We start from the raw sequence: 56068 nt of genomic DNA, 5'->3' as shown, positions 1-56068 counted from the left end.
GCACGCTGGAAGACGGCCAGCGCTTGTAGAACTTCAGCAGTTCGGCGGCGCGGTTGGTGAAGATGCCATCGACCCCGGCGCTCATGACCTTCTCGAAATCCACCGGCTCGTCGACGGTATAGACGTGCACCAGCAGGCCCTTGTCGTGGGTCAGTTGGTTCATCTCGGGCTTGACCAGGTCCGAATAGCTCTGGTCGCCCAGGTTCGTCAGTTGTGCCGATGGGCCAGTGCCAATCGCCCCGAGGCTCTTGGCTTCATCGACCCACTTCTCGAATTCGGCCGCGTCCTTGGGTTCCTGCTTGGCATAGTAGGCCGCCTTGGTCGGTTCGCCGGATTCGGCGAAAGTCACCTTGGACTTGGGCTCGATGCCGCCTTCACCTACCCACAGCAGCAGGATCTTCGGGGTGTTGGGCATCTCTTTCTGCAGTTCCTTGAGGCTGGCCGTCTCGAACGTCTGCAACACCACGCGGCCCTTGCCCTGGCCGACCCCGGTGTTGCTCTTGCCCAGCTTGGAACCCACGGAACTCAGCCAACCCTTGTCCAACAGCTTGTCCTTCAGATCGGCTTCGATCCCCGGGAACTGCTTGGGCTCTTTGGTTTCGATGTACAGGCCGGGTTTATGCTGGGGGTTGCCTTCGGCGATCTTGATGATTTCGTCCAGGCTGAGGATTTTCAACCCGACGAAGCCCGGGCGCGCACGCTCTGGGTAGGCGGTGTTGAACCAACTGCCGGCATCCAGGGTTTGCAGCTCTTTCCAGGTGAACTCGTTGGCCGGGCTGTCCTTGCGCTCGGGGAACTTGGTGGCCACGTCGGTGGTGCGTTGCAGGTTATCGTCGTGCAGGGCGAACAATACGCCGTCCTTGCTGCGTTGCAGGTCCAGTTCCAGGTAGTCGGCACCCAGGTCGCGGGCGACCTTGTAGGCGGCGGCGGTGGACTCCGGTGCATCGTAGGACGCACCCCGGTGGGCGATCACGGCAGGGTGCGGAATGCCGTCCTTGGTCGCCAGTTCTACCGGGCTGATGGGGCTTGCAGCCTGTGCGTGGCCAAGGCCCATCATCAGTGCGAGCAGCAGGGCACTCTTGGTAAACGTAGCAGGCATGTGCGAGGTCCTTTCGTGGGGGGAGCTTCAAGAAGGCTTCCTTTTTAACAATTGCATGCAAATCGCGCTATCACCAAACCGACATTAACGTGCGCATGCGCTATTTTTCTGCGCTTTTGTGCCGTGCTATGCAGTATTCTTGGCCCGAGTTTCCCCGCCAGAGGGAAACCTGCATTGCCTTCTTTCGCCGCCTCGCGTGTAAACCATCGTTCACTTCCCCTGTGGGATTTTTCAGTGAGGTTTAGCATGCGCATCACTTCAGAACTCATCTGCCAGGCCGCCGACCAACTCAACGGCTTTGTCGGCCTGAACCGCAAGACCGGCCATTACATCGTGCGTTTCAGCGAAGACTCGTTCGGCATGGACGTCGCCGACGACGGCATCATCCCCACCAGCGAGTTTGTCTGGCAGCCGGCGGCCGACCAGGCCATGACCCTGTCCCGCGAGCACATCCAACTGCTGCTGGACCAGAACATCGACGACCGCATCAACATCACCGAGCCGCTGCGGGTGTATATGCGCCGGGTGGAGATCCCGCAGATCAGCGCGGTGCGCAGCCTGGTGGGTTGATCGCCATCACGCCAATCCCGTAGGCGCGGGGGTGGTGCCGTTTGCGGTGAAGGCATAAGCCCGTTCTACCTTGCATACCCGTGTCTGAAACGCGCCGTACCAGATGGCCCTGCCCTGTTCGCGGGTGTTGCGGTGCTCGGCGTGTTGTTTCCAGGCCAGGATCGCGGCCTCGTTGCTCCAGTAGGACACGGTAATCCCCAGGCCATCATCGCCGCGGGCTGATTCGACACCGAGAAACCCCGGTTGCTGGCGGGCCAGTTCGAGCATGCGGTCGGCGGCCTGTGCGTAGCCTTGGTCGGTCTCGGTGCGCAGGGAAGTGAAGATCACTGCGTAGTAGGGCGGGGAGGGTGTCTGGGCGATCATGCCGAGCGCTCCAGGCAGGCCTGGAGCCATGCGCTGACCAGCGGCACGCTGGCACCGGTAAGTGCCGCGCGTTCTGGCTGGAACAGAGTGGCGACAAAAAACGGATGGTCCAGCAGTTCTATCGCCCGCACCTCGCCCGCCGAATCATGGGCGCTGCCAATCAGATTGTCCTCCAGCAGTGCCTGTTTGAAGTCGGCATTGAGGCCATAGCGGCAACGATAACCCTCCTGGATTTCAAGGGTGCCGTAAGCCTCGGCGATACGGGTGAAGGCCATCAAGTGGATGGGCGCGATGGTTTCGATCAGAGCACACGACAAGGGGGCGATCACCGCCCGTGGCGCATCAGGTGCCAGCTCGCCATGTTCGGCATCGGCCCACCTCAGCACATTGCGTGCATATTCCAACACGGCATGTTGAAAACCGCCGCAGGTGCCGAGGAAAGGACGCCGCTGTTCGCGGGCAAAGCGGATCGCCCGCAACGCCCCGTCGGCATCGCGATAGGGGCTTGCAGGTACGCACCAGAACCCGTCGAAAGGCTGCAAGGTGTGGTTGTCCTTAAGGGTGTCGGTGGCCAGCCACTCAATCTGAAGTGTCAGCCCCAGGTGTGTACTCGCCTGTTGCAGGGCAAGGGGAATGGCTTGGTGGGCGGTGACTTGAGGATCGTAATCGCCGATCAGGGCGAGGTGCAGAGCAGTGAGGGTCATGGCGTGCGTCCAATGGCTTGTCGAGTCCTGAAGGGCACTATAGATTGGCGTTCGCGCAATCAATATTGGCGTTACCCCACATGTTCAATGCAGCCACGCACTATCAAATCGACTATTCCGACCTGGCGCTGATCCTTGCCCTGGTGCGTGGCGGCACTTTGGCGCGGGCTGCGGCCTTGCTGCGGGTGGATGTGTCTACGGTGTTTCGGGCCGTGCGGCGTCTTGAGTCGTCTTTGGGGCAGGCACTGTTCGAAAAAAGCCGCGCCGGTTACCTGCCGACCAGCTTGGCCACCACCTTGGCCCAGCAGGCCGAGCGTGCCGAACAGGCGCTGCAAGCAGCCCGCGTGGGGGTCGAGCAGGGCGGTGAAGTGATCAGCGGCACGGTGCGCCTGACCTGCACCGACTCAGTGTTGCAGGGCCTGTTATTGCCGGCCTTGGCGCAGTTCATGCCCGCTTACCCGGCACTGACCCTGGAATTGAGTACGTCCAATGATTTCGCCAACCTCAGCCGCCGCGACGCGGATATTGCCTTGCGCCTGACCAGGACGCCGCCGGAGCACCTGGTGGGACGGCGTTTGGGGACGGTGTCCTATCGGGTCTGCGCCAGTGCCGGTTACATAGAGCAACACGCTACTCAAGATTTGGCGGCCCTGGCGTGGATCGCTCCGGATGATTTCTTGCCCGACCATCCCACCGTGGCTTGGCGTCGCCAGCATTTACCCGGCGTAAGGCCCAGTTATCGGTGCAATAGCATGTTGTCTGCAACCCAATTGGTACGTGCCGGTCTGGGCGTGGCGGCGCTGCCGGATTTTCTCTTGGCGGATGGCCTGGGATTGCAGCCGTTGGGGCCGGCGCTCACGGGTTACGACACGGCCTTGTGGTTACTGACGCGCCCGGACAGTCGGGCGCTGCGTTCAGTGGTGACGTTGTTCGATGAGCTGGGCCGGCACCTGCGTCGCCCTTTATAGACATCGGCCAGCCGGCGCCTACAAGCCCAGCCGAGCATTGGCAACCATGCTCAGCGCCCGCCGGCGAGCCGGCTTCTACAGGGTGGACGAACATGCGGTCTGAATAATTAGCCCCTTCAGGCAGAGCGTGCGACCAGTGAATCGGCGACGGTCACCCGATTGCGCCCAGTGCCCTTGGCGGCGTACAGGGCTTGGTCCGCCGCGTTGAGCCACATATGCGCCTGGGTGAATTGCACCTGGTAGGCCGCCAGGCCAATGCTCAGGCTGACCCGTAGTTCTGGAACCTGCGGGTCGCGGTAGCGGCTGAACAGTTCCCGCAGGCGTTCCATCACATAACTGGCTTGCTCCAGCGACACGTCCGGCAGGATCACGCAGAACTCGTCGCCACCGTAGCGGCCCGTCAGGTCATTTTCCCGTACATTGCGCTGCAATTCCTTACTCAGTTGCCGCAAGACCCGGTCACCGACGATATGGCCATAGGCATCGTTGATCTGCTTGAAGTGGTCGACATCAATCAGTGCGATGGTGGCCTGGGATTGTTGCTGCTGGCACTTGTGAAACTTCAGTTGCAGCAAGTCCTTCCACGACCCGTGATTGAGCAGGCCGGTCAGGCTGTCGGTACGGCTCAAGGCACTCAGGGCGCGCTTGTGTTCCGAGAGCTTGATGGCCAGGCGATAGCTGGCCATGCCGATGGCGACGGGGTAGAGAATCAGCATCGGCAGGCAGGCATACACCTGGATCAGGCCGACATTGGGGTTGAACGAAGGACCGAACACCAGCCAGGCCACTGCCACGCCCACCAGTTGCGCGAGCATGCCCTGGATCATCAGCTTTTTGCCGCCCGCCGCGACGTTATGCATGGTCATCATCGCGAGGATGGTCACTGCAGTCAGGGGCGTGAATTGTGTGGCTGCGGCCCAGAACCCGCCGGACACTGAGTCATAAAGCAGATTGCGTCGCTCGGCCTGGTACGGAAACGCTGAATGGCTTGATAGCTGGTATGCCAGGTGCGGCCAGATAAACCCATTGAACAGCCACAGTGCCCAGACCCATCCGGGCATGGCCAGCGGGTATAGGGCGGCCAGCACGCAAAGGCTGCCGATGCCCAGCCCGAGAATGCGCGGCCGATAAATGCGCCGGGCAAACGACAGCCCTTTGCCTCGAAGGTTTTCCATAGATTCCTGCGTCAGGTTGTTCTTTTTTTAAGTTGCGAAGGCGTGCCTTGTCAAAAGGCCATTTACGCCAGATGACAGGTGATTATTGTCAGTGATTTACGCAGGAATAATCAGTGTCCTTCCAGGCCATTTGCGCGGGGATCCGCAGGATTCAGGCAAAAACGACCCGCCAGTGTCGTATTGACGACAGAGGGATTTATTGGGGGCGGGTGGCAATCTCGTAGCCGGCCAGAAACAGGTCCATCGCTGACTCGATCACGTTGGCCTGGGTAGCCGCATCCAGGGTGGGTTGGCCCAGGGTGATTTGCGGCCAGAAGGCGAAGGCCTTGAGCAGGCTTTGCACCTGATGGGCGGCAAAGCACGGGTCCACGGCCTTGAGGCGACCGTCTTCCTGCGCTGCGCGCACCCATAATGTGAACCCTTCTTCACGTTCGCTCAGACGATTGACGATGCCCTGGGCCCGCTCCGGGGAATGGATGGTCGCGGCAATTGCCACGCGGGCCAGGTCGAGGAAGTTGGCGTCTGACATCATCTTCATCTTCGCGTGCAGCAACACCCGCAATTGGTCGCGCAGGGGCTGGGCGCTGCTGTAGCTGACATCCAGTTGTGCAACGCTGCTGGCCCATAACTTATTCAGGATCTCGGTGAACAACTCCTCCTTGCTGGGGAAGTGGTTGTACACCGTGCGCTTGGATACGCCAGCGGTGGCGGCGATCTTGTCCATGCTGGTGACCTCGAAACCGTTATCGCGAAACTCGGCAATGGCCGCTGCCACAATGGCTTCGCGTTTACGGTCGGTGAGGCGTTGAGGTGCAGTCATGGGGCTTTCGGCTCTGGGAAGAAAATTACACTCGGTAGTTTACTTGGTCCGGGTTTTGTTGCAATCTTGAAACTACACTGTGCAGTGTAGTTGTTGACCTGCATCAGCAGAACGTACCGGAGTCACTCTGTAATGGCCACGATCTCTACCCGTGTCGATACCTCTTCCCCAGCGCTCAAATCGTCCGAGCAGCAGCAAGGTCAGTTCAATAATCATGCGCCGGTCAGCCGTGCAGGCTTTGGCAAAACGCTACAGATTTTCTGGAAGATGCTCTTTCATAAGCCCCGCAGCACGCGGCCGGTAGGTGAAATCCCGGTACAGCGCCTGACGCGTGAGCAGTTATTGAGCGCCCCGAATCACAGTGTCTACCGCCTGGGGCATTCCACCGTCCTGCTGAAAATGCGCGGCAAGTTCTGGCTGACCGATCCGGTGTTCGCCGAGCGGGCTTCGCCTTTCAATTGGGCCGGCCCCAAGCGCTTTCATCAGCCGCCTATCAGCCTTGAAGAACTGCCGCCGATTGAGGCGGTGATCTTGTCGCATGACCATTACGACCACCTGGACCGCCAAGCCGTTGTGCAATTGGCCGCCAAGACGCGCTATTTTCTCGCGCCATTGGGCGTGGGTGACACCTTGATCAAATGGGGTGTGGCGCCAGGCAAGGTGCGGCAGTTGGATTGGTGGCAGGGCACTGAAGTGGAGGGCATCCACTTTGTCGCCACCCCCGCCCAGCACTTTTCCGGCCGTGGCCTGTTTGATGGCAACCAGACGCTGTGGGCGTCCTGGGTGATGGTCGATGATGCCCGGCGTATCTTTTTCAGTGGCGACACCGGCTATTTCGAAGGTTTCAAGCGTATTGGCGAGCAATATGGGCCATTTGACCTGACGCTGATGGAAACCGGTGCTTACAACGTCGACTGGCCCGATATCCACATGCAGCCCGAACAAACTTTGCAGGCCCATATCGACCTGAAGGGGCGCTGGTTGCTGCCGATCCACAATGGCACCTTTGACCTGGCATTTCATGCCTGGCATGAGCCGTTTGACCGCATCATGGCCCTGGCCTGGGAGCGCAATGTGTCAATTGCCACACCCGCCATGGGCCAGGCTTTTATGCTGGCTGCCCCTGAACGTGGGCATGCCTGGTGGCTGGATGTCGAGGCCCAGGCGGCAGAACAGTTAGTGAGTTGAAAGGGGTTGCTAAAGCCACACGGTAAAAGGGCTTTCAAGGTATTTCTGCCCGGAGAATCGACTGGAAAAGGGTGCGATGATCTCGGAAAGCCATTTTCTGGGAGTGGGGCCTGATGGAGGACAAATGTAGGAAAACCTTGTCGCCCGGTGCACCCTGTTCCGTGGGGTTGCCTTTGGTGCTCAACGCCTTTAACGCAATGCCTTGTGGGCCTGCCGCTCCTTCCGGGTCGACAGACAATGTGTCAACGTCTCGCGGTGGCATTGAGTTTCAGCCTGCTGCTGCGCCTGTCGTCCAGGGCCCCAGGTTTGATATCCCTGGCCCGATGATGAAGACCGTACGTGATCCGTCGCTATCGCTTATTGCCTTGAGCGGCCTGGACCCTGTAGGCCAGGTCATGGTGGAAGTTCCGCCCATCATGGAAAACAACGCCGCCAAATCCGCTCCCGCCCTGGCCGATTGGCGTATCGGTTTTGCCGACGGATATTTGCGCAACGGTGTACGTGAAACGGTGGAGCATTCCAGCGGATTTCTCCAGGCTTTGGAGGTGTTAAAGGCTGCCGGCGCCCAAGTGGTGCCAGTGGAGGCACAGTTACCGGATGCCGCGTACTTCACCCTGGAGTCCAGCAACGAGATCGACAAGCGAACGAACGAGCATCGCCTCGACGCGTTGGTGTCAGACGGCCAAAGCCCAGCCTTCCACCTCTTCTGCAAAACCGGATACCCAGGCGTATGCCAGATATTCAGCGACGGTCTCCAAGGCACGAGGGTCGTACTCTGGTTCTACGGTGCCCGTTGGGCACGGGACTCGCTGTCGGTCTTGGTGCGGGTCTATCAACAGGCGATGCAGGCTCACGCCGACATGCCCGTGAGGTGACCCTTTGCGCGGTCATCGGGCCTAAGCGCCGTTGGGTTGAGGCGTGTTCGAGGATGGCGAGCCCAGCAGCCGGGCGATAAGGCTCCGACGAGCCGGTTCGGCATCCGCCTGTGGCGCAGGGGAGCGCCGCCCGCTCATGCCCCATCCCGGCGCAAACCCTGGGAAAAACACCAGGCCTTCGTGCTCCAGACGAAATGCCAGGGCGATGCGGATGGCGTCATCCACCTCCTGATGGCTTTCAAAACGCTGGATAGCGTCCACCCCAACCCCGGCTTGTCGGGCCAGGTCTTCCCGGCTCCAGCCCAGCAGCGCGCGGGCCTGCACACTGTGCCGTGGGGTGAATTGATGAAGGACGATTTGCTGATCTACGGTGGTGCTCACTGCCAGAGAGGACATGGGGTTCTCCAGGAATCCAACGGGGGAGGGCAAACTATACTGTGTTTTTGTACAGTTGTTTTGACCGTTCATCAACTGGATTCTTTCTCGGCTGATCGGCCCGCGATTGGCGGGCGCTCCCGGTCACTTCTCCTCCAGCCCCGGCGCCTCGCGGATCAGCAGGTGGTCCAGGTTCTGGATATCGGCACTGAACACCCCGAACGTCTGCTCGGGGTTTTTCTTGCTTGGTACCTGTTTCAACTCCGGCGTCACACCATAAAAGAAGCAATACAGCGGGCGATCGCTGTTTACGGCGGCCCTGATCTGCTCCAGGAACGCCTTGCGCTTGCGGTAGTTCTCGATCAGCTTCTTGTTCAGGTAGACGTTGACGGAGTATGGCTTCTTGTCGAGCCACACTTTCTTTTCAAAGTCGATGCGAACGCTGCTGGTGTAGTCCTTGATCGCTTTGATCCGACCCCAGTAGATCAAGCCCTTGTTGTCTTGCAGGTATTCGATCTTCTTGAAAAACGCCCAATACGTCGCGGTGTGCTCACCGATCTTCAACGGCATGCCCTTGAGCTTGTCCTTGTCGTCGATATTGGACACGTAGCATTCCACCGGGTGGGCGAAGACGCTGGTCTTGTCCGGGGTGGTTTCGCTGGCGCTGTGGGAAGTATTGGAGATTTTCGAAGGTGCTTTCGCCGGATCTTGTGGGATAGCGTCTGCGGAACCTTGGATGACTGTCTTGCGTTCGTACTGACGCCGAGTCAGCACAAACTCCGACGGGAAGTTCTCCTCGCGCTCGTCCGCAGCGTCTCCCGCAGCGGCCTTGTGGCTGGCATAGCGGCAGCCGTCGATATGCCGGGTGCTGGGCAGGTTCTTGAAATGCGGGGTGCGCAGGTAGTTGACGTTCTTGCCATTGAACGTACCCAGCACATTGCCCGCCGCAAACGCTGCACGGCAATCATCGTTGGGGCAGAGGAAGCTGTCCTTATCGGAGTCGAAGGCGGCGGTTTCGTCGAAATTCAGGTCGCGCACGTCATAGATCGACAGCTTTTCGTCCAGGCTCAGGCAATAGGCTGTGTCGAATTTCATCGGGGCGGGTCCGTGGCAAGATTCGCTATTAATAGCGGGGTTGCGCAGGTAGCACAAATGTCCGCTATCGGGGCGCAGCCCTTTCAACGCGTCTGAAAGGGCTGGTTCCAAGCGGCTTACGGCTTCGGTTTGCCTCGGCGCTTGGCCGAATGAAAATGCCGCCAATGCGCATCTTGCGCCGCCGCCAGCAACTCGCGATCCCCGCGCGTGTCACCCCAGGCCCTGAGCCGATACTCACCCAGGTCGCCATACACCGCCTCAAGCCGCAACACCTTGTTCTCGCAACGGCAGTTGTTGCCCGTAAGGCGTCCACTCAACACCCCATCGACCACCTCAAGCTCGGTCCCGATTAGTTTGATTCCCAGGCGATCGGCAAAAGGTTGCAACACGATTGCCGGCGAAGCCGAACACAACGTCACTTCGGCACCGGAGCCAATTTCATCGGCCACCGACTGCAAACCGGCAGGGCGCATCAGCTTGTTCCAATAAGCCTGGCAGTATTCTTCGGCTTTGCGTTGCACCCAGGCCTTCTCTACGCCGGTCATAAAGGTGCGAATCAACTGCGCCTTGAGCTCATCACGGCTCATCCGGCGCACCAGAAAGCGCAAGCCCGGCAGCGCCAGCTTGAGCATCCGGCGATTGAATTCCTGCTTGCCGAAAGCAAACTTGAGAAACGGCACAAAACTGTCGTGGCGGGTCAGGGTGCCGTCGAAGTCGAACACTGAAAGTACCTTGGCGCCCACGGGGCCGGCTTCTAGCATGTCTGGGTTCACGGGGTGGCCTCGGTCCTATCTACTATTTTTTTGGAATGCATAAGCTGTGACCGCAGGAGTCTACTCCGGTATCAATCTGCTGATTCTCGAGTAAAACCCCGCAGTGAAATCATCCCGGTCGCTCGACCGGTGACAACGCTGATGGCAATTGGGGCACAAGGCTACAGCATTGGAGATGCGATCCGAACCCTTACGGGCCAGGTGCTTGAGGTGATGTACTTCAAGAAATGGCAAACCGGCGGCCATAAAAAAGCCCCGGGTGCGACCCCAGGGCTTTTTCACGCCGCGACTATGAGCTGATCAATCCCAGCTCAACGCCCCACCGGTCTGATACTCGATCACCCGGGTCTCAAAGAAGTTCTTTTCTTTCTTCAAGTCCATGATCTCGCTCATCCACGGGAACGGGTTAGTGGTCCCTGGGTATTCTTCCTTCAAGCCGATTTGCGACAGGCGACGGTTGGCGATGAACTTGAGGTAGTCCTCCATCATCGCCGCGTTCATGCCCAATACGCCGCGTGGCATGGTGTCGCGTGCGTATTCGATCTCCAGCTGGGTCCCTTGCAGGATCATCTGGGTCGCTTCTTCCTTCATGTCGGCATCCCACAGGTGTGGGTTTTCGATTTTGATCTGGTTGATCACGTCGATGCCGAAGTTCAGGTGCATCGACTCATCGCGCAGGATGTACTGGAACTGCTCGGCCACGCCGGTCATTTTGTTGCGGCGGCCCATGGACAGGATCTGGGTGAAACCGCAGTAGAAGAAGATGCCTTCCAGCACGCAGTAGTAGGCGACCAGGTTGCGCAGCAGTTCTTTGTCGGTGTCGACGGTGCCGGTTTCGAACTTCGGATCGGAGATCGAACGGGTGTACTTCAGGCCCCAGGCTGCCTTTTTGGCGACCGATGGAATCTCGTGGTACATGTTGAAGATCTCGCCTTCATCCATGGCCAGCGATTCGATGCAGTACTGGTAGGCGTGGGTGTGGATCGCTTCTTCGAAGGCCTGGCGCAGGATGTACTGGCGGCACTCCGGGTTGGTGATCAGGCGGTACACGGCCAGCACCAGGTTGTTCGCGACCAGGGAATCGGCGGTGGAGAAGAAGCCCAGGTTGCGCATGACGATGCGACGTTCGTCGTCGGTCAGGCCTTCGGGGTTTTTCCACAGGGCGATGTCGGCGGTCATGTTGACCTCTTGCGGCATCCAGTGGTTGGCGCAGCCGTCGAGGTATTTCTGCCAGGCCCAGTCGTACTTGAAGGGTACGAGTTGGTTGAGGTCGGCGCGGCAGTTGATCATGCGCTTTTCGTCAACGGCAACACGGGCGGAAGCGCCTTCGAGTTCGGCGAGGCCTTCGGCGACGTCGAGTTTGTCCAGGGCAGCCTTGGCGCGCACGATGGCGGCGGAGTCGTTGGCGGTGACGGCGCGGGCTTCGATGGCGGCGGCAGCGCCGGCACCGTCGAGGCGGTCCATGTTGGCTTCGGTGGCGTGGCCGGCGTTGGCGCCTTTAGCGGCTACTTCGCCTTCTTCTTCTTTGTCGAATTCGTCCCAGCTCAGCATGACGTGTCGTCTCCTGCGTGTGGGCCAATGGTGCCCGTGTGAAACCGGATGGTTGGGTGTTCACACGGCCCAAGGGCCGCGGTGGATCTTTAAGGAATCGTTTGTTGCAACAGCTCGCGCAGGCATTAAACGGAATAGGGCTACGGGTGTTCTGCTTGAGGCCTGAGGGGCGGAGCGACAGTGTCGTACTCCTGCGGGGCCTCAGGTCTGGCTCGTTACCCCATGTAAAGGGATATTGCAGGCCCGATTTACCCGCGCATTATAGGGAAAAATTTGCCTTTGTGTTGCGGCGGATAGCCTCAGTCGAGGGGCAAAATGAGGGTATTTCCGGCCGGGGCACGGGTTTACAAGGGTTTGCCGGGGTAGGATTTTTTTGACGGGCGGTGAGGGATTTTTGAAGCAGGGGGCAAGGCGAGGATTTTGCGGGTGATTCTTTGCCGCAAGGACAATTCCTTGCGGCGAACATTGCCAGGTTAAGTTCTAACTAACTAAGTTATTAACCGTTAGAGCAACCATTACCCATGACTTTGTAATTAAGAATATGACGCTGGCCCTGGTGGTCTTCATATTCCATGCGCGCTGGAACAACTTCGCAGACATTCGGGATGGCGCTCATGGACACCACTTTGGCGATATCCAGATCGGTGGAGTAGGTGTATTCCTCAACAATGGCGGTGTGCTGGCTGGCTACGTCAGTCGGGATCTCGTCGGCCAGGGCGGCGGTGGCGCACAGGCTGGCAAGGGCCATAACTAATAAAGCTTTCATTTCCAATTTACCTTTTTACAGTCGAAGGGGGTCACGGGGCCCTTGTGAGGCCACGTGTGTAACTTGAGTAGTGAGTTCGGATTAACGTGCCTTCGTGGGGGCTGCAACTTGGTTAATCACGGTGCCTTGTTGGCGAGGCTGATTTTAGGCGCCTGGGTTGCATTCATATACCCGTGCTTTTGATAAACACTTTTGGCGGTTTTCGTAACAATCCACCACAGAGGTTTTTTTAGAGGCTGAGAAAAGCGCCACAAGCCCCGAGCCAGAGCATTGCAAGGGGATATCAGGGTAATTTGTAGGGGCTTGTTACTACCATCGTCGAATGGTTCTATAGGCCTACCCCGGCTAAAACAGGGGCATACAACAACAACTATTGTCACCGAGGTAAGAAAGATGAGTGCGGCTTCCCTGTACCCCGTTCGCCCCGAAGTAGCAGCCAACACGCTGACCGACGAGGCGACCTACAAGGCCATGTACCAGCAGTCGGTGGTCAACCCCGACGGCTTCTGGCGCGAGCAAGCCAAGCGTCTTGACTGGATCAAGCCTTTCACCACGGTCAAGCAGACCTCGTTCGACGACCACCATGTCGATATCAAATGGTTCGCAGACGGCACCCTCAACGTTTCCTATAACTGCCTGGACCGTCACCTCGCCGAGCGTGGCGACCAGGCGGCAATCATCTGGGAGGGCGACGACCCTTCCGAGAGCCGTACCATCACCTATCGCGAATTGCATGAACAAGTCTGCAAGTTCGCCAACGCCCTGCGTGGCCAGGATGTGCACCGCGGCGACGTGGTGACCATCTATATGCCGATGATTCCCGAAGCCGTGGTCGCCATGCTGGCCTGTACCCGCATCGGTGCGATCCACTCGGTGGTGTTTGGCGGTTTCTCGCCTGAGGCCCTGGCCGGTCGCATCATCGACTGCAAATCCAAAGTGGTGATCACCGCTGACGAAGGCATCCGTGCCGGCAAGAAGGTGCCGCTCAAGGCCAACGTCGACGACGCGCTGACCAACCCGGAAACCAGCAGCATCCAGAAAGTCATCGTGTGCAAGCGCACCAATGGCCAGATCAAGTGGAACCAGCATCGCGACATCTGGTATGAAGACCTGATGAAAGTGGCGGGCACTGTCTGTGCGCCAAAAGAGATGGGTGCCGAAGAAGCGCTGTTCATCCTTTACACCTCCGGCTCCACTGGCAAGCCCAAGGGCGTGCAGCACACCACCGGCGGCTACCTGTTGTACGCGGCCCTGACCCACGAGCGTGTGTTCGACTACCGCCCGGGCGAAGTCTACTGGTGCACCGCCGACGTCGGTTGGGTCACTGGCCACACTTATATTGTCTACGGCCCGCTGGCCAATGGCGCGACCACGCTGCTGTTCGAAGGCGTGCCGAACTACCCGGATATCACCCGGGTCGGGAAAATCGTCGACAAGCACAAGGTCAATATCCTCTACACCGCGCCGACGGCGATCCGCGCAATGATGGCTTCCGGCACCGCCGCCTGCGAAGGCACTGACGGCAGCAGCCTGCGCCTGTTGGGTTCGGTGGGTGAGCCGATCAACCCGGAAGCGTGGGACTGGTACTACAAGAACGTCGGCCAATCCCGTTGCCCGATTGTCGATACCTGGTGGCAGACCGAAACCGGCGCGACCCTGATGAGCCCATTGCCGGGCGCTCACGCGCTCAAGCCGGGTTCGGCGGCACGCCCATTCTTTGGTGTGGTACCGGCGTTGGTGGACAACCTGGGTAACATCATCGAGGGCGCCGCCGAAGGCAACCTGGTGATCCTCGATTCGTGGCCAGGCCAGGCGCGTACCCTGTACGGCGACCATGACCGTTTCGTCGACACTTACTTCAAGACCTTCCGTGGCATGTACTTCACCGGCGACGGCGCGCGTCGCGATGAAGACGGTTACTGGTGGATCACCGGCCGTGTGGATGACGTGCTCAACGTTTCCGGGCACCGCATGGGTACCGCCGAGATCGAAAGCGCCATGGTTGCCCACCCGAAAGTCACGGAAGCAGCAGTGGTCGGTGTACCTCACGACATCAAGGGGCAGGGCATCTATGTGTATGTCACCCTGAAAAACGGCGAGGAGCCGACTGAAGCATTGCGCCTGGAGCTGAAGAACTGGGTACGCAAGGAAATTGGCCCGATTGCTTCGCCGGACGTGATCCAGTGGGCACCGGGTCTGCCGAAGACCCGTTCGGGGAAAATCATGCGTCGTATCCTGCGCAAGATTGCCACGGCCGAGTATGACGGGCTGGGCGATATCTCCACCCTGGCCGATCCAAGCGTGGTGCAGCATTTGATTGATACCCACAAGACCATGAACGCCGCGTAAGCGGGTTGATGGGACCAAGCCCCATTCGGTGTAAGCCGGGTGGGGCTTTTTTGTGGGAATTCACTTTGAAGTACCAGCAATGTGGCAGTTGGCGGCTGACAGACCGCTCTCAGTAGCAAGTCAATAAATATCGGTTTATCTCGTAGGGCGTTTCTGAATGTTACCCAGCGGTGCAAATGTGTAACCCTGCGCCCAAACATGAGGCAAAGTGCTACATCAGTGCCCCGAAAATGCCCGTTTTAGACACCCGGCAAAATAAGATCAAACGCTACACTTGCCGGGATAGAAGGGTTTGCGAATAATAGGCCCGCAATTTGCAGCGTTAATAGGTTTAATATCTTTTGCCTCTGCATAGATTTCAGGGGTTGTCAATGTATTGGAGTCGCTTTCTCGGTGCTTCTGTAAATTGTTGTCGCATTGAGGAAATATCGGCTTCCGGCCTGTCGTTAGAATGCCGATCACTCGCTCGTCGTCGCCGTGTTGAACTGGTGTAGGACGCAGCACCGCTATTCGGTTTCACTCAGTCGCATCGTGGGCCATGGCTCATACTGCTGTTTTTGTCCTATACCGATGGAGTCCCAAGATGAAGAAACTCGTGCTGTTGGGCGCCCTGGCGCTGTCCGTGCTGTCCATGCAAGCCTTCGCTGAAGAGAAGCCGCTGAAAATTGGTATCGAAGCAGCCTACCCTCCGTTTGCCTCGAAGGCGCCGGACGGCAACATCGTCGGTTTCGACTACGACATCGGCAACGCCCTGTGCGAAGAGATGAAGGTCAAGTGCACTTGGGTCGAGCAGGAATTCGACGGCCTGATTCCGGCGCTCAAAGTCCGCAAGATCGACGCGATTCTGTCGTCCATGTCCATCACTGACGACCGCAAGAAGTCCGTGGACTTCACCAACCGCTACTACCTGACCCCGGCGCGCCTGGTGATGAAGGACGGCGTTGCCGTCAGCGACAGCCTGGTTGAGCTCAAGGACAAGAAGATCGGCGTACAGCGCGGTTCGATCCACGACCGTTTCGCCAAGGAAGTCCTGGCGCCTAAAGGTGCGACCATCGTTCCTTACAGCACCCAGAACGAAATCTACCTGGACGTGGCTGCCGGTCGCCTTGATGGCACCGTGGCTGACGCGACCCTGCTCGAAGACGGTTTCCTGAAGACCGACGCGGGCAAAGGCTACGCGTTCGTAGGTCCTGCGTTCACCGACGCCAAGTACTTCGGCGACGGCATCGGTATTGCAGTGCGTAAAGGCGACAAGGCCAACCTGGAGCGCATCAATGCAGCCATCGCTGCGATCCGCGCCAATGGCAAGTACAAAGAAATCGAGAAAAAGTATTTCAACTTCGATATTTACGGCGCTGACGCCAAGTAAACCTTCGCAGTTGTCTGTCCAGAATGGCGCAAGCACCAGGGTCTCTGAAGTTTGCGCCATTTTTTCATCCGCCTTTTCGAGGACCTGAATCATGTTGAAAGGCTACGGGGCCGTTATCCTCGATGGCGCATGGTTGACGCTTCAGCTCGCCTTGTCGTCCATGGCCTTGGCCATTGTTCTGGGTCTGATCGGGGTTGCATTGCGCCTGTCGCCGGTCCGCTGGCTGGCGTGGCTGGGCGACCTGTATTCCACGGTGATCCGCGGGATCCCCGACCTGGTGCTGATCCTGCTGATTTTCTACGGTGGTCAGGACCTGCTCAACCGCGTCGCGCCGCTACTGGGCTACGACGACTATATTGACTTGAACCCCTTGGCCGCCGGTATCGGCACCCTGGGTTTCATCTTTGGCGCCTACCTCTCGGAAACCTTCCGTGGCGCCTTCATGGCTATCCCCAAGGGGCAGGCCGAGGCGGGCATGGCCTATGGCATGAGCCCGTTCCAGGTATTTTTCCGGGTGATGGTGCCGCAGATGATCCGGCTGGCAATCCCTGGTTTTACCAACAACTGGCTGGTATTGACCAAGGCCACTGCGCTGATTTCGGTGGTGGGCCTGCAAGACATGATGTTCAAGGCCAAGCAGGCGGCGGATGCCACCCGCGAACCTTTTACCTTCTTCCTCGCGGTGGCGGCGATGTACCTGGTGATCACCAGCGTCTCGTTGCTGGCCCTGCGTTACCTTGAGAAGCGCTACTCGGTAGGCGTAAAGGCGGCTGATCTATGATCTTCGACTACAACGTCATCTGGGAGGCCATGCCGCTGTACCTTGGCGGCTTGCTGACCACCCTCAAACTGCTGCTGATCTCGCTGTTCTTCGGCCTGCTCGCCGCCGTGCCCCTGGGCCTGATGCGGGTGTCCAAGCAGCCGCTGGTCAATGGCGCGGCCTGGCTCTACACCTATGTGATCCGCGGCACGCCGATGCTGGTGCAGCTGTTCCTGATCTACTACGGCCTGGCCCAGTTCGAAGCGGTACGCGAGAGCTTCCTCTGGCCGTGGCTGTCCAGCGCAACCTTCTGCGCCTGCCTGGCCTTTGCCATCAATACCAGTGCCTACACCGCAGAAATCATCGCCGGCAGCCTCAAGGCCACGCCCCATGGCGAGATCGAAGCCGCCAAGGCCATGGGCATGTCGCGCTACAAGCTGTACCGCCGCATCCTGCTGCCCTCGGCCCTGCGCCGGGCACTGCCGCAGTACAGCAATGAAGTGATCATGATGTTGCAGACCACCAGCCTGGCCTCCATCGTTACCCTGATCGACATCACCGGTGCCGCGCGCACGGTGAACGCCCAGTACTACCTGCCGTTCGAAGCCTATATCACCGCGGGCCTGTTCTACCTGAGCCTGACGTTCATCCTGGTGCGCCTGTTCAAGCTGGCCGAGCGTCGCTGGTTGAGCTACCTGGCTCCGCGGAAGCACTGATATGGAACGCATCGACCACGTATTGCCCTGGGGGCACCTGGGCTGCGAGCGCCAACTGACGGTGTTCCGCTTCGGCCACGGCGAGCGCAAGGCGTACCTGCAGGCCAGCCTGCACGCCGATGAGTTGCCGGGGATGCGCGCGGCCTGGGAGCTGAAAAAGCGCCTGCTTGAGCTGGAGCAGCAGGGTGCGCTCAATGGGGTGATCGAACTGGTGCCGGTGGCCAACCCGATGGGCCTCGGGCAGTTGCTGCAAGGCAGCCACCAGGGGCGTTTCGAGATTGGCAGCGGCAAGAACTTCAACCGTGATTTCGTCGAGTTGAGCGCGCCGGTGGCGGCCCTGCTGGAAGGCCGGCTGGGCGACGATCCTCACGCCAACGTGCGCATGATCCGCCAGGCGATGAGCGATGCGCTCAATGCATTGCCCGAGCCGAGCAGCCAGTTGCAAGGCATGCAGCGGGTCTTGCTGAGCCATGCCTGCACCGCCGATGTGGTCCTCGACCTGCACTGCGATGCCGAAGCTGCGCTGCACATGTACGCGCTGCCCCAGCACTGGCCGCAGTGGCGTTCGTTGTCGGCGCATTTGAATGTGAAGGTCGGCCTGTTGGCGGAAGACTCCGGCGGCAGCTCGTTTGATGAAGCCTGCTCGTTGCCGTGGCTGCGTTTGTCGCGGGCGTTCCCCGAGGCGCAGATCCCCCTGGCTTGCCTGGCAACCACCCTGGAGCTGGGCGGTCAGGCCGACACCGGTCGGGATGAGGCGATTTTTCACGCCGAAGGCATCCTCGCGTTCCTCGCCGAGCAGGGCCTGATCAAGGGTGAGTGGCCGGCGCCGCAACATGAGCCGTGTGAAGGGGTGCCCTTTGAAGGCACCGAATTGCTGTTCGCACCCCACGCCGGGGTGATCAGTTACCTGCGTAAAGCCGGTGACTGGGTGGAAACCGGCGAACCGATTTTTGAAGTGATTGATCCTTTGGCCGACCGCGTCAGCATTGTCTGTGCCGGTACGTCGGGGGTGTTGTTTGCCGTTGAACGGCTACGTTATGCCCAAGCGGGTTTCTGGCTGGCCAAGGTGGCGGGGCGCGAAGCGCTGCGTCACGGGCGCTTGCTCAACGACTGACCAACTGTTTTTGTGAGAACCGACCGCATGTACAAACTTGAAGTCCAAGACCTGCATAAACGCTATGGCAGTCATGAAGTGCTCAAAGGCGTGTCCCTGGCCGCCGCGGCCGGTGATGTGATCAGCATCATCGGGTCCAGTGGCTCGGGCAAAAGTACCTTTTTGCGCTGCATCAACCTGCTGGAGCAGCCTCACGCCGGCAAGATCCTGCTCAATAACGAAGAGCTGAAGCTGGTGGCCAACAAGGACGGCGCGATGAAGGCCGCCGACCCCAAGCAGTTGCAGCGCATGCGTTCGCGCCTGTCCATGGTGTTCCAGCATTTCAACCTGTGGTCGCACATGACCGCCCTGGAAAACGTCATGGAAGCCCCGGTACACGTGCTGGGCATGTCGAAAAAAGACGCCCGCGAAAAGGCCGAGCACTACCTGGCCAAAGTGGGTGTGGCCCACCGCAAGGACGCCTTCCCCGGCCATATGTCCGGTGGCGAGCAGCAGCGCGTGGCAATTGCCCGGGCGCTGGCGATGGAGCCTGAGGTGATGCTGTTTGACGAGCCGACTTCGGCCCTCGACCCGGAGCTGGTCGGCGAAGTCTTGAAAGTCATGCAGGACCTGGCCCTGGAAGGCCGGACCATGGTGGTGGTGACTCACGAAATGGGCTTTGCCCGTGAAGTGTCGAACCAGTTGGTGTTCCTGCACAAAGGCATTGTCGAAGAGCGCGGCAACCCGCGTGAAGTGCTGGTCAACCCGCAGTCCGAGCGGTTGCAGCAGTTCTTGTCCGGTAGCTTGAAGTAAACAGGGCTGCGTTTATGCACTGAAATAGTGCATGCTTCGCAGCCTTGAGGTTGGCCTCGATTCCCTGTGGGGGCGGGCTTGCCTGCGATGGCGAGGTGACTGGCCCGCCGCTGTCGCAGGCAAGCCAGCCCCCACATCAGATCTCTGTTTGTGTTGAGTTTTGTGTTTACTTACGGGCTAGCATTGGCCCATGCCTCTACTCCCGTTTTTCGTTTCGGATAGCATTCCATGACAGCCCATCGCATCGGTTTCCTGATTTGGCCCAGCACTAAAGCCCTGACGCTTGCGCTGGCTGAGGAGGCCTTGCGCGTTGCCCAGCGGGTGCATCCGGATGTGGTCTACGAGGTGTCATTCCTGCAGGCCGAGCCGCCGGTCGAGGGTGAGTGGAAATTGCCCGGCGAACCCTGGGCCGGCAAGCTGGAAGGTTTCCAGAAGCTGTTCCTGCTGGCCGATGAGCCGCCGACGGTGATCGCCTCGCAACTGGGCTCTGCGCTAAAGCAGCTGGTACGCGCCGGCTGCGTGATCGGTGGCTTGTCGGCAGGGGTGTATCCCCTGGCGCAACTGGGGTTGCTCGATGGCTATCGTGCTGCCGTGCACTGGCGCTGGCAGGACGACTTTGCCGAGCGTTTTCCCAAGGTCATTGCCACCAGCCATTTGTTCGATTGGGACCGCGATCGCCTGAGCGCTTGTGGCGGCATGTCGGTCCTCGACCTGATGCTGGCAGTGCTGGCCCGTGACCACGGCGCCGAACTGGCGGGCGCGGTCTCCGAAGAACTGGTGGTGGAGCGCATCCGTGAAGGTGGCGAGCGCCAGCGCATCCCTCTGCAAAACCGCCTGGGCTCCAGCCATCCGAAGCTGACCCAGGCGGTGTTGCTGATGGAGGCCAATATCGAAGAGCCGCTGACCACCGACGAAATCGCCCAGCATGTGTGCGTGTCGCGACGACAACTGGAACGGATCTTCAAGCAATACCTCAACCGCGTTCCCAGCCAGTACTACCTGGAACTGCGCCTGAACAAGGCGCGCCAGATGTTGATGCAAACCAGCAAGTCGATCATCCAGATCGGCCTGTCCTGCGGCTTCTCCTCGGGGCCGCACTTCTCCAGCGCCTACCGCAACTTCTTCGGCGCCACCCCGCGTGAAGACCGCAACCAGCGTCGCAGCAGCAGCCCGTTCGAGTTGTCGTCGGTGCCGTCCGAGCGCGGCTGAGCAGCGTCTTGTCCGGCGCATGCAACTGAGCAAAATTCCCACGGCACTGCCGCAACCGCCTGTCTTCTGTTTAAACTGCGCCATTGCGAAGCTATTTGTCGCATTGGCGTAAACCCGCGTAAAACGGGGGTTGGCGCTATAAGAAGTTGTCGCTTGGCGGCAAGGCCGCGCTGAAAACTGTCCTTACAATCCCTGCATCGCCCGCCAGTTTCAGGCAGGCGTTCCTCTTCAGGAGACTCCGATGTCCGTTGAGCAAGCCCCGGTGCAACGTGCCGATTTCGACCAGGTCATGGTGCCCAACTATGCCCCTGCCGCCTTTATCCCTGTGCGTGGCGAAGGTTCCCGTGTGTGGGACCAGTCGGGTCGCGAGCTGATCGACTTTGCCGGCGGCATCGCAGTGAACGTGCTGGGCCATGCCCACCCGGCGCTGGTCGGTGCACTGACTGAACAGGCCAACAAGCTGTGGCACGTCTCCAACGTGTTCACCAATGAGCCGGCCCTGCGCCTGGCCCATAAACTGATCGACGCCACCTTTGCCGAGCGCGTGTTCTTCTGCAACTCCGGCGCCGAAGCCAACGAGGCCGCCTTCAAGCTGGCCCGTCGCGTGGCGTTCGACCGTTTCGGCAGCGAGAAATACGAGATCATCGCCGCACTGAACAGCTTCCACGGCCGCACCCTGTTTACCGTCAACGTCGGTGGCCAGTCGAAGTACTCCGATGGTTTCGGTCCTAAAATCACCGGCATCACCCACGTTCCTTATAACGACCTGGACGCGCTGAAAGCTGCGGTGTCGGACAAGACCTGCGCCGTGGTGCTGGAGCCGATCCAGGGCGAAGGCGGCGTGCTGCCGGCCGAACTTGCGTACCTGCAAGGTGCCCGCGACCTGTGTGACGCCAACAATGCACTGCTGGTGTTCGACGAAGTGCAGACCGGTATGGGCCGCAGCGGCCATCTGTTTGCCTACCAGCACTACGGCGTTGTGCCTGACATCCTTACCAGCGCCAAGAGCCTGGGCGGTGGTTTCCCGATTGCCGCGATGCTGACCCGTGAAGACCTGGCCAAGCACCTGGTGGTCGGCACCCACGGCACCACCTACGGCGGCAACCCGCTGGCATGCGCGGTGGCGGAAGCGGTGATCGACGTGATCAACACCCCTGAGGTGCTGGCCGGCGTGAATGCCAAGCACGACCTGTTCAAGGCCCGCCTGGAGCAGATCGGCCAGAAATACGGGATCTTCACCCAGGTGCGTGGCATGGGCCTGCTGCTCGGTTGCGTATTGAGCGACGCCTTCAAAGGCAAGGCCAAGGACGTGTTCAACGCGGCCGAGAAAGAGAACCTGATGATCCTGCAAGCCGGCCCGGACGTGGTGCGCTTTGCGCCGAGCCTGGTGGTGGAAGATGCGGATATCACTGAAGGGCTGGATCGTTTTGAGCGTGCTGTAAAAACACTGACGCAAGCCTGATAGATACACATTTATCTAACGAACCGGATCAAATGTGGGAGCGGGCTTGCCCGCGATAGCGATCTGTCAGTCGACGTTGTTGTGACTGGCCCACCGCAATCGCGGGCAAGCCCGCTGCCACATTGGAACCTGGGTGATTCCAGGTTTGGTGTCCGGCATTTTTTTATGAAGTTTTCGAGTTAAGGAGTGACACCATGCTGGTGATGCGCCCCGCGCAAATGGCTGATCTGGGCGAGGTACAGCGTCTGGCTGCGGACAGCCCGATTGGTGTCACCTCCCTGCCGGATGACGTTGAACGCCTGAGCGACAAAATCGCCGCCAGCGAAGCGTCCTTCGCCGCCGAAGTGAGTTTCAACGGCGAAGAAAGCTATTTCTTTGTTCTCGAAGACACCGTTGCCGGCAAGCTGGTGGGCTGTTCGGCCATCGTCGCCTCGGCCGGTTATTCCGAGCCGTTCTACAGCTTTCGCAACGAGACCTTCGTCCACGCCTCCCGTGAACTGAAGATCCACAACAAGATTCACGTCCTGTCCCAGTGCCACGACCTGACCGGCAACAGCTTGCTGACCAGCTTCTATGTGGTGCCGGAGCTGGTGGGGTCGGCCTGGTCGGAACTCAACTCCCGTGGCCGCCTGTTGTTTGTCGCCAGCCACCCGGAGCGGTTTGCCGATTCGGTGGTGACCGAGATTGTCGGCTACAGCGATGAGAACGGTGACTCGCCGTTCTGGGACGCCATCGGCCGCAACTTCTTCGACCTCAACTATGCTGCCGCCGAGCGCCTGTGCGGGTTGAAGAGCCGCACCTTCCTTGCCGAACTGATGCCGCACTACCCAATCTACGTGCCGCTGTTGCCCGACGAAGCCCAGGAAGCCATGGGCCAGGTACACCCGCGTGCGCAGATCACCTTCGACATCCTGATGCGCGAAGGCTTTGAAACCGACCATTACATCGACATCTTCGACGGTGGCCCGACCCTGCATGCACGGGTCTCGGGCATTCGTTCGATCGCCCAGAGCCGCGTGGTGCCGGTGAAGATCGGCGAGATGGTCAAGGGCGTCGGCCGCCAGTACCTGGTGAGCAACGCGCAGTTGCAGGATTACCGCGCGGTCATGCTCGAACTGGACTACGCGCCGGGCAAGCCCGTGACCTTGGACTTGGAAGCGGCCGAAGCCCTGGGCGTCGGCGAAGGCGCCAGCGTGCGTCTGGTCGCGGTTTAAAAGCAGAGTTTCGCGGGTGGCTGCAGCCAGCGGCCCGTTTGAGGAGATAGCATGATCGTTCGTCCCGTACGCAGCAGCGATTTACCGGCCCTGATTGAATTGGCGCGCAGCACTGGCACCGGTCTCACCACCTTGCCGGCCAACGAAGAGCGCCTGACCCACCGGGTGGGCTGGGCTGAAAAAACCTTTCGCGGCGAAGCCGGGCGCGGGGATGCCGACTACCTGTTTGTGCTGGAGAACGACGAAGGCCGCGTGGTGGGGATTTCCGCGATTGCCGGCGCCGTCGGCCTGCGCGAGCCGTGGTACAACTTCCGGGTCGGCCTGACGGTCAGCGCCTCCCAGGAGCTGAACATCTACCGCGAGATTCCTACGCTGTTCCTGGCCAACGACCTGACGGGCAACTCCGAGCTGTGCTCGCTGTTCCTGCATGCCGATTACCGCAACGGCCTCAACGGTCGCATGCTGGCCAAGGCGCGGATGCTGTTTATCGCCGAGTTCCCGCAGCTGTTTGGCAACAAGATCATCGCCGAGATGCGCGGGGTGTCCAATGACGCCGGGCGTTCGCCGTTCTGGGAAAGCCTGGGCCGGCACTTCTTTAAGATGGAGTTCAGTCAGGCCGACTACCTCACCGGCGTGGGCAACAAGGCGTTTATCGCCGAACTGATGCCCAAGTTCCCGCTGTACACCTGCTTTTTGTCCGAGGACGCCCGCAACGTGATCGGCAAGGTTCATCCCGACACCGAGCCGGCCTTGAGCATGCTCAAGAGCGAAGGCTTCAGCTACCAGGGTTACGTCGATATCTTCGACGCAGGTCCGGCGGTGGAGTGTGAGACCAGCAAGATCCGCGCGGTGCGCGACAGCCAGGCGCTCGTACTGGCCATTGGCACGCCGGGGGACGACGCCACGCCGTTCCTGATGCATAACCGTAAACGTGAAGAGTGCCGCATCACCGCCGCACCGGCGCGCCTGGCTGCCGGCACGCTGGTGGTCGATCCGCTGACCGCCAAGCGCCTGCAACTGGTGGCTGGTGATCAAGTGCGTGCGGTACCGTTGTCTGCTGCCCGGGAGTCGAAATAATGAATGCGTTGTATATCGCAGGGAGCTGGCTGGCTGGCCAGGGTGAACGCTTTGAGTCGCTGAACCCGGTGACCCAGCAAGTGGTCTGGGCCGGCAATGGCGCCAGCGTCGAGCAGGTCGAATCCGCGGTGCAGGCCGCACGCCAAGCGTTCCCGGCCTGGGCCAAGCGCCCGCTGCAAGAGCGCATCAGTGTGCTGGAAACCTTTGCCGCCACCCTGAAAAGCCGCGCCGATGAAATCGCCCGCTGCATTGGTGAGGAAACCGGCAAGCCTCTGTGGGAATCGGCCACCGAAGTCACCAGCATGGCCAATAAAATCGCGATCTCGGTGCAAAGCTACCGCGAACGTACCGGCGAGAAGAGCGGCCCTCTGGGCGACGCCACCGCTGTATTGCGCCACAAGCCTCACGGTGTGGTCGCCGTGTTCGGCCCTTACAACTTCCCAGGCCACTTGCCCAATGGGCATATCGTCCCGGCCTTGCTCGCGGGTAATACCGTGTTGTTCAAACCGAGCGAGCTGACCCCTAAAGTGGCCGAGCTGACGGTACAGTGCTGGGTCGAAGCCGGCCTGCCAGCGGGCGTGTTGAACCTGCTGCAAGGCGCGCGCGAGACCGGGATTGCCCTGGCCTCAAATCCAGGTATCGACGGGCTGTTCTTCACTGGCTCCAGCCGCACCGGCAACCACCTGCACCAGCAATTCGCCGGGCGCCCGGACAAGATCCTCGCGCTGGAAATGGGCGGCAACAACCCGCTGGTGGTGGACCAGGTGGCCGATGTGGACGCTGCGGTCTATACCATCATCCAGTCGGCCTTTATTTCCGCCGGCCAGCGCTGCACCTGCGGCCGGCGCCTGCTGGTACCGGAAGGCGCCTGGGGTGATGCACTGCTGGCGCGCCTGGTGGCGGTCAGCGCGACCATTGCCGTCGGTGCCTACGACCAGCAACCGCCGCCGTTCATGGGCTCGGTGATCTCCCTGGCGGCGGCCAAGGCCTTGATGGAGGCCCAGGAGTTGATGCTGGCCAACGGCGCCGTGGCGCTGCTGGAAATGACTCAGCCCCAGGCGCAGGCAGCCTTGCTGACGCCAGGCATCATCGACGTCACGGCCGTGACCGAGCGCGAGGACGAAGAGCTGTTCGGCCCGTTGCTGCAAGTGATTCGTTACGCGGATTTCGAAGCGGCGATCAGTGAAGCCAACAACACCCAGTACGGCCTTGCCGCTGGTCTGTTGTCGGACTCCGAGGCGCGTTACCAGCAGTTCTGGCTGGAGAGCCGGGCCGGTATCGTCAACTGGAACAAGCAACTGACCGGCGCCGCCAGCACCGCGCCCTTTGGCGGGGTAGGGGCATCGGGCAATCATCGCGCCAGTGCGTATTACGCGGCGGATTATTGCGCGTACCCGGTGGCGTCCCTGGAAACCCCGAGCCTGGTCTTGCCGGCCGCGCTGACTCCGGGTGTGACGCTGATCTAAATGTGGCAACTGGCGTGTGTGGGAGCTGGCTTGCCTGCGATGCGGGCACCTCGATCTTTCAGTCAGATTGAGGGGATGCCATCGCAGGCAAGCCAGCTCCTACAATTGATCGGGTTTGCAGAGACAGATTTGTGGTGTGTTGAAGACCTTTGATGCCTATAAAAACAGATGTTCGTGGAGCCTCGCCGATGAAATCCTGTGAAGTCAATTTTGACGGTCTCGTGGGGCCGACCCATAACTACGGCGGTTTGTCCTACGGCAACGTCGCGTCCCAGAGCAACAGCCAGCAATCTTCCAACCCCAAGGAAGCGGCGTTGCAGGGCCTGGCGAAAATGAAAGCCCTGATGGACATGGGCTTTGTGCAAGGCGTGCTCGCCCCCCAGGAACGCCCGGATGTGGGCGCATTGCGCCGCCTTGGCTTTGCCGGTAGCGACGCCCAGGTGATCCAGCAGGCGGCCAAGCAGGCCATGCCGTTACTGGTGGCCAGTTGTTCCGCATCGAGCATGTGGGTGGCCAACGCCGCCACGGTCAGCCCGAGTGCCGACACGGCCGACGGCCGCGTGCATTTCACCGCCGCCAACCTCAACTGCAAATACCACCGCAGCATCGAACACCCGACCACCAGCCGCGTGCTGGGGGCCATGTTTGCTGACCAGAAGCACTTCGCCCACCACGCCGCGTTGCCGGCCGTGGCGCAGTTCGGTGACGAAGGCGCGGCTAACCACACGCGTTTCTGCCGCGAATATGGCGAGGCGGGCGTGGAGTTTTTTGTGTTTGGGCGCAGTGCGTTCGACACCCGTTACCCGGCGCCGCAAAAGTACCCGGCGCGCCAGACCCTCGAAGCGTCCCAGGCGGTTGCGCGCTTGCATGGCCTGCAGGATGACGGTGTGGTCTACGGCCAGCAGAACCCGGCCGTGATTGATGCCGGTGTGTTCCACAATGATGTGATCGCGGTGGGCAACGGCGAAGTGTTGTTCTATCACGAGGATGCGTTCCTCAATACCGAGCAAATGCTGGCTGAGCTGCAGGCCAAGCTGGGCAAGGTTGGCGGCAACTTCCAGGCGATCTGCGTGCCCCGCGCCCTGGTCAGCGTCGAAGACGCCGTGCGCTCTTACCTGTTCAACAGCCAGTTGCTGAGCCGCGCCGACGGTTCGATGCTGTTGATCGTGCCCGAAGAGTGCCACAACAACGAGCGCGTCTGGCACTACCTGCAAAGCCTGACCCGTTCCGGTGGGCCGATCGGCGAAGTGAAAGTCTTCGACCTCAAGCAGAGCATGCAGAACGGCGGCGGCCCGGCCTGCCTGCGTTTGCGCGTGGCGCTGAAGGAGGCTGAACTGGCGGCGGTCAACCCAGGGGTTATCATGACGGCACCGCTGTATGAAACGTTGACCCAATGGGTCGGCAAGCACTACCGCGACAGCCTGCGCGAAACCGACCTGGCTGACCCGCAGTTGCTGCTCGAATGTCGCACGGCATTGGATGAACTGACGCAAATCCTTAAACTGGGCTCGGTTTATCCTTTCCAGATCAATTAAAGCCCCACGGCTGAGACTTATTTATGACCACCGATACCCTGAAGCTGATCCTTGAAGACACCGACGGCACCCAGCTGGAAACCTCCTGCACCCGCCTCGCCGTGGTGTGGCAGGGCAAGGAAATCTGGATCCAGCACGACGGCCGTGGCCAACTGCTGATCGGCGTGGACGTGGAAGAGGGTGATGCCGAATACGCCAACCTGCTGATGCGCCCCCTGGCGACCAACCTGATGAGCCTGCAACTGGAAATGGAACCGGCCGACGTTGAAGGTGATGACGACGATCACGTCCACGGCCCAGGCTGCAACCACTAAGGAAGCTGCTCTATGCTCGCCCTCGGCAAACTGCTTGAACTGACCCTCGCCGGTCGTGAACCGGCGCAAAAAATTCAACTGACTGTCGACGGCGTGCAGATGCGCTGGCTCAGTGAGGGCGCCCTTGAAGTGCGGCCTCCCGAAGCCCGGGACAACGGCGCCGATGTGCTGCTGTCGTCCGGTATCCATGGCAACGAAACCGCGCCGATCGAATTGGCCGACCGCTTGTTGCATGGCATTGCCCGTGGGGAGATCAAGCCTCGCACCCGTATTCTGTTCCTGTTCGGCAACCCCGAGGCCATACGCCGCGGCGAGCGTTATCTCGAGCAGGACGTCAACCGGCTGTTCAACGGCCGTCACGAACAAAGCATCGGCCCTGAAGCCATGCGTGCCGCCGAGCTTGAGCAGTTGGCCCGCACCTTCTTCAGCGTGCCCGGCCGTAGCCGCTTGCACTACGACCTGCACACGGCCATCCGTGGCTCGAAGATCGAACAGTTCGCCCTGTACCCCTTCAAAGAAGGCCGTCAGCACTCACGCGCCGAACTGGCCCGTTTACGTGCGGCTGGCATGGAGGCGGTGCTGTTGCAGAACAAGACCTCCATCACCTTCACCGCGTTTACCTACGAGCAACTGGGCGCCGAGTCGTTCACCCTGGAGCTGGGCAAGGCCCGGCCATTTGGGCAGAACCAGGGGGTGGATGTGTCGCGCCTGGAAACCCGTCTCAAGCAGATCATCGAAGGTAACGAGCCGGCCACCGAGGGCCTGGACGGCCTGAAGTTGTTCAGCGTGGCGCGGGAAATCATCAAGCACAGTGACGCCTTCACTCTGCATTTGCCGGCGGACGTGGAGAACTTTTCAGAGCTGGAGAAGGGCTATCTGCTGGCCGAAGACATCGCCAAGACCCGCTGGGTGATCGAGGAGGAGGGCGCGCGCATCATCTTCCCCAACCCGAAGGTCAAGAATGGCTTGCGGGCGGGCATCCTGATTGTGCCGACCACAGATGTTGGCCTGGCCTGAACCCCGAGACTGACTCGGTCGAATGTGGGAGCGGGCTTGCTCGCGAAAGCGGAGTGTCAGTCATACAGGTATTGACTGACACTCCGCTTTCGCGAGCAAGCCCGCTCCCACATTTGCTTTGCAGTGTCGCTTAAACCGCTACAGCACGCGGCTCATTGCGACGGATCGCGCGGATCTTGTGCAGGGTGTCGGCGCAGGTCTGCGCGGCTTCCTTGCCCTTGTGCACAAAGTGCTCAAAGAAGAAGTTGTGGTGCTCGCTGCCCGCGTGGAAATGATGCGGCGTGAGGGACACCGAGAACACCGGCACTTCGGTTTCCAACTGCACCTGCATCAGGCCGCTGACCACCGATTGCGCGACGAACTCATGGCGATAGATCCCGCCGTCCACCACCAGGGCGGCAGCGACGATGCCGGCGTAACGGCCGGACTTGGCCAGCAGTTTGGCGTGCAGGGGCATTTCAAAGGCGCCGCCGACTTCAAAGAAGTCGATATCCGACTCCTGGTAGCCCTGGACGAGCATTTCGGCGAGGAAGCCTTTACGGCTTTGATCAACAATATCTTTGTGCCAGCAAGCCTGGATAAACGCGACGCGCTCACCGTGGTGGTTTTTGCTCTTGCTGTCGATTGCGGTGGGTTGCATGTTCTGACTCCTGTTTATGAAAAAAACAGGGCGTTATGAATCGAATGGGATTTAAGGGTGCGAGCGGCTGGAGCATGCAGGCATGCCATCAGCGTTCGGCCCTTAGGCGCCAATCCCGTTCTCTCTTCATCCGGACTATGACCGTCGGCCCCGGGATCACACCGGGTCTGCTGACCTTGCCGCCGTCCTGCGTGAGCAGTTCGAGGCGCCAAGCGCTCGCGGGCTATGCGCATTGCGCGCAATTACCGCCGGTGGGGAATTACACCCCGCCCTGAGAACGTTGCCGCCAGAACCCTGGCGGCGGAGAGTTTTTACCATACATTTCGAAAAACTGCATAGGGTGCTTGTTAATATCGACTATCGACAGGTTTGCTGGCAGCTCCATTCAGAAGCCGGCTTGATATTTGCCGGTGATGCCCGCAGTAATCGGTTACAACAGGGAATTCCCCACTCGCAGAGGCAGATTTGATGTCGGTTATTGATCTTCGTAGTGACACCGTGACCCAACCCACCCCTGGCATGCGAGCTGCCATGGCCGACGCCCCCAGCGGCGATGATGTCTACGGTGAAGACCCCAGCGTCAACCTGCTGGAAGCCGAACTGGCCAAGCGCCTGGGCTTCGCTGCGGCGCTGTTCGTGCCTACCGGCACCATGAGCAACCTGTTGGCGCTGATGGCCCACTGCGAGCGGGGCGAGGAATACATCGTCGGCCAGCAGGCCCACACCTACAAATACGAAGGCGGCGGCGCGGCGGTGCTGGGTTCGATCCAGCCGCAGCCCCTGGAAGTCCAGGCCGACGGTTCGCTGGACCTGGCCCAGGTCGCAGAAGCGATCAAGCCGGACGACTTCCACTTCGCCCGCACCCGGCTGTTGGCCCTGGAAAACACCATGCAGGGCAAAGTCTTGCCCATCAGCTACCTGGCCGCTGCCCGCGCATTTACCCGTGAGCACGGCCTGGCCCTGCACCTGGACGGCGCGCGCCTGTACAACGCGGCCGTCAAGCTGGGCGTGGATGCCCGGGAGATTACCCAGCATTTCGATTCGGTTTCGGTGTGCCTGTCCAAGGGCCTTGGCGCGCCGGTTGGCTCGGTGCTGTGTGGCTCCAGTGCGTTGATCGCCAAGGCCCGTCGTTTGCGCAAGATGGTCGGCGGCGGCATGCGCCAGGCCGGCTCGCTGGCGGCGGCCGGGCTGTATGCCCTGGACCATCAGGTGGCGCGCCTGGCCGACGACCATGCCAATGCCCACTGGCTGGGCGACGAGCTGCGCAAGGCCGGCTACAGCGTGGAGCCGGTGCAGACCAATATGGTCTACGTGCAGATCGGCGAGCAGGCCCAGGCCCTGAAGGCGTTTGCCGAGGCCCGTGGGATCAAGTTGAGCACCGCGCCGCGCCTGCGCATGGTCACGCACCTGGACGTCAGCCGGGCGCAGATCGAGCAAGTGCTGGCGACATTTGTCGAGTTTTCCCGGAAATGACCGTGTATACCGTCTAATTGACTGTTTCTATCGTATAAACACGCTGTACCACGGGCAAAGGGCCGATATAATGCGGCCCTTTGCCGTCGCTCCGTCTGATGACGTTTAGCACTGGCCTTTGGCCGCAGCCTCCGTGGAAGAACCTAATGAAAAGCGCAGAAATCCGTGAAGCCTTCCTTCGCTTCTTCGAAGAGCAAGGTCACACCCGTGTCGCCTCCAGCTCCTTGATCCCAGGCAATGACCCTACCCTGCTGTTCACTAACGCGGGGATGAACCAGTTCAAGGACTGCTTCCTGGGCCAGGAAAAGCGCGCCTACACCCGCGCCACCAGCAGCCAGAAGTGCGTGCGCGCCGGCGGCAAGAACAGCGACCTGGAGAATGTTGGCTACACCGCCCGTCACCACACCTTTTTCGAAATGCTCGGCAACTTCAGCTTTGGCGATTATTTCAAGCAAGACGCGATCAACTTCGCCTGGACCTTCCTCACTGGCGTGCTGAAGCTGCCGAAGGAAAAACTCTGGGTCACCGTCTACGCCACCGATGACGAAGCTTACGACATCTGGACCCAGCAGATCGGTGTGCCGGTCGAACGCATGATTCGCATCGGCGACAACAAGGGCGCGCCTTACGCCTCCGACAACTTCTGGACCATGGGCGATACCGGCCCGTGCGGCCCGTGCACCGAGATTTTCTACGATCATGGCGCCGACATCTGGGGTGGCCCGCCGGGCTCGCCGGAAGAAGACGGTGACCGTTACATCGAGATCTGGAACAACGTGTTCATGCAGTTCAACCGCACCGCCGATGGCGTGTTGCATCCGCTGCCTGCGCCGTCGGTCGATACCGGTATGGGCCTGGAGCGGATCAGCGCGGTGATGCAGCACGTTCACTCCAACTACGAAATCGACCTGTTCAAGAACCTGCTGAGCGCGTCGGCCGCGGCCATTGGCTGCGCCAACGACAACCAGTCTTCGCTCAAAGTGGTGTCGGACCATATCCGTTCTTGCGGTTTCCTGATTGCCGACGGCGTGCTGCCTTCCAACGAAGGCCGTGGCTATGTGCTGCGCCGCATCATCCGTCGTGCCTGCCGCCACGGTAACAAGTTGGGCGCCACGGGTAGCTTCTTCTACAAAATCGTTGCCGCGCTGGTGGCCGAGATGGGCGAAGCCTTCCCGGAACTCAAGCAGCAGCAAGCCAACATCGAGCGCGTGCTCAAGGCTGAAGAAGAGCAGTTCTCCAAGACTCTGGAGCACGGCCTGAAGATCCTGGAACAGGACCTGGCTGAGCTCAAAGGTACCGTGGTGCCGGGTGATGTGGTGTTCAAGCTGTATGACACCTATGGCTTCCCGATGGACCTGACGGCCGACATCGCCCGCGAGCGTGAATTGACGGTCGATGAGGTTGGTTTCGAGCGTGAGATGGAAGCCCAGCGTGTACGCGCTCGTTCCGCGAGCTCTTTTGGCCTGGACTACAACACCCTGGTCAAGGTTGACGTGGCGACCGAGTTCACCGGCTATCACGCTACCGTCGGCTCGGCCAAGATCGTGGCTATCTATAAAGATGGCAAGTCGGTCGATGTCTTGAGCGAAGGCGAAGAGGCGGTCGTGGTGCTTGATCAGACGCCGTTCTACGCCGAATCCGGCGGCCAGGTCGGTGACTGTGGTTTCTTGCGTTCGACATCCGGTCGTTTCGACGTGCGCGACACCACCAAGACCGGCGGTGCTTTCCTGCATCACGGTGTGTTGGTGCTGGGTAACCTGACGGTCGGCGCTCCGGTAGAAACTCAGGTTGATGCTGAGGTGCGGCATGCAACCGCCTTGAACCATTCGGCCACCCACTTGCTGCACGCCGCGCTGCGCCAGGTATTGGGCGAGCACGTCCAGCAGAAGGGTTCGTTGGTCGACAGCCAGCGCCTGCGCTTCGACTTCAGCCATTTTGAAGCGATCAAGCCTGAGCAATTGAAGGCACTGGAAGATATCGTCAACGCCGAGATTCGCAAGAACACCCCGGTAGAAACTGAAGAAACCGATATTGAAACCGCCAAGAAAAAAGGCGCCATGGCGCTGTTTGGCGAGAAGTACGGCGACGAAGTGCGCGTGCTGAGCATGGGCGGCAGCTTCTCCGTGGAGCTGTGTGGCGGTATCCACGCCGCGCGCACCGGCGACATCGGCCTGCTGAAAATCACCAGCGAAGGCGGTGTGGCTTCCGGTGTACGGCGTATCGAGGCAGTGACCGGTGCTGCGGCCCTGGCCTACCTGAATGCGGCCGAAGAACAACTCAAGGAAGCGGCGACCCTGGTCAAGGGCAGCCGTGACAACCTGATCGACAAGCTCTCTGCCGTACTGGAGCGCAACCGCCAGCTGGAAAAACAGCTGGAGCAGTTGCAGGCCAAGGCGGCCAGCGCCGCGGGCGACGATTTGTCGGCCTCGGCCCTGGACATCAAGGGCGTGAAGGTTCTGACTGCACGTCTGGACGGTCAAGATGGCAAGGCGCTGTTGGCCTTGGTCGATCAGTTGAAGAACAAGCTCGGCCGCGCAGTGATCCTGCTCGGCAGTGTCCATGAGGAAAAGGTCGTACTGGTTGCCGGTGTAACCAAAGACCTGACTGGCCAACTCAAAGCCGGTGATTTGATGAAGCAAGCCGCCGCGGCAGTGGGCGGGAAGGGCGGTGGTCGTCCGGACATGGCACAAGGCGGTGGTGTAGACGCCGGAGCCCTGGACGCGGCCCTGGCCCTGACCGTGCCGTTTGTCGAGGCCGGTATTTAAGGCGCTGTTAATGAGCCCATGGTCTAGTCATGGGCTCGCTTAGCTGCTGGAAGATTTGTTTATTGGGCGCTCCTTTACGGGCTGAGGCGGCTTAGAAATGGCTTTGATCGTACAGAAATTTGGAGGCACCTCGGTCGGCTCTGTCGAAAGAATCGAGCAGGTCGCCGACAAGGTTAAGAAATTCCGCGATGCCGGCGACGACCTGGTGGTGGTGCTGTCGGCCATGAGCGGCGAGACCAATCGCCTGATCGACCTGGCCAAGCAAATCAGTGGCGATCAGGCGCCGCTGGCGCGTGAGCTGGATGTGATCGTGTCCACCGGTGAGCAGGTGACCATTGCCCTGCTGGCCATGGCGCTGAACAAGCGTGGCGTGCCGGCGGTGTCCTACACGGGCACCCAGGTACGGATCCTGACGGACAGCGCGCATACCAAGGCGCGCATCCTGCAGATCGACGACCAGAAGATTCGTGGTGACCTGAAGGCCGGTCGCGTGGTGGTTGTCGCCGGTTTCCAGGGCGTCGACGAGCACGGCAATATCACGACCCTGGGCCGTGGCGGTTCCGACACCACCGGTGTGGCGCTGGCGGCAGCCTTGAAGGCTGACGAATGCCAGATCTATACCGATGTGGACGGCGTCTACACCACCGACCCGCGCGTCGTGTCCGTGGCCCAGCGCCTGGACAAGATCACCTTCGAAGAGATGCTGGAAATGGCCAGCCTCGGGTCCAAGGTGTTGCAGATCCGGGCGGTGGAGTTCGCCGGCAAGTACAACGTACCGCTGCGCGTATTGCACAGCTTTAAAGAGGGTCCGGGCACCCTCATTACTATTGATGAAGAGGAATCCATGGAACAGCCGATCATTTCCGGCATCGCTTTTAATCGCGATGAAGCCAAGCTGACCATCCGTGGCGTGCCAGACACCCCGGGCGTGGCGTTCAAGATTCTCGGGCCTATCAGCGGCGCGAACATTGAAGTCGACATGATCGTGCAGAACGTTGCGCACGATAACACCACCGACTTCACCTTCACTGTGCACCGCAACGAGTACGATGCGGCCGAACGTATCCTGCAGAACACTGCCAAGGAAATCGGTGCTCGTGAAGTGGTCGGCGACACCAAGATCGCCAAGGTCTCGATCGTCGGTGTGGGCATGCGCTCCCATGCGGGTGTTGCCAGCCGCATGTTCGAATCCCTGGCCAAGGAAACCATCAATATCCAGATGATCTCCACGTCGGAGATCAAGGTATCGGTGGTGATCGAAGAGAAGTACCTGGAACTGGCTGTGCGTGCACTGCACACCGCTTTCGAACTAGACGCGCCGGCCCGACAGGGCGAGTAACGCGTTGCCAGGAAGGCGCGGTTGATCCGCGCCTTTCTTTTTTGTCGGCTGAGGGCGCAAGCCTGTTCTTTTGCCCGTGCTCGACAATACTAAGGCGTGCAGGTCCATGGCCGTTTGGTCATAGGCCCAGGGCCTTTTTTTGCAGACTGTTGTTCCCGAAATGAAATGCGTGAGGAGAAAGGTATGCTGATTCTGACTCGTCGATGCGCAGAAAGCCTGATTATTGGTGATGGCGAAATCACCGTGACCGTGCTCGGCGTCAAAGGCAATCAAGTGCGGATTGGGGTCAATGCCCCCAAAGAGGTGGCCGTCCACCGTGAGGAAATCTACCTGCGGATCAAGAAAGAGAAGGACGACGAACCAAGCCATTAATTTTTATCGTTTTTTATGTTTGCAAACGGGGATGAAGCTGGTTAATATACGCCCCGTGTTGCGGAGAGCTGGCCGAGTGGCCGAAGGCGCTCCCCTGCTAAGGGAGTACACCTCAAAAGGGTGTCGGGGGTTCGAATCCCCCGTTCTCCGCCATTATTTGCTTAGTACGTTGCAATCTGGTTTTTTCGCTAAGTGCTTGAAACTAAACGAAAAAATAGCTTTACATAGAGATTGAACGGCCTATAATGCGCGGCAACAAATGCACTCGTAGCTCAGCTGGATAGAGTACTCGGCTACGAACCGAGCGGTCACAGGTTCGAATCCTGTCGAGTGCACCATTTAAGAGTTAGTTGCAGCAATGCAGATAACTTGGCTTCAACCAGTTGTGATCTGGTATAAAACCACAATCTGCACTCGTAGCTCAGCTGGATAGAGTACTCGGCTACGAACCGAGCGGTCACAGGTTCGAATCCTGTCGAGTGCACCATACAAACAAAAAGCCCGCCTAGTGCGGGCTTTTTGCCGTCTGGGGTTTTTATTTTCCCGTGGGGGTGTGCTTGTGTAGGAATCGTCTGCGGCCTGCATGTTTTTCTCTCGGCCATGTGTTTTCTTTTCTGTCAGCGTCGTCGCAGTTTCATACGTGCGGCCAACACTCAGCTTTGTTGCGCAAGCGCTTGTTCTTTCCAGTTTTTTAACGTTTAAAACGGCCGGGCGGTGTATCATTGCGCCCGTCAGCCCCGCCGGGGCTTGTGGAATACCTCCATGGACTTACCCAGTAGTTACTCAGTACCCCGTTTTACCAATCATGAATTGACTGATTGATCCTTCCGGCGTGCCCCGCTGCTGGGAGTGGAGTTCGCCTATGACCGAAGTAGAAGTAAAGAAAACACAAGAAAGCCTGCAGGATCGCCTGGCTCAAGTCGTTGAGCTGCTGCAGCGCCAGCGTGTGGTCGAAGATCTGACCCATCGCCAGGAAGGCCCTCATCAAGACCGGGTCGAGAACCTGGTCCATCGGCAGAATCTCGTCGAGTTGCAGCGCAAGCTCGATGACCTGCACTCTGCCGACGTTGCCTACATCCTTGAAGCCCTGCCGCTGGACGACCGTCTGACGCTTTGGCAGTTGGTCAAGGCGGATCGCGATGGCGACATCCTCCTCGAAGTATCCGATTCGGTTCGTGAAACCCTGATCGCCGACATGGACGATCACGAGCTCCTGGCCGCCGCCAAGGAGATGGACGCTGACGAACTGGCCGACCTGGCCCCTGAACTGCCCCGTGATGTTGTCCATGAGCTGATGGAGACCCTCGACGGTCAACAGCGTGAGCGTGTGCGCTCCGCGTTGTCCTATGACGAGGAACAGGTCGGCGCATTGATGGACTTCGAAATGGTCACCATCCGAGAGGATGTCAGCCTGGAAGTGGTCTTGCGTTACCTGCGGCGTCTCAAGGAGCTGCCAGGGCATACCGACAAGCTGTTTGTGGTGGACTACGACGGCATCCTCAAGGGCGTGCTGCCGATCAAACGCCTGCTGGTCAACGACCCGGACAAACAAGTGGCTGAGGTCATGGCCAGCGACCCGGTGAGCTTTCATCCTGATGAAGACGCCTACGATGCCGCCCAGGCATTCGAGCGTTATGACTTGATTTCGGCCCCGGTGGTCGACAAGAACGGCAAGCTGATTGGCCGTTTGACCATCGACGAGATGGTCGACCTGATCCGTGAGGAAAGCGAAAACGAAGTCCTCAACATGGCGGGTCTGCGTGAAGAGGAAGATATTTTTGCGTCAGTCTGGCGCTCCCTGAGCAACCGTTGGGCGTGGCTGGCGGTCAACCTGGTCACTGCGTTCATTGCCTCGCGGGTGATTGGTCTGTTCGAGGGCTCTATCGAGAAGCTGGTGGCGTTGGCGGCACTGATGCCGATTGTCGCCGGTATTGGGGGTAACTCGGGTAACCAGACCATCACCATGATCGTGCGGGCGATGGCCCTGGATCAGGTAAGCACCGGCAACACCTCGCGCCTGATGCGCAAGGAGCTGGCTGTGGGCCTGATCAATGGTCTGGTATGGGGTGGCGTGATCGGCGTGGTGGCCTACCTGCTGTATGGCAGTTGGTCCCTGGGCGTGGTCATGACCGCGGCCATGACCCTTAACCTATTGCTGGCGGCACTGATGGGGGTATTGATCCCCATGACCCTGGCGCGCCTCGGGCGCGATCCTGCGATGGGGGCCAGTGTGATGATCACGGCCATGACCGACAGTGGCGGCTTCTTCATCTTCCTGGGGCTGGCGACGATCTTCCTGCTTTGAACCTATTGGGAGCCGGCACGCCGGCTCCTGCACAAAAGTAAAAATCCCGGGCAAAAAAAAGCCAGCGCAAGGCTGGCTTCAGCTTTCAGTTGCCGATTATTCGGCTTCTGCGGCTGCCTCAACGTCATGAGCAATCAGCGACACAAGCGCATTTTGCTGGCGGTGGGACAGTTGGCGAAACCGCTGTAGCAGCTCGCGTTCGTGCAGTGACAGCTCCGGGCTGTCCATACGCATGCTCGGCTCATCACCCAACGCGCCTTCCTGAATAAGGCTTTGCTCCATGCGCGCGATAATTTCAGAGTTCATGCTGCGATGATGATTGCGAGCCACCTCGGCAATGCGTTCCCGCATTCCGTCTGGCAGACGTACGACGAACTTGTCAGCCGTACGGCTGGAATAAATTGCCTGTTTCAATGGGCGCATATATTTAACCGGTTAGTTCAGGGGAGCGGTTTTTGGAATTGGCCGCAACATGTGTGTTAGGACAAGGCTTGCGGACAAATGTTCAACCCGAATTGCAAAGAGGCCGCATCATGCCTCAGTTTTGCCGGTTCCTTGGCGTCAATTCTGTGACAAATATTGAGCTTACTACAGGCTTTGTGCCAGTACTCATTTTCAAATTTGCGGACTGGTTGGAAAACTTTTCTGCGCAAGAACCGGGCCGCAGGCTCTCGCTCCGATGGGGTTTTCGGGCGCATATCCTATAGCAATGTGGCCTTTTGCCCTTAATTTTAAGACTAGTGGCAAATGGCCGATTTGCGAGCCGGGGCGACATAAGGTAGGGCGGTCAGGCGAGCAGGATTGAGACGGTATCAATCTCTCGTCACAGGCAGGGTCAGCGCAGGATCGGGTCGAACTTGAAGCGACGCCCGACGACCATGGCGATCACCAGCGCGACTGTGAATAGGGCACAGGCGCCCAGGCAAAGGGCTTGCCAGTCATTCGACGGAAGGTTGAGTCCCAGAATACCGGTGGCAAGGGCCAGGATCAGAAATAGCCAGACTGTCTTGGTCATGATGGGCTCGCTTAGAAAATCAGGTGTTCAGAAGAGCTGGCGGCCTGTGCACCCTGTGCCAGGTGCACCGATGATTGTCCATCGCCTGTCATCAGGGCCAGTTGAGGCCGTTGTTGAGCGTGGTAGCTGCCCGTTTGGCTGATCTGCGCTGAATCGCTGTCGTTGCCGGCCTGGAAGTGGAATGTCACCAGTACGGCCAAGGCCACGGCGTTCAGAAGCAGAAGGGTGCTGTTCATGGGTCTTTCCCCGTGTTCACGTGCAGGACAGTTTTATAAGTACATAGAGTGCAGTCATCATGCCAGCTATTATTTTGATTTAAATCCTTTTAAAACAATAACTTAAGTTGATCTCAAAAGTATGGCTCATTGCAATATGCAATGATGGCATTTCGCGCCAATGCATTTTGCACGATGGGCTCGGCAGGCCCGTGGGCAACGGCTTATCGCCGATTGGGTGGGATAAAGGCTTACGCCTAAAAAGCTGACGGACGACATGACAAAACCCACCCTGACCGTTAACATGCACGCCGTCCGTCGCAACGCCGTCTGGCCCAGCGCCTGTCATTAGTCCCAGTAGCTCAATTGGATAGAGCATCCCCCTCCTAAGGGGAAGGTTGGCCGTTCGAACCGGCCCTGGGACACCATATTTAGCCGGGTTTGAGCTTTTCTCGCACTTCACCCTCGGTTTGGGCTATAGCCGGGCCAGTGAAAGACATGCGCAAGGCATTTCAAAGCACATCCTCCCCGGCTCAGGATTCGTTCTGCGCTTTGTCACCTCGATTGGGTTAACTGGCTGGTGCAGCCTGCCTCGACTGTCGGGCTGATTGAAAACTGACCCTTCGTCGGAACTTTGTTGGAATGTTGGAGCATCATTTCCAAGTGATGACTTCAAGGCTACAGACGTTGAGTAGCATGGCGATTGCCTGACGCCATTAAGATTAGGGGCTTATCTCCACTTCCCGAACGTCCAGGCCGAGCGCTAGGGCGGGGCCCCCATTTTTCTCTCCCGCCCAGCCCCGCCAGCCCCACATCCCACCCTGCCTTCAAAGCAACTCCTGCGGAGAAATCACCCAAGCGCTGCAGGGCATCTTGTACAGCAGGTGTTCCACAGTGCTGCCGATTAATCGGTCCATGGCCCGATGGCCTATTCGGCCCATCACAATCACATCGGTCTCATAGGCACTCGCGTAGCTGGCAAGCACCTTGGCGGGGTTGCCCATGATCATGTGCTGGCGCTCCGGTGGAATACCGTTGCGCTCCGCCAGTTCGTGGAAGGCATCGGCCTGGGCATCAAACAGTGTCCGGGCTTTGCTGGAGGAGAAGAAGCTTGCGCCATTTTCGAAACCGAATTCATCGGCACTGATAGCTGAAAGGTCGTGGGCATAAATGACGTCTAGTTCTGCGTGACAGATGCTCGCTAGTTTCGCGGCCTCTTGCACAATGGTGTCGTTGAAATCTTTGTATTGCCCGTCGCGATGAAAAGGGTCTACTGCAGCGATGATCTTGCGGGGCAGGGCGTGGTGCATATGGCTGACGAAATGCAAGGGTACCGGGCATTCGCGCAACAGGTGGACATCCAGTGGCGTAAACATCAGGCGTGAAAGCAGCGATTCATGCTCCAGCGCCTTGATCAACACCGCCATGGGTTGTTCTTTGAGGTGGATGAGGATTTCCTGCAAGGGGTCGTTCACCCAGACCACTTCAGTGGTGACATGCACCCCGATTCTGCGCAACGGGCGGGCCTGGTCTTCCAACCATTGGCGATGGCGTTCGACATAGCCGATGCGCATTTGCTCCAGCGCTTGCTCGTTGACCAGCCCGGCCGTTGCCAGCCCCTCGAGATAGTCAAATGCCACGATGTGCAATGCCGCATCCGCAGCCTTGGCCAGGGCGGCGGCTCGATCAAAAGCGGGGCTGTTCTCCATCAAGGGTGGGACGACCAACATGAAGCGTGATTGATCAGACATGACATCTCTCCCGTAGGTAAATGCGCAGGTGCCCGCCCCAATCGCCGCGCAGCCATTGGAACCTGAAACCTCGCAATTAGAGTGTGGCGGACTGCGGGAGGTCGGGTTGATCTTTGTCAAACCCAGGGGGCAATCGGGTGGCAACCCGACGTGCGGTCGGTCAGCGACGAAATTGTTGACCATTATCAATCTTTCCAGTGTTTCCTCGGCGCAGTCTTATAGGCGTGCCGAACCTGGCGCACCCACAGTGGCGGAGGATCACCATGGCGACCATGAAAGCGGCTGTTTTCGTTGAAAAGAACCGGATCGTCCTGGAAGACAAACCCATCCCCACTGTGGGGCCTCTGGATGCTTTGATCCGGATTACCACGACGACCCTCTGCGGTACCGACGTGCACATCTTGCGCGGTGAGTATCCGGTGGCCAAAGGGCTGACGGTGGGGCATGAGCCCGTAGGGGTCATTGAGCAGTTGGGCTCGCAGGTGCGCGGCTTTGTCGAAGGGCAGCGGGTCATTGCCGGTGCCATCACTCCCAGCGGGCAAAGTTACGCTTGCCTCTGTGGCTGTGCTTCGCAGGATGGCCCGGACACCCGCCACGGTTTTCGCGCCACGGGTGGCTGGAAGTTCGGCAATAGTATTGACGGTTGCCAGGCGGAGTACGTGCTGGTGCCAGACGCCACCGCCAATTTATGCCCGATTCCGGACGGCCTCAGCGATGAGCAGGTGTTGATGTGCCCGGACATTATGTCCACCGGTTTTTCCGGGGCAGAGCGCGCCGAGGTCAGCATCGGCGATACCGTTGCGGTGTTCGCCCTCGGGCCAATCGGCCTCTGTGCAGTGGCCGGCGCGCGTCTCAAGGGCGCGACTACCATCATTGGCGTCGATGCCGTGCCTGCGCGGATGAGTGTTGCGCGGCGCCTGGGGGCCACCCATGTGGTCAACTTCAAGGACGGTAATGTCGTCGAGCAAATCATGGCCTTGACCGATGGGCGTGGGGTGGATGTGTCCATCGAGGCATTGGGCACGCAAGGCACGTTCGAGTCCGCTTTGCGGGTCTTGCGCCCCGGTGGTCGGTTATCCAGTCTCGGCGTTTATTCCAGTGACTTGCGCATACCCCTGGATGCCTTCGCCGCCGGGCTCGGGGACTACAGTATTGTCACGACCCTGTGCCCCGGCGGCAAAGAGCGTATGCGCCGGCTGATGGCGGTGGTTAACAGCGGCGGTGTGGACCTGTCACCCCTGGTAACCCATCGTTTCAAGCTCGACGACATTGAAGCGGCCTATGAGCTGTTTGCTCACCAGCAGGATGGTGTGATGAAGGTCGCGATTACGCCGTGAAGATGGGGTTAGAGGGGGTCTGGAGGTCGTCAATGCTAATTGATATCACGCAGGAGCAGGCAACCGCATGCTGGGTTGTGCACATGGAAGGTGTCGCAGTGGAGTTCAAAACCCTGGAAGGTGCGCAGGCATTCGTCAGGCGACTCCGGACGCGTATAGACGCGCCGCATGCCTGGCCGATCAATGTCGATCCGCCCCCTGTCCGGCGAGCGGCCCACGCAGCTCGATAGCCCAGCGACATGGTTGCAACGGTTCGGCCGACCTCGTGGAGTCACGAGTGGGTCGCAAGACAAGGCCAGCATCGATGACAAAACCATGAATGAAACCCTCGGCATGGCAGGCGCGGCAACCGCACTGGGGATCGGTATGCTCATTGGGCTGGAGCGCGAGCGGCACAAAGGGCAGGGACAAGGCCGCGCCTGTGCAGGACTGCGCACGTTTGCGATCACCGCGCTGTTGGGTTATGTGGCGATGCAGGTCGGCGCCGGTCTGCTGGTCGGGATCGTGGCGATAACCCTTGGGTTGCTGGTCACCGTGGCGTACTGGCGCAGCCTGAGCGATGACCCGGGCGTCACCAGTGAAGTGGCATTGATCACGGTTTTGCTGCTGGGGGCGATGTGCAGTACATCGCCCGAACTGGCCATCGCCATCGCCGTGGTGATGGCGGGCCTGCTGACCTATCGACAGAAGCTGCACTACTTTGCCCGTAACCAACTGACTGATGTGGAAGTGCGCGACGGCCTGGTACTGGCGACTGCCGCGCTGGTGGTGCTGCCGCTGGTCCCTGACCGCTTTATCGGCGCCTACGCCGCGATCAACCTGCGCACCATTTGCACGCTCACGGTATTGCTCATGGTAGTGGGGGCGGTGGGGCATATTGCTGTGCGCACCCTGGGCACCCGGTATGGGTATGCAATCAGTGCCATTGCTTCGGGATTTGCCTCCAGCACCGTGACCATTGCCACCATGGGGAATATCGCCGCCAGGGAGCCGGAGAACATCAAGGTCTTGAGTGCCGCCGCGATCTTCTCCAACCTGGCGACTGTCACCCAAGTCGGGCTGATCATGGGGGCGGTCGACAGCAGTCTGTTACGTCATATCTGGGGACCGCTGTTGTGCGGCGCCGCTGCTACAGCGCTGTATGGACTGTGCTTGATGTTTCCCCGGCCTGCGAATGACGTGGGGCAACCGATCAAGGTCGGCGGCGCGTTCAATCTCAAGCTGGCGCTGGTGGTCTCATTGACCATGACCGGCATCACTTTCCTGTCGTCGGTGATGCTCAATCACTTCGGTGAAATCGGAGTCATGCTCACGGCGACCCTGTCCGGCCTCGCCGATGCCCATTCCTCGACAGCATCAATTTCGACATTGGCCAAGTCCGGTCAGTTGCCACTTAGCGCCACCACTATTCCTATACTGATTGCAGTCAGCAGTAACACGCTGAGCAAATGCCTGGTGGCGTGGATCAGCGGCGGGCGACGGTTCGCCGCTTACGTTATCCCGGGCCAGGTCTTGCTGACGCTGGCCATGTGGGCCGGGATCTTGCTTCTTTGAAACACATTCAACCTGGTACCTGATGAAGATCAAGTTGGCTGAGTCGGGTGCGTTCACTCTATAGGTGTCAGCAACCAAAAGGCCACGTGCCGAGGTGTCCCATGTCGCAGGCTCAGCGTTTACTGTTAATTGCCCCCTCAACCCTGACCCGTACACCCGCGTTCGAGCGGGCCGGCGCGTTGGCCAAGGCGATGCAAATGCCTTTGCACATTGTCGCATTTGACTACTTGCAGGCCTTGGCGGTGGCCGGCCTGTTCGCCCCTGAGCAAATGAACCGGGCCCGTGACGGTTATTTGCAAAACCACAGGCAGTGGCTCACGGAGCAGGCGGGGTTGATCAGCCAACACGGGGTGCAGGTCACCAGCGAAGTGGTGTGGGTGCAACACCCTTACGAAGAAATCCTGCACTTTGTCAGTGAGATGCCACTGGCGTTGATCATCAAGGATGCGCAGGAAGAATCAGCCTTGCAGCGGATCTTTTTCGCACCCCTGGACTGGCAGTTACTGCGCGATTGTCCGGTACCTGTGCATTTGGTGACCAACGCGCTCAACCCTCGGCCGCGCAATATCCTGGCCATCGTCGATGTGCTGCGCAATGAGGAGCAGGACAATGTGTTCAACGACCAGATCATCAACGCAGCGGTAAAGCTGGCCAACGAGTGCGATGCCCACCTTGAGTTGATGCATGTGTATGACTGGGCGGCGATCTACGTCCAGGACATGGGCTTTGGTGCCTTGCCCCTGGCCACTGGGATTTATGAGGCGCTGGGCACGACTCAGCGGGAAGTGTTTGCCGCCATGGCTGAACGCCATGGTGTACCGCCAGAGTATCGCCACTTCATCGAGGGCAACCCGGTGTTGAGTATTTGTGAGTTCGCTGCCGAGCATCGCACGGACATCATTGTGATGGGCACGATTCAGCACAAGGGGTTGAACAAGTTGCTCGGGACCACCGCTGAACAACTCCTGCAGCGAGCGCCATGCAGTGTGCTGGCAATCAAGCCCGGGCGGGTATTGCAATCCTGAGCAGGCCACGGCCCCGCGCTGGAGCGTTGAGCGCAGCAGCGCGGGGCCGTAGCTCTACAGGTGACGGCTATGGATCACTTGGTGGGGGTCACGGGGATCAATGCATGACTCGAAGCCCAGGGCTCTGACCAGGTTACGCATGGGGATATTGCTCGCGGCATCCACCGAATACATCCGGCGGTAGCCATTCTTGCTGGCGGCGTTGATCAAATGTTTCATCAGTAGAGTGCCCAGGCCCAGGTGCGCCCATTCATCGGCTACTGTTACTGCGCACTCACAGTCATCCTTGCCGGTAGCGGCGTAACGGCTGATGCCGATCTCGATCAGATGACCGTTTTCGTGCGCCAGCGCGATATAGGCCACTCGATGTTGCTTATCGGTGTCCATCAACGTATTGAGCAGGCTGTCACTGGGCTCGTTGATCTGCGCCAGGAAGCGCATATGTCTCGATTCGGGGGACAAGCGTTTGATAAACGCATACTCACGCTCGCGATCCTTGTCCTCGAGCGGCCGTATCAGTACGTGGCGACCGTCCCTGAGCGCTTCGATCCAGTGTTCTGCGGTGACGGTGGCATAAACTGCCGCCGCCCGATCATTGTGGTCTTTGAAGGTGAGCATGGGTGAGCCTCCATCTGATGTAAAAGGCCGGCGCGCGCAGATAAACCTCGCGGTGCTTCCTTTCTACGTCGTTGAGGGCTTTGGGCGCTGATCTGGATCAGCTACTTGTGTTGGCATCCTTGATTTTCGGATGACTGAGGTGGATTTCGCGGCGGCCCTGGGCGGATCAGCCATTTACGGAATTGGCGGCCCGTCACCCAGGCAGTTGATTGAAATCAACTGCACCTGCGTCATTAAGAGCGATCAATGGCACTTCCCTTGAGTATTCATGGAGACGGCTATGCATATGACATTTCTCGGTGCTGCGGGCACGGTCACCGGCAGTAAGTACCTGCTGCAGCACCACGACCATCATGTCCTGATCGACTGCGGCCTTTTCCAGGGCTATAAACAGCTGCGGCTGCACAATTGGGATGCGCTGCCGTTTCCGATCGGTGAACTCGATGCGATTGTGCTTACCCATGCCCACCTGGATCACAGTGGCTATCTACCGGTCCTGGTGCGCAATGGCTACCGCGGGCCGGTCTATGCCACGCCTGCGACCTGTGACCTGCTGAAGATCCTGCTGCTAGACAGTGGTCGCCTCCAGGAAGAAGAGGCTGAGTTTGCCAATCGGCATGGCTTTTCCAAGCACAGCCCGGCGGCGCCGCTGTATACCGAACAGGACGCCGAGCGAGCGCTGAAGCTGTTACGGCCGATCGAACTGCATAACAGGATTGAGATCGTCACCGGCATGACCCTCCAGCTGCGCGGCGCCGGGCATATATTGGGCGCGGCCACGGTCGAGGTGGTCGCCGATGGCGTTACGCTTGTGTGCTCGGGAGACTTGGGGCGACCCGACGACCCCTTGATGTTCGCTCCGGAGACCATCGAGCAGGCGGACTACCTGTTGGTGGAGTCGACCTACGGTGACCGCAAGCACCCGGCCGAGCTGCCAGAGGAGCAATTGGCCGACGTCATCACCCGCACCGCGCTGCGCCATGGCATTACCCTGGTACCTTCCTTCGCCGTCGGTCGGGCGCAGTTGCTGATGTACCACTTGTATCGGCTCAAGCAGCAACACTTGATTCCCGATGTGCCGATCTATCTCAATAGCCCCATGGCCACCGACGTCACCACGTTGTACCAGCGTTTTCGCAGCGAACACCGTTTGACCGCGCCGGAGTGCGAAGGCATGTGCCACGTCGCGAAGTTTGTGCGCACCACCGAAGATTCGATCCGCCTGGACCAGCAGCGCACGCCGGCGGTGATTATCGCTGCCAGCGGCATGGCTACCGGGGGGCGGGTGATCCACCACCTCAAGGCGTTGGCCCCCAACCCGATCAATACGCTGCTGGTTCCCGGCTTCCAGGCGGGCGGTACCCGCGGCGCGCAAATTGTCGCGGGGGCTCCTTCCGTGCGTATTCATGGCAAGGAGGTGCCCATCAGGGCCGAGGTGGTGCCGATGCAGTCCCTGTCGGCACATGCGGATGCCGATGAAATCATGCAATGGCTTCGCGGGTTCAAGCAGCCACCGAAACACACCTATGTGGTGCACGGCGAACCCAATGCCTCGGATGTGCTGCGCCGACGTATCAGCCTGGAGCTGGGCTGGTCGGTCTCGGTGCCGGAGTATCGCGATAGCGTCGAACTCAGCGCCACCGATCACCCTTCGAACATATCCGGCTGATAGCAAACAGTCCTTGCCGCTTTACGGCAGGCTCCAGACTGGCCAAGGGGTTGACGCAGCCAGCCGCTGACGCTCGGGTTTTTTCCAGGAGCAGGGCCTCGTTAGCCGTTTGGCCAGTGCCGTCTGGCTGGCGGGCGCGATATATTGTGCAGACCTTGTACCTTGCCCCCGGTCTGAGTGCGTCTGACACGTAACTCACAGAAGAAGGAACTGTTGGGTGTCGAGTTCATCGAAGGCTTCATGCTTCGATAAACCCGAAGTTGTCCCGCTTGTCGGATCAAAATATTCCCGGGTGCCTTAGGTGCCAGGGCTTAACGAGGCTTCGTCTTCAGGCTATCGTGTAAATAGCCTGACACCCACTGCAAGGAGCCGCTCGGAACGCCGATGCGCCAAATCTGGAAATCTTTTCGAGCCCTTTATTTCGCCTCCTTGATGATGCTGATCGGCTCCGGCCTGCTCAGTACTTACCTGGCCTTGCGCCTGGCGGCGGATAACGTCGACAGCCTGTGGGTCGGTGCGCTGATGGCGGCCAACTATTTTGGCCTGGTGCTGGGGGGCAAGATCGGGCATCGCCTGATCGCCCGGGTCGGGCATATCCGGGCCTATGCCACGTGTGCCGGGATCGTCGGTGCGGCGGTGTTGGGCCATGGCCTGGTGGATTGGCTGCCGGCCTGGATCGTGCTGCGGATAATCGTCGGCCTCGGCATGATGTGCCAGTACATGGTCATCGAGAGCTGGCTCAACGAGCAGGCCGACGCCAAGCAGCGGGGCGTGGTGTTCAGCGGTTATATGATCGCCTCCTACCTGGGCCTGGTGCTGGGCCAGCTGATTCTGGTCATGCACCCCCAATTGGGGCTTGAGCTGCTGATGTTGGTGGCGCTGTGTTTCGCCCTGTGCCTGGTGCCGGTGGCCATGACTCGGCGTATTCACCCGGCGCCCTTGCATCCGGCGCCCATGGAGCCACGCTTCTTTATCAAGCGCGTGCCGCAGTCCCTGAGTACGGTGTTGGGTGCCGGCCTGATCGTCGGCTCTTTCTACGGTCTGGCGCCGCTGTATGCGGCCCAGCAGGGGTTGAGCACCGAGCAGGTCGGTCTGTTCATGGGTAGCTGCATTTTTGCCGGCCTGCTGGTGCAGTGGCCGTTGGGCTGGCTGTCGGATCGTTATGACCGTGCGCTGCTGATCCGCTGCTTCGCCCTGTGCCTGGCGGTGGCGGCATTGCCGCTGGCGATCATGACTCAGGTGCCGTTGGAAGTGCTGTTTATAGCCGGCTTCCTGTGCTCGCTGGTGCAGTTCTGCCTGTATCCGCTGGCCGTGGCATTTTCCAATGACCATGTCGAAGGTGATCGCCGGGTCTCGCTCACGGCGATGTTGCTGGTGACCTACGGGGTGGGCGCCAGTGTCGGGCCGTTGCTGGCAGGCGTGGTCATGAAGCTGTTCGGCAACCAGATGCTGTATGCGTTCTTCAGCTTGTGCGCCTTGATCCTGGTCTGGCGCATCCGCCCCAAGGCGGTGACCAATCTGCATCAGGTGGACGATGCGCCGCTGCATCACGTGGCGATGCCCGACAGCATGTCCAGCTCGCCCCTGGTGGCTGCCCTCGATCCGCGTGTGGATGAGCAAGTGGTGCAGGACCAGATGCAAACCACCGCGCCGGAACCTGCGCCCGAAGCCGAACCTGAAGTGGAGCCACAACCTGAGCCCGAGCCGCCGGAGCATCCGGACCCGGAAGACCACCCGCATGACCTGAGCCGGGCCCGTCCCTGAAACGAAAAACGGGCAGTTCCCCAAGGAGCTGCCCGTTTTTTTGTGCCTGTGGTTCGGCGCTTACATATCGTCGTCTTTATCGAACCGGCGCGCCTCGCGCTGCAGTTGATAGACAAAACGCTCAACCTGACGCTGCACCAGGCCGCTCATGTTGTGGAAGCGCACACCGGCAAAGGTGGTGTTGATCCTTTCTTCAAAGTGCAGGTAACGCAACTCCACCGCCGTGGTCATGCTGCCGAAGGGCAGGGCGGCGATAAAGCGGTCGTAGACCTGGCCCAATTGCAGGCGCTCGGAGATATCACCTTCAAAGCGCAGCTTGCAGCCGGTGGCGGAGATGTCCAGCAACTTGCCGCTGAGAGGCGCCTTGAGTTTCTCGCCGCCCAATTCGATATTCACCAGTTGCGCCAGTTTCAATGCCGCACGAAAGGCATTGCGGCGCTGATGGTAGACCACTTCTTCAGGCAGGCTGCCCTTGTAGATGCGGTGGCCGTCTTTTGTGCCGATGGTCAGGCTGCCATTGCTGTCCCAGGCCACGCGCACGCCTTCGTGGAAACCTTCGATGCGAAATGCTTCGCCATTTTCCAGATAGCGCTCACCTTCGGGCGGGATCATTTCGTCCAGGCTCAGGGTCTTGCTGTCCTTGTCGACATCCACCAGGTAGCTCTGGAAGCGCTGGTTGCGTTCGTGGAAGGTGATGATCAGCGGGTCGTGGCTCTCTTGCAGCAGCCGCAGGGTGCCGGCAATTTCCAGAGGGGTGGTGAGGACCTTGGGTGGCTGCGGAGCATCTTCCGCGTTGAGGGTGTTGAACACGGTTCTTCCATCTCCAGACAAAATACGACTACACGCAAGAACCGGCATTTTGCCAGTATGTGGCGCGCCTTGATAGGGCGCGCGATAAACCGGCGTCAGGCTTGGCTGAGGGTGCTGGGCTTAACCAACCGTGAGGTGGAGCCCTGGGCGTTATACAGTGCTGGAGGTTCGCCACCGTGGAGGATGCGCAACTGGTTGGCGGTGGTGGCTTGCTGCAGTTGGATCGACTGGCCATTGAGCACATTGGCCTCCTGGCAACTGATCAACAACTGATTGAGCGCTGCGCTCTGAGCCAGCAACTGGTCACCGACCGATGAATGGCTGGCGAGCTGTTCCAGGCCGCTGTGATCAGCGGGCAGGCCCAGGCTGAGCAGGATCTGGCTGCGTTTCTGGCCGTGTTGTTCAAGCAGGATGATCAGCGATTGCTTGCGTGCCAGGATGTCTTCCAGCACGCGCATGTCGCGGCCGCACAGGGCCACGAATTCGTCTTGAAGCAGCTCCAGCAACTGTTGCGCCGGAGCCAGGTCTTCATTGATCAGTTGCAGCAGATTTTCGTCGTGCATGGCTGGCCTTGGGGTTTAAGCGTCCAAAAGCCTGGCGCAGGCCTTGGCCTAGCGCTCGGCTTTGATGATTTTGCCGGCTAAACGGTCGTTGTCGATCTGATAGCTGCCATCGGCAATTGCCTGCTTCAATTCGGCCACACGGGCTTTATTGACCACCGGCTGATCGCGCAGCGAGTCTGTGATCTTCTGCAACTGTTGAGCCTCGTTGCTCAAATGCACCGATTCGCCACTTTGGGTCGAAGCGGTCTGTTCTGCCTTGGCAGGCAGTGCCGGGGCCTTGGCTTCAACGCTGTCCTTGGCCGCGTTGGTACGCGTGCCGCCGGGCGTTGCCTGGGCGCTGTTCAATCGGCTGAAATCAATGACCATGTTAAAAAAACCTCTGGGTAATTGGACGCTTGCCATGTTTTCGGCCATACCCGGACAAACTTTAGGCGCGATCGACAATAAACCTGTGCACCGCCAGATCATGCGCACAGTGTAGGAAAAGCCAGCGTCCCACGCCAGTGATCTATAGCGCCACCTCCACTTGGCCAGGGGCTGTTACCCGAGCCTTGATCACACGTTTGGAGTTGAGGTTCTTCACGCGAATCTGCTCGCTCATCCCGCCACTGGCCAGGGCTTCCCCCGGCATTTTCACGTTCAGCCCCCCGCTGCTGGCGGATATCACCACATGGTCGCCCTTGCGCACCACTTCTGCCTGTTCCAGGTGAACCAGGGTGATGACCTGGTCGGTGACCATTGGTCGGGTCAGTTTTTGCCCGACGGCCTGGTCCACGGAGGTGAGGTAACCCTGTCTGATCTGGCTGATGTCCCGTTCGCGCAGGGCCACGTCTTCAAAACCGATGATGCCGGTGCGCTTGAGCGGGCGGGTGACGGTCACCACGTCACGATACAGGCGGACCTGGGCCGGCACGAACACGGTCCAGGGCGAACTGCCGTCGCAGCGCACGCGCACGGTCACGCGGCCAATGGGCTGGGCGGGGCTTTCCAGGGAGCCTGTCAATTCCTTGTCACACATGGGCATGCGCAAACGCGGGTCCAACTGGTTGACCTGGATTTCATAACGGCCCGGTGTCTGTGTGGTTGCCAGATAATCTTCTACAGTGAACTCAAGAAAGCCTTGAGTGACGCCGATAAGTAGATCAGGCAAGGTGACGTTGTCGGCACGGGCTGCAAGGCCGGTACCCAAGGCAAACAACGCCGTCCAGGCGCAGAGCAATCTGCGGTACTGTGGCGAGCGAAGGCGTCGGGAAACTGTCGTTTTGATGTCCATGGCCAATAAATAGCAAAGCGCGTGCCGTTTTGTGTTGGGTACGCGTCGTACCCGTAAGTTTTGTAGCGTAGGAGTCTGGGCATGGCGGGTGTAATGGATTCAGTGAACCAGCGCACACAGCTGGTAGGGCAGAATCGCCTGGAGTTGTTGCTGTTTCGTCTCGATGGCAAGCAGCTCTATGGCATTAACGTCTTTAAAGTGCGGGAGGTGCTGCAATGTCCCAAGCTCACCATAATGCCCAAGTCCAACCCGGTGGTGTGTGGCGTGGCCAACATCCGGGGTGCGACGATTCCTATTCTTGACCTGGCGATGGCCACCGGCTCTTCCGGCTTGCAGGATCGTGAGAGCCCGTTTGTGATCATCACCGAGTACAACACCAAGACCCAGGGTTTCCTGGTGCGCTCGGTGGAGCGCATCGTCAACATGAACTGGGAAGAGATCCATCCACCACCCAAGGGCACCGGGCGCGATCACTACCTCACGGCAGTGACGCGGGTCGATAACCAGTTGGTGGAAATCATCGACGTCGAGAAAATCCTCGCGGAAGTGGCACCGACGTCGGAGCAGATTTCGGTGGGGGTCGTGGATGAGCAGACCCAGCAAAAGGCCGTGTCCCTGCGGGTGTTGACGGTGGATGACTCCTCGGTGGCGCGCAAGCAGGTGTCCCGTTGCCTGCAGACCGTGGGTGTCGAAGTGGTGGCGCTCAATGATGGCCGCCAGGCGCTGGATTATCTGCGTAAGCTGGTGGACGAAGGCAAGAAGCCGGAAGAAGAATTCCTGATGATGATTTCCGACATCGAGATGCCGGAAATGGACGGCTACACCCTCACGGCCGAGATACGCAACGACCCACGCATGCAAAAATTGCATATCATCCTGCATACTTCATTGTCCGGTGTATTCAATCAGGCGATGGTCAAGAAGGTCGGTGCCGATGACTTCCTGGCCAAATTCCGTCCTGATGACCTGGCATCCCGGGTAGTCGACCGGATCAAATCTGCAGATCACGGCTAGGGGCTTTCTCCCTGGCGGTCACACGAGTTAAGAGGCGGTTTCATTGTCTACGGGTAATTTGGATTTCGAACAGTTCCGGGTATTCCTGGAAAAAGCCTGTGGCATATTGCTTGGTGAAAACAAGCAATACCTGGTATCAAGCCGTCTCAACAAATTGATGGAGCAGCAGGGCATCAAGTCCCTGGGCGAGCTGGTGCAGCGCATCCAGGGCCAACCGCGCAGCGGGCTCAAGGAGATGGTGGTCGATGCCATGACCACTAACGAAACCTTATGGTTTCGCGATACTTATCCCTTCGAGGTGCTCAAGAACAAGGTATTGCCCGAGGCGATCAAGGCCAGCCCTGGCCAGCGCCTGCGCATCTGGTCGGCGGCGTGTTCGTCGGGGCAGGAACCGTATTCGCTGTCGATGTCCATCGACGAGTTCGAGCGGACCAACATGGGCCAGTTGAAGGCAGGGGTGCAAATTGTCGCCACTGACTTGTCCGGCACCATGCTGACCAACTGCAAGACGGGCGAATACGACAGCCTGGCCCTGGGCCGCGGTCTGTCGCCGGAGCGCCTGCAGCGTTATTTCGACCCCAAGGGGGCCGGGCGCTGGGCGGTCAAGGCGCCGATCAAGAGCCGGGTGGAGTTCCGCTCGTTCAACCTGCTGGACAGCTACGCCAGCCTGGGCAAGTTCGACATCGTGTTTTGCCGCAACGTCTTGATCTACTTCTCGGCTGAAGTGAAGAAGGACATCCTGTTGCGCATCCATGGCACGCTCAAGCGTGGAGGCTATCTGTTTCTCGGTGCTTCCGAGGCGCTCAATGGCTTGCCGGATCATTACCAGATGGTGCAGTGCAGCCCCGGTATTATCTACCAGGCCAAGTGATGGTTTGAGCCCGTTCTTCAGGACGCGGCAAGCCGTGCAAACAAGGGAGACCCGCAAGGGTCTCCCTTTTTTTTGCGCGGGATGTTCCCCCTTCTGGAACTTATGTTTCTCAGCTCGCCACGGATGGGTGGGCAAGTTCCGTTCGTTCAAAACGTAAGCCGTGTTGACGAGGGCGCGAAGTCTTTATCGCCACGTTCACCGGAAGGAGGAGGGTATGGGAAACATTTCGACAGAGCATCGTCCGGGAGGTGCACGTTTTGCGTTCGATCCGGTTATTGAATCGCGGCGTGTGCAGGATCCCCCCGCAGGGGCGGCAAGGGGGTGGGCAGGTTCCAGCCCTATGCCTGGCACTCAGGCGTCCGGGGCGCCGAGCATCAGCTTTTCCCCGGTCAATAGTGGGGTTTCGAGACAGGCTTTTAGCTACGACTCTTTTGCCTCCAGTGACTCTCTACCGACAAACGATTTCTCTTCTTTTGGAGGGGGCGATTCAGTCCGTGCCGGACTCAAGGCCGGGAAAGATACCGGGGATGTTTTTGCAGGGTTTTTTCAAGGGCGAAATGGTAACTGCGCCACGGTTTCAGCCATCAAGGCAATGATGGAGCGCTATGGCAAGAAGGAGACCGACCTCTTCAAGGATGTGAAGGAAACCCAGAATGGCTACCACATCACGTTGAAGGACGGGAGTGAGGTGAATTTGACTCGCCAGGAGATGGAGGCGGCAGAGCGTCATGCCGGCTTTAAAGGTAATGATCCTGTGATGAAAAAGACCGCAGTCCTGGCCTATGCGACCAGTGCCAAGAAAGCACAGGAAGCCAACCATGAAAATTCGAAATATGACTTTTCCAAGGCCCTGGACTCCCTTGGCAATGGTGAGCACACCAAGGACGCCTTTATCCGGCTGGGCATGAAGGATCATATTCGGCAGGGAACCGTAAGCGATCTGCAGAATGGCCGGCTGGGCATCATAGAGAAGGACGTCGCGGGGCCCGGTACGGCCCATTCGATGGTGGTGGTTGGAGGGGTAGAGGATCACTGGGGGAGCAAGGGCGGCAGGGTCCAGAGGGGAACCATGACCGGAAACGGCGTCGTATTTAAGGAAAACGTAATCCTTTTGACTTGATGGCGCCTTTAAGGCGCTTGATGCCGATAGTGGAAACCTTGCAAGAAAAGACCTTTGGTTGCTCATCGTCAACCAAAGGTCCCGGCCGGCCATCGCTGGCGGCAACGCCATCGATTATCTCCCCGGCATAAAACGGCAACACCCATTGCCGCTTTCCTGACGTTTCGCGGTCAAGCGTTGCCGCTTTTCCGGCATTGCCACCGGCAATATCTCCCTAAGCCCTTGATTTATGGGCTCTGAAAAACCTGGCATGGCGCTTGCTATAACCCTGTTACAGAAAAGCAGGTCAGCCCCTAAAGGTTTCCGCCATGAGCATCAGCTTCGATAAAGCGCTCGGTATCCATGAACAGGCCCTGGGCTTCCGCGCCCAGCGTGCCGAAGTCCTGGCTAACAACATCGCCAACGCCGATACCCCGAACTACAAGGCTCGGGACCTGGACTTTGCCGCCGTGCTCGCCGCACAGAGCGACAAGACCAAGAACGGCTCCTTCGCCTTGAACATGACCAATAACCGTCATATCGAAGCGCAGGGCCTGAGCAGTGGCGATGAGTCGCTGATGTATCGCACGCCGATGCAGCCGTCGATCGACCAGAACACGGTCGACGCGCAGCTGGAACAATCGAACTACGCCGAGAACTCGGTGAACTTCCAGGCCAGCTTCACCCTGCTCAACAGCAAATTCAAAGGGCTGATGTCAGCCCTGCGCGGAGAATAAGCCATGTCTCTATCCAGTGTTTTCAATATTGCCGGTAGTGGCATGAGCGCCCAGACCACGCGTCTGAACACGGTCGCCAGTAACATTGCCAACGCCGAAACGGTGTCGTCGAGCATCGACCAGACCTATCGCGCCCGGCACCCAGTGTTCGCCACCATGTTCCAGGCCGGTCAGAACGGCGGCAGCGACTCGTTGTTCCAGAGCCAGGATGCTGCCGGCCAGGGCGTGCAGGTGCTGGGTGTGGTCGAAGACCAGAGCAACCTCGACGCCCGCTACGAACCCAATCATCCCGCTGCGAACGAAAAGGGCTACGTGTACTACCCCAACGTCAACGTGGTCGAGGAAATGGCTGACATGATTTCCGCCAGTCGCTCGTTCCAGACCAACGCGGAAATGATGAACACCGCCAAAGCCATGATGCAGAAGGTCCTGACCCTCGGTCAGTGATAAGGGGCGCTAAAGCATGTCCGTCACTAACGATGTGTCGAGTAACTCGACGGTCCAGAGTCTGTTCGACTCCAAGGTCAAGGATGCCAAGTCCACTCAGGGCAACCTGGCCGATACGGCCAAGGCGGCCTCGGGCAACCAGTCCCTGGGCAAGGATGCATTCCTGCAACTGCTGGTCACCCAGCTGAAGAACCAGAACCCGCTGTCGCCCCAGGACAACGGCGCGTTCGTGGCCCAACTGGCGCAGTTCAGCAGCCTGGAAGGCATCAACACCTTGAACGACTCGGTGAACACCATCACCGGCAACTATAAGTCGTCGCAAGCGCTGCAAGCGTCTTCGCTGGTAGGGCGCTCGGTGATTATTGAAACCGACAAGGCCCTGGTTGATACCAGCAAGAGCTTTACCGGCTCGGTTGCCGTGGGGGCGTCGGTGGGCAGTGTCACCGTCAAGGTCACCGACAAGGACGGCAAGCTGGTCAAGACCATCGAGCTGGGCGCCCAGAGCGCCGGCAAGTCGGACTTTATCTGGGACGGTAAAAACGAAGCGGGCGAGCAGCTTGATTCTGGCACCTACACCTTCGCGGCCAGCACCAAGAATGACGCCGGTGATTCGGTCTCCCTGAAAACCTCGCTGCCGGCCACGGTCACCAGCGTGACCTTGAGCCAGACCGGCGGCGAAATGCTGCTCAATCTTTC

Annotated in this window: 54 protein-coding genes, 4 tRNA genes, 1 pseudogene and 1 riboswitch (2 of these 60 cut by a window edge); of the genes and pseudogenes, 38 read left to right on the top strand and 21 right to left on the bottom strand. The window is 59.5% G+C overall.

Translation table 11 applies throughout. From position 1 onward, the window contains the following. On the bottom strand, nt 1-1099 hold the 5' portion of the coding sequence (locus K1X80_RS21625) for a glycerophosphodiester phosphodiesterase (protein ID WP_057960462.1). 29 nt of this gene lie to the left of the window's left edge; 1099 of the gene's 1128 nt are visible here — the first part of the coding sequence; it begins with the start codon at nt 1097-1099; its stop codon lies off the left edge, out of view. Between the two features lie 246 nt (nt 1100-1345). Here K1X80_RS21625 and K1X80_RS21620 point away from each other — a divergent pair, with 246 nt between their 5' ends. Next, a complete protein-coding gene (locus K1X80_RS21620; protein ID WP_057960461.1) occupies nt 1346-1669 on the top strand; it encodes a DUF2025 family protein in 324 nt (107 codons plus the stop codon). Between the two features lie 6 nt (nt 1670-1675). Here the strand turns inward: K1X80_RS21620 and K1X80_RS21615 are convergent, their stop codons facing one another. Together K1X80_RS21615 and K1X80_RS21610 are read right to left on the bottom strand one after the other, a co-directional pair. After that, entirely contained in the window at nt 1676-2032 is a 357-nt protein-coding gene (locus K1X80_RS21615; RefSeq protein WP_057441923.1) for an antibiotic biosynthesis monooxygenase, read from the bottom strand. Continuing rightward, the gene (locus K1X80_RS21610; protein ID WP_057441921.1) at nt 2029-2736 is read right to left on the bottom strand and encodes a CTP synthase; all 708 of its coding nucleotides are present in this window, start codon (nt 2734-2736) and stop codon (nt 2029-2031) included. The genes K1X80_RS21615 and K1X80_RS21610 overlap by 4 nt, the downstream gene beginning before the upstream one ends. 80 nt (nt 2737-2816) lie before the next feature. Here K1X80_RS21610 and K1X80_RS21605 point away from each other — a divergent pair, with 80 nt between their 5' ends. Then, entirely contained in the window at nt 2817-3704 is an 888-nt protein-coding gene (locus tag K1X80_RS21605) for a LysR family transcriptional regulator (RefSeq protein ID WP_057960459.1), read from the top strand. A gap of 116 nt (nt 3705-3820) precedes the next feature. Here K1X80_RS21605 and K1X80_RS21600 read toward each other — a convergent pair whose 3' ends face one another. Next, nucleotides 3821-4879, bottom strand: a complete 1059-nt coding sequence (locus K1X80_RS21600; RefSeq protein WP_057960458.1) for a diguanylate cyclase — start codon at nt 4877-4879, stop codon at nt 3821-3823. Between the two features lie 196 nt (nt 4880-5075). Beyond that, nucleotides 5076-5699 carry a TetR/AcrR family transcriptional regulator gene (locus K1X80_RS21595; protein ID WP_057960457.1) on the bottom strand — a complete coding sequence of 208 codons (624 nt, stop codon included), beginning with the start codon at nt 5697-5699 and terminating at the stop codon, nt 5076-5078. 132 nt (nt 5700-5831) lie between these two features. Between K1X80_RS21595 and K1X80_RS21590 the strand changes: the two genes are divergently transcribed. Further along, a complete protein-coding gene (locus K1X80_RS21590) occupies nt 5832-6887 on the top strand; it encodes an MBL fold metallo-hydrolase (RefSeq protein WP_057960456.1) in 1056 nt (351 codons plus the stop codon). 326 nt (nt 6888-7213) lie between these two features. Then, nucleotides 7214-7762, top strand: coding sequence for a hypothetical protein (locus K1X80_RS21585; RefSeq protein WP_169990009.1), 549 nt, complete (start codon nt 7214-7216; stop codon nt 7760-7762). 21 nt (nt 7763-7783) lie between these two features. On the opposite strand, the gene K1X80_RS21580 is transcribed toward K1X80_RS21585, so the two are convergent. The 6 genes and pseudogenes from K1X80_RS21580 to K1X80_RS21555 form a co-directional block, all read right to left on the bottom strand. Further along, on the bottom strand, nt 7784-8158 hold the full coding sequence (locus K1X80_RS21580; RefSeq protein WP_057441910.1) for a helix-turn-helix transcriptional regulator: 375 nt from the start codon (nt 8156-8158) through the stop codon (nt 7784-7786). A gap of 123 nt (nt 8159-8281) precedes the next feature. Next, nucleotides 8282-9232, bottom strand: coding sequence for a hypothetical protein (locus K1X80_RS21575; RefSeq protein ID WP_057960454.1), 951 nt, complete (start codon nt 9230-9232; stop codon nt 8282-8284). A 116-nt stretch (nt 9233-9348) separates the two neighbouring features. Further along, a complete protein-coding gene (locus tag K1X80_RS21570) occupies nt 9349-9993 on the bottom strand; it encodes an HAD family hydrolase (protein WP_057960453.1) in 645 nt (214 codons plus the stop codon). Between the two features lie 72 nt (nt 9994-10065). Continuing rightward, nucleotides 10066-10254, bottom strand: a pseudogene (locus tag K1X80_RS21565) (HNH endonuclease); the annotation flags it as partial. Nucleotides 10255-10305: 51 nt separating this feature from the next. Beyond that, nucleotides 10306-11556 (bottom strand): ribonucleotide-diphosphate reductase subunit beta, encoded by a 1251-nt coding sequence (locus tag K1X80_RS21560; RefSeq protein WP_090291778.1) that lies wholly within the window; start codon nt 11554-11556, stop codon nt 10306-10308. A gap of 496 nt (nt 11557-12052) precedes the next feature. Continuing rightward, entirely contained in the window at nt 12053-12322 is a 270-nt protein-coding gene (locus K1X80_RS21555; RefSeq protein ID WP_057444078.1) for a DUF2790 domain-containing protein, read from the bottom strand. Between the two features lie 393 nt (nt 12323-12715). Between K1X80_RS21555 and acs the strand changes: the two genes are divergently transcribed. The 14 genes from acs (at nt 12716) to astE (ending at nt 28716) form a co-directional block, all read left to right on the top strand. Then, nucleotides 12716-14671, top strand: a complete 1956-nt coding sequence (gene acs, locus K1X80_RS21550; protein ID WP_200659889.1) for an acetate--CoA ligase — start codon at nt 12716-12718, stop codon at nt 14669-14671. Between the two features lie 583 nt (nt 14672-15254). Then, on the top strand, nt 15255-16040 hold the full coding sequence (locus K1X80_RS21545) for an ABC transporter substrate-binding protein (RefSeq protein ID WP_057439716.1): 786 nt from the start codon (nt 15255-15257) through the stop codon (nt 16038-16040). Between the two features lie 91 nt (nt 16041-16131). Beyond that, entirely contained in the window at nt 16132-16821 is a 690-nt protein-coding gene (locus tag K1X80_RS21540; RefSeq protein WP_029294434.1) for an ABC transporter permease, read from the top strand. Continuing rightward, nucleotides 16818-17516: an ABC transporter permease gene (locus tag K1X80_RS21535; RefSeq protein WP_057960451.1), complete on the top strand. Its 699-nt coding sequence runs from the start codon at nt 16818-16820 to the stop codon at nt 17514-17516. Before K1X80_RS21540 ends, K1X80_RS21535 begins: the two co-directional genes overlap by 4 nt. 1 nt (nt 17517) lies before the next feature. Next, nucleotides 17518-18630: a succinylglutamate desuccinylase/aspartoacylase family protein gene (locus K1X80_RS21530; RefSeq protein ID WP_057439715.1), complete on the top strand. Its 1113-nt coding sequence runs from the start codon at nt 17518-17520 to the stop codon at nt 18628-18630. A 27-nt stretch (nt 18631-18657) separates the two neighbouring features. Beyond that, nucleotides 18658-19422, top strand: coding sequence for an ABC transporter ATP-binding protein (locus K1X80_RS21525; protein WP_029294441.1), 765 nt, complete (start codon nt 18658-18660; stop codon nt 19420-19422). 228 nt (nt 19423-19650) lie between these two features. Further along, nucleotides 19651-20631: a GlxA family transcriptional regulator gene (locus K1X80_RS21520; protein WP_057439714.1), complete on the top strand. Its 981-nt coding sequence runs from the start codon at nt 19651-19653 to the stop codon at nt 20629-20631. Nucleotides 20632-20872: 241 nt separating this feature from the next. Then, nucleotides 20873-22093, top strand: coding sequence for an aspartate aminotransferase family protein (locus tag K1X80_RS21515; RefSeq protein WP_057439713.1), 1221 nt, complete (start codon nt 20873-20875; stop codon nt 22091-22093). A gap of 194 nt (nt 22094-22287) precedes the next feature. Then, a complete protein-coding gene (aruF, locus tag K1X80_RS21510) occupies nt 22288-23307 on the top strand; it encodes an arginine/ornithine succinyltransferase subunit alpha (protein ID WP_032861580.1) in 1020 nt (339 codons plus the stop codon). Nucleotides 23308-23358: 51 nt separating this feature from the next. Beyond that, nucleotides 23359-24384: an arginine N-succinyltransferase gene (gene astA, locus K1X80_RS21505; protein WP_057960449.1), complete on the top strand. Its 1026-nt coding sequence runs from the start codon at nt 23359-23361 to the stop codon at nt 24382-24384. Continuing rightward, nucleotides 24381-25850: a succinylglutamate-semialdehyde dehydrogenase gene (gene astD / locus K1X80_RS21500; RefSeq protein ID WP_220172975.1), complete on the top strand. Its 1470-nt coding sequence runs from the start codon at nt 24381-24383 to the stop codon at nt 25848-25850. Before astA ends, astD begins: the two co-directional genes overlap by 4 nt. Nucleotides 25851-26038: 188 nt before the next feature. After that, entirely contained in the window at nt 26039-27385 is a 1347-nt protein-coding gene (gene astB, locus K1X80_RS21495) for an N-succinylarginine dihydrolase (protein ID WP_057439710.1), read from the top strand. Between the two features lie 23 nt (nt 27386-27408). Next, entirely contained in the window at nt 27409-27699 is a 291-nt protein-coding gene (locus K1X80_RS21490; protein ID WP_029294458.1) for a hypothetical protein, read from the top strand. A gap of 12 nt (nt 27700-27711) precedes the next feature. Next, entirely contained in the window at nt 27712-28716 is a 1005-nt protein-coding gene (gene astE / locus K1X80_RS21485; RefSeq protein ID WP_115128778.1) for a succinylglutamate desuccinylase, read from the top strand. Nucleotides 28717-28846: 130 nt separating this feature from the next. On the opposite strand, the gene K1X80_RS21480 is transcribed toward astE, so the two are convergent. Then, a complete protein-coding gene (locus K1X80_RS21480) occupies nt 28847-29356 on the bottom strand; it encodes a 6,7-dimethyl-8-ribityllumazine synthase (protein ID WP_057960446.1) in 510 nt (169 codons plus the stop codon). Nucleotides 29357-29469: 113 nt separating this feature from the next. Continuing rightward, a riboswitch (FMN riboswitch) is annotated at nt 29470-29639 on the bottom strand. A 185-nt stretch (nt 29640-29824) separates the two neighbouring features. Here K1X80_RS21480 and ltaE point away from each other — a divergent pair. The 8 genes from ltaE (at nt 29825) to mgtE (ending at nt 37610) form a co-directional block, all read left to right on the top strand. Continuing rightward, the gene (gene ltaE, locus K1X80_RS21475) at nt 29825-30829 is read left to right on the top strand and encodes a low-specificity L-threonine aldolase (RefSeq protein WP_186626023.1); all 1005 of its coding nucleotides are present in this window, start codon (nt 29825-29827) and stop codon (nt 30827-30829) included. 146 nt (nt 30830-30975) lie between these two features. Then, the gene (gene alaS / locus K1X80_RS21470) at nt 30976-33594 is read left to right on the top strand and encodes an alanine--tRNA ligase (protein WP_057960444.1); all 2619 of its coding nucleotides are present in this window, start codon (nt 30976-30978) and stop codon (nt 33592-33594) included. 97 nt (nt 33595-33691) lie between these two features. After that, on the top strand, nt 33692-34933 hold the full coding sequence (locus K1X80_RS21465; RefSeq protein WP_057439706.1) for an aspartate kinase: 1242 nt from the start codon (nt 33692-33694) through the stop codon (nt 34931-34933). Between the two features lie 183 nt (nt 34934-35116). After that, a complete protein-coding gene (gene csrA, locus K1X80_RS21460; RefSeq protein ID WP_003178872.1) occupies nt 35117-35305 on the top strand; it encodes a carbon storage regulator CsrA in 189 nt (62 codons plus the stop codon). Nucleotides 35306-35367: 62 nt separating this feature from the next. Next, nucleotides 35368-35458, top strand: a tRNA-Ser gene (locus K1X80_RS21455). 108 nt (nt 35459-35566) lie between these two features. Next, a tRNA-Arg gene (locus K1X80_RS21450) sits at nt 35567-35643 on the top strand. A gap of 72 nt (nt 35644-35715) precedes the next feature. Then, nucleotides 35716-35792: transfer RNA gene (locus tag K1X80_RS21445), tRNA-Arg, on the top strand. Between the two features lie 375 nt (nt 35793-36167). Next, nucleotides 36168-37610: a magnesium transporter gene (gene mgtE / locus K1X80_RS21440; RefSeq protein ID WP_057960442.1), complete on the top strand. Its 1443-nt coding sequence runs from the start codon at nt 36168-36170 to the stop codon at nt 37608-37610. Nucleotides 37611-37706: 96 nt separating this feature from the next. Here mgtE and K1X80_RS21435 read toward each other — a convergent pair whose 3' ends face one another. The 3 genes from K1X80_RS21435 to K1X80_RS21425 form a co-directional block, all read right to left on the bottom strand. Then, complete coding sequence (locus K1X80_RS21435) at nt 37707-38033, bottom strand: Arc family DNA-binding protein (protein WP_057439705.1); 327 nt, start codon at nt 38031-38033, stop codon at nt 37707-37709. A 412-nt stretch (nt 38034-38445) separates the two neighbouring features. Next, nucleotides 38446-38625, bottom strand: coding sequence for a PA3371 family protein (locus K1X80_RS21430; protein ID WP_057960441.1), 180 nt, complete (start codon nt 38623-38625; stop codon nt 38446-38448). 11 nt (nt 38626-38636) lie between these two features. Then, on the bottom strand, nt 38637-38861 hold the full coding sequence (locus K1X80_RS21425) for a hypothetical protein (protein WP_057960440.1): 225 nt from the start codon (nt 38859-38861) through the stop codon (nt 38637-38639). 330 nt (nt 38862-39191) lie between these two features. On the opposite strand from K1X80_RS21425, the gene K1X80_RS21420 reads away from it, so the two are divergent. Further along, nucleotides 39192-39268 (top strand) — tRNA-Arg (locus tag K1X80_RS21420). Between the two features lie 399 nt (nt 39269-39667). On the opposite strand, the gene K1X80_RS21415 is transcribed toward K1X80_RS21420, so the two are convergent. Continuing rightward, nucleotides 39668-40591, bottom strand: a complete 924-nt coding sequence (locus K1X80_RS21415; RefSeq protein WP_057960439.1) for a universal stress protein — start codon at nt 40589-40591, stop codon at nt 39668-39670. A 263-nt stretch (nt 40592-40854) separates the two neighbouring features. Between K1X80_RS21415 and K1X80_RS21410 the strand changes: the two genes are divergently transcribed. The 3 genes from K1X80_RS21410 (at nt 40855) to K1X80_RS21400 (ending at nt 44507) form a co-directional block, all read left to right on the top strand. Beyond that, nucleotides 40855-41928 (top strand): NAD(P)-dependent alcohol dehydrogenase, encoded by a 1074-nt coding sequence (locus tag K1X80_RS21410; RefSeq protein WP_057444072.1) that lies wholly within the window; start codon nt 40855-40857, stop codon nt 41926-41928. A gap of 315 nt (nt 41929-42243) precedes the next feature. Then, nucleotides 42244-43482, top strand: coding sequence for a DUF4010 domain-containing protein (locus K1X80_RS21405; protein WP_120733940.1), 1239 nt, complete (start codon nt 42244-42246; stop codon nt 43480-43482). 101 nt (nt 43483-43583) lie between these two features. Further along, a complete protein-coding gene (locus K1X80_RS21400) occupies nt 43584-44507 on the top strand; it encodes a universal stress protein (protein ID WP_120733938.1) in 924 nt (307 codons plus the stop codon). 54 nt (nt 44508-44561) lie between these two features. Here K1X80_RS21400 and K1X80_RS21395 read toward each other — a convergent pair whose 3' ends face one another. Continuing rightward, nucleotides 44562-45125, bottom strand: a complete 564-nt coding sequence (locus K1X80_RS21395) for a GNAT family N-acetyltransferase (RefSeq protein ID WP_120733936.1) — start codon at nt 45123-45125, stop codon at nt 44562-44564. Between the two features lie 280 nt (nt 45126-45405). Here K1X80_RS21395 and K1X80_RS21390 point away from each other — a divergent pair, with 280 nt between their 5' ends. Continuing rightward, entirely contained in the window at nt 45406-46794 is a 1389-nt protein-coding gene (locus K1X80_RS21390) for an MBL fold metallo-hydrolase RNA specificity domain-containing protein (RefSeq protein WP_120733934.1), read from the top strand. Between the two features lie 384 nt (nt 46795-47178). Next, the gene (locus tag K1X80_RS21385) at nt 47179-48558 is read left to right on the top strand and encodes an MFS transporter (protein WP_057960434.1); all 1380 of its coding nucleotides are present in this window, start codon (nt 47179-47181) and stop codon (nt 48556-48558) included. Between the two features lie 60 nt (nt 48559-48618). Here the strand turns inward: K1X80_RS21385 and K1X80_RS21380 are convergent, their stop codons facing one another. The 4 genes from K1X80_RS21380 to flgA form a co-directional block, all read right to left on the bottom strand. Beyond that, a complete protein-coding gene (locus tag K1X80_RS21380; RefSeq protein WP_120733932.1) occupies nt 48619-49368 on the bottom strand; it encodes a flagellar brake protein in 750 nt (249 codons plus the stop codon). A gap of 95 nt (nt 49369-49463) precedes the next feature. Further along, a complete protein-coding gene (locus K1X80_RS21375; protein ID WP_057439691.1) occupies nt 49464-49931 on the bottom strand; it encodes a flagella synthesis protein FlgN in 468 nt (155 codons plus the stop codon). Between the two features lie 48 nt (nt 49932-49979). Further along, on the bottom strand, nt 49980-50297 hold the full coding sequence (flgM, locus tag K1X80_RS21370; protein ID WP_057960432.1) for a flagellar biosynthesis anti-sigma factor FlgM: 318 nt from the start codon (nt 50295-50297) through the stop codon (nt 49980-49982). A gap of 142 nt (nt 50298-50439) precedes the next feature. Next, a complete protein-coding gene (gene flgA, locus K1X80_RS21365; RefSeq protein WP_057960431.1) occupies nt 50440-51204 on the bottom strand; it encodes a flagellar basal body P-ring formation chaperone FlgA in 765 nt (254 codons plus the stop codon). 81 nt (nt 51205-51285) lie between these two features. Here flgA and K1X80_RS21360 point away from each other — a divergent pair, with 81 nt between their 5' ends. The 6 genes from K1X80_RS21360 to flgD all read left to right on the top strand — a co-directional run. Further along, nucleotides 51286-52218 (top strand): chemotaxis protein CheV, encoded by a 933-nt coding sequence (locus K1X80_RS21360; RefSeq protein ID WP_057439688.1) that lies wholly within the window; start codon nt 51286-51288, stop codon nt 52216-52218. Nucleotides 52219-52261: 43 nt separating this feature from the next. Next, a complete protein-coding gene (gene cheR, locus K1X80_RS21355) occupies nt 52262-53089 on the top strand; it encodes a protein-glutamate O-methyltransferase CheR (RefSeq protein ID WP_057439687.1) in 828 nt (275 codons plus the stop codon). 214 nt (nt 53090-53303) lie between these two features. Continuing rightward, entirely contained in the window at nt 53304-54209 is a 906-nt protein-coding gene (locus K1X80_RS21350; protein WP_128593708.1) for a hypothetical protein, read from the top strand. A gap of 308 nt (nt 54210-54517) precedes the next feature. Further along, nucleotides 54518-54925 (top strand): flagellar basal body rod protein FlgB, encoded by a 408-nt coding sequence (gene flgB / locus K1X80_RS21345; protein ID WP_057439685.1) that lies wholly within the window; start codon nt 54518-54520, stop codon nt 54923-54925. A 3-nt stretch (nt 54926-54928) separates the two neighbouring features. Then, nucleotides 54929-55372, top strand: coding sequence for a flagellar basal body rod protein FlgC (flgC, locus tag K1X80_RS21340; protein ID WP_029294486.1), 444 nt, complete (start codon nt 54929-54931; stop codon nt 55370-55372). A gap of 16 nt (nt 55373-55388) precedes the next feature. Beyond that, nucleotides 55389-56068, top strand: the 5' portion of a protein-coding gene (gene flgD, locus K1X80_RS21335) for a flagellar hook assembly protein FlgD (protein WP_057960429.1). 52 nt of this gene lie beyond the right edge of the window; only the first 680 of its 732 coding nucleotides appear in the window; the start codon lies at nt 55389-55391; its stop codon lies off the right edge, out of view.

Origin of the sequence: Pseudomonas sp. So3.2b (genome assembly GCF_019464415.1) — a bacterium.
GTDB lineage: Bacteria > Pseudomonadota > Gammaproteobacteria > Pseudomonadales > Pseudomonadaceae > Aquipseudomonas > Aquipseudomonas shahriarae.
The sequence above is the reverse complement of the archived record's forward strand: the minus strand, read 5'-3'. Positions and strand labels throughout refer to the sequence as shown.

Bases quoted from the DNA above. Each gene is read 5' to 3' on its own strand.
- K1X80_RS21620 (WP_057960461.1), top strand. From the start codon at position 1,346: ATGCGCATCACTTCAGAACTCATCTGCCAGGCCGCCGACCAACTCAAC.
- K1X80_RS21615 (WP_057441923.1), bottom strand. From the start codon at position 2,032: ATGATCGCCCAGACACCCTCCCCGCCCTACTACGCAGTGATCTTCACT.
- K1X80_RS21610 (WP_057441921.1), bottom strand. From the start codon at position 2,736: ATGACCCTCACTGCTCTGCACCTCGCCCTGATCGGCGATTACGATCCT.
- K1X80_RS21605 (WP_057960459.1), top strand. From the start codon at position 2,817: ATGTTCAATGCAGCCACGCACTATCAAATCGACTATTCCGACCTGGCG.
- K1X80_RS21600 (WP_057960458.1), bottom strand. From the start codon at position 4,879: ATGGAAAACCTTCGAGGCAAAGGGCTGTCGTTTGCCCGGCGCATTTAT.
- K1X80_RS21595 (WP_057960457.1), bottom strand. From the start codon at position 5,699: ATGACTGCACCTCAACGCCTCACCGACCGTAAACGCGAAGCCATTGTG.
- K1X80_RS21590 (WP_057960456.1), top strand. From the start codon at position 5,832: ATGGCCACGATCTCTACCCGTGTCGATACCTCTTCCCCAGCGCTCAAA.
- K1X80_RS21585 (WP_169990009.1), top strand. From the start codon at position 7,214: ATGAAGACCGTACGTGATCCGTCGCTATCGCTTATTGCCTTGAGCGGC.
- K1X80_RS21580 (WP_057441910.1), bottom strand. From the start codon at position 8,158: ATGTCCTCTCTGGCAGTGAGCACCACCGTAGATCAGCAAATCGTCCTT.
- K1X80_RS21575 (WP_057960454.1), bottom strand. From the start codon at position 9,232: ATGAAATTCGACACAGCCTATTGCCTGAGCCTGGACGAAAAGCTGTCG.
- K1X80_RS21570 (WP_057960453.1), bottom strand. From the start codon at position 9,993: ATGCTAGAAGCCGGCCCCGTGGGCGCCAAGGTACTTTCAGTGTTCGAC.
- K1X80_RS21560 (WP_090291778.1), bottom strand. From the start codon at position 11,556: ATGCTGAGCTGGGACGAATTCGACAAAGAAGAAGAAGGCGAAGTAGCC.
- K1X80_RS21555 (WP_057444078.1), bottom strand. From the start codon at position 12,322: ATGAAAGCTTTATTAGTTATGGCCCTTGCCAGCCTGTGCGCCACCGCC.
- acs (WP_200659889.1), top strand. From the start codon at position 12,716: ATGAGTGCGGCTTCCCTGTACCCCGTTCGCCCCGAAGTAGCAGCCAAC.
- K1X80_RS21545 (WP_057439716.1), top strand. From the start codon at position 15,255: ATGAAGAAACTCGTGCTGTTGGGCGCCCTGGCGCTGTCCGTGCTGTCC.
- K1X80_RS21540 (WP_029294434.1), top strand. From the start codon at position 16,132: ATGTTGAAAGGCTACGGGGCCGTTATCCTCGATGGCGCATGGTTGACG.
- K1X80_RS21535 (WP_057960451.1), top strand. From the start codon at position 16,818: ATGATCTTCGACTACAACGTCATCTGGGAGGCCATGCCGCTGTACCTT.
- K1X80_RS21530 (WP_057439715.1), top strand. From the start codon at position 17,518: ATGGAACGCATCGACCACGTATTGCCCTGGGGGCACCTGGGCTGCGAG.
- K1X80_RS21525 (WP_029294441.1), top strand. From the start codon at position 18,658: ATGTACAAACTTGAAGTCCAAGACCTGCATAAACGCTATGGCAGTCAT.
- K1X80_RS21520 (WP_057439714.1), top strand. From the start codon at position 19,651: ATGACAGCCCATCGCATCGGTTTCCTGATTTGGCCCAGCACTAAAGCC.
- K1X80_RS21515 (WP_057439713.1), top strand. From the start codon at position 20,873: ATGTCCGTTGAGCAAGCCCCGGTGCAACGTGCCGATTTCGACCAGGTC.
- aruF (WP_032861580.1), top strand. From the start codon at position 22,288: ATGCTGGTGATGCGCCCCGCGCAAATGGCTGATCTGGGCGAGGTACAG.
- astA (WP_057960449.1), top strand. From the start codon at position 23,359: ATGATCGTTCGTCCCGTACGCAGCAGCGATTTACCGGCCCTGATTGAA.
- astB (WP_057439710.1), top strand. From the start codon at position 26,039: ATGAAATCCTGTGAAGTCAATTTTGACGGTCTCGTGGGGCCGACCCAT.
- K1X80_RS21490 (WP_029294458.1), top strand. From the start codon at position 27,409: ATGACCACCGATACCCTGAAGCTGATCCTTGAAGACACCGACGGCACC.
- astE (WP_115128778.1), top strand. From the start codon at position 27,712: ATGCTCGCCCTCGGCAAACTGCTTGAACTGACCCTCGCCGGTCGTGAA.
- K1X80_RS21480 (WP_057960446.1), bottom strand. From the start codon at position 29,356: ATGCAACCCACCGCAATCGACAGCAAGAGCAAAAACCACCACGGTGAG.
- ltaE (WP_186626023.1), top strand. From the start codon at position 29,825: ATGTCGGTTATTGATCTTCGTAGTGACACCGTGACCCAACCCACCCCT.
- alaS (WP_057960444.1), top strand. From the start codon at position 30,976: ATGAAAAGCGCAGAAATCCGTGAAGCCTTCCTTCGCTTCTTCGAAGAG.
- K1X80_RS21465 (WP_057439706.1), top strand. From the start codon at position 33,692: ATGGCTTTGATCGTACAGAAATTTGGAGGCACCTCGGTCGGCTCTGTC.
- csrA (WP_003178872.1), top strand. From the start codon at position 35,117: ATGCTGATTCTGACTCGTCGATGCGCAGAAAGCCTGATTATTGGTGAT.
- mgtE (WP_057960442.1), top strand. From the start codon at position 36,168: ATGACCGAAGTAGAAGTAAAGAAAACACAAGAAAGCCTGCAGGATCGC.
- K1X80_RS21435 (WP_057439705.1), bottom strand. From the start codon at position 38,033: ATGCGCCCATTGAAACAGGCAATTTATTCCAGCCGTACGGCTGACAAG.
- K1X80_RS21430 (WP_057960441.1), bottom strand. From the start codon at position 38,625: ATGACCAAGACAGTCTGGCTATTTCTGATCCTGGCCCTTGCCACCGGT.
- K1X80_RS21425 (WP_057960440.1), bottom strand. From the start codon at position 38,861: ATGAACAGCACCCTTCTGCTTCTGAACGCCGTGGCCTTGGCCGTACTG.
- K1X80_RS21415 (WP_057960439.1), bottom strand. From the start codon at position 40,591: ATGTCTGATCAATCACGCTTCATGTTGGTCGTCCCACCCTTGATGGAG.
- K1X80_RS21410 (WP_057444072.1), top strand. From the start codon at position 40,855: ATGGCGACCATGAAAGCGGCTGTTTTCGTTGAAAAGAACCGGATCGTC.
- K1X80_RS21405 (WP_120733940.1), top strand. From the start codon at position 42,244: ATGAATGAAACCCTCGGCATGGCAGGCGCGGCAACCGCACTGGGGATC.
- K1X80_RS21400 (WP_120733938.1), top strand. From the start codon at position 43,584: ATGTCGCAGGCTCAGCGTTTACTGTTAATTGCCCCCTCAACCCTGACC.
- K1X80_RS21395 (WP_120733936.1), bottom strand. From the start codon at position 45,125: ATGCTCACCTTCAAAGACCACAATGATCGGGCGGCGGCAGTTTATGCC.
- K1X80_RS21390 (WP_120733934.1), top strand. From the start codon at position 45,406: ATGCATATGACATTTCTCGGTGCTGCGGGCACGGTCACCGGCAGTAAG.
- K1X80_RS21385 (WP_057960434.1), top strand. From the start codon at position 47,179: ATGCGCCAAATCTGGAAATCTTTTCGAGCCCTTTATTTCGCCTCCTTG.
- K1X80_RS21375 (WP_057439691.1), bottom strand. From the start codon at position 49,931: ATGCACGACGAAAATCTGCTGCAACTGATCAATGAAGACCTGGCTCCG.
- flgM (WP_057960432.1), bottom strand. From the start codon at position 50,297: ATGGTCATTGATTTCAGCCGATTGAACAGCGCCCAGGCAACGCCCGGC.
- flgA (WP_057960431.1), bottom strand. From the start codon at position 51,204: ATGGACATCAAAACGACAGTTTCCCGACGCCTTCGCTCGCCACAGTAC.
- K1X80_RS21360 (WP_057439688.1), top strand. From the start codon at position 51,286: ATGGCGGGTGTAATGGATTCAGTGAACCAGCGCACACAGCTGGTAGGG.
- K1X80_RS21350 (WP_128593708.1), top strand. From the start codon at position 53,304: ATGGGAAACATTTCGACAGAGCATCGTCCGGGAGGTGCACGTTTTGCG.
- flgB (WP_057439685.1), top strand. From the start codon at position 54,518: ATGAGCATCAGCTTCGATAAAGCGCTCGGTATCCATGAACAGGCCCTG.
- flgC (WP_029294486.1), top strand. From the start codon at position 54,929: ATGTCTCTATCCAGTGTTTTCAATATTGCCGGTAGTGGCATGAGCGCC.